Here is a 57,671-nt window from a genome sequence, read left to right on the forward strand (position 1 = left end):
GAAACCGCAATGGAAACCAAATCGGCCCCGTAGGGTTGGCAGGTGGCTCACTATTTGATGATCAAAGTGGCTCCCAATCTCTTGATCAAACACAGATGGTAAACGAGTTTCTGATTCGCACCCCCATTAGAAAACTCCTTCGCTGTGAGACATCCGTCGCCCGAAGATGCGGCAACCCCAGGAGGCCCACCACTCTCAGGGTCGTCTATAGACAGTATCGAGTCTTGAATGTAAGCGCCGGGATTAAAATGACCCAGTAGGGCCGAAAAGAATTGGGTCTTCGCCAAGTTTGGTGCAGGCAACGGAGACACGGGCCGTAGGAGTCGGCGTTTGACACAAGGTCATAAAGCGCGTCAACGGGATACTGCAAGTAGACACAAGGGCAGGTGAGACCAGCCACCTGCCCTTCATGTTCTCCACTGCTACTCGATATCTCACGTCTCAAGAAGTTCGACTGTGTTATTGTGCCACGTCACTAGATTGCCTAATGTTGAACTGTTGTAGCCTAACTGTTTATAATCCTCGACACCGTATCGACCTAACCTGTAAAAGGCTCCAACGCCGCGGAAAGGCATAGGAAACAGCTTGACCACTTCCATGTGGCTCGTCGGCTCCCAATTCGCTATCCAGCCCTGGCCAGGGAACAGCAGGTCCATCGCCGATAGCGCCATAGGTATCTCATCCACGGGCACACCAGTCTGTCTTGACAGTTCTTCGTATTCCTGATCGCGTCTGTCAGTGAGTATGAAGCCTCCCCAACACCAAAGAAACACTTGCCAAAAATAGGGGTACCGTACGAGATTTGGGTGGGTTCGAAGTTTTTCCAGTCCAGCTCGGAAGGACTCCGGTAGCGAGGCTAGCCAGAGATCGTCTATTCCCAGTTGTTTCACCGGCATGACCGGTAATCTGCCATTATCGCGTAGTACAACATAATCGACGGCTGCCTTAAGCAGCGCCAGCCGAGCCCGATGCTCCAAATACAGGGAGGCCTGGACGAGTGGGTAATTACCAGCATTTAGTGCGTCATTGAGCACTCTGCGGAACGAGCTAGCGGAAGGCTGCGGATCCCATTGCTCACCGCCGATCTCTGCACAGATAGACGCCGACAGCCGTGGATGGGTGCGATAGGCGTCGTATAACGCAGCAGCACGCTCTCGAGCATCTGGTTCGAAGAAAATGCCATTATTCACCAGACGATAGTAGTTCAGTGCCTCTCTCGGCCCGTTGCTGTGTGGGTTCACCTTACACTCGTGCCTGATCACCTCTAGCAGGCGGCGCTCGACCCACAGAGACCACCGCCAGTTAGTGACCACTATGTCATCGGCGGAAACCGGATACCCAGCGTCTTGAAACGCCTTTGACATCTCAGAGGGATTTGCATCGGGACAACAGATGAGACGTATGTCTAGGGTTGCTGCCTTGCGCTGAGCAAAGTCGATGTCCTTATTGGGCGGCCTAGTGGATGTGAACAACACTCCCTGACCTATACCCAGGTATGCCATCCATCCCCTGATCTTGAAGATATCAGTAAACCCCCATCCACCGGACTTCACCTCCACAATAGTCGATTTAGGAAGCCCACCACCGTAGTCAGTCAGAACGACATCCAGCTCTAGTACCTGTTCGGGACCTCGTTCATCGATAATGTTCTTGTCGACATAGTAGCCGGTCGCTTGAAACATGGCTGCGACATAGTCTTCGAGTTCTTTGCCGCTGGGCGCAGCTGGTAGGTGGACCAAACACTCTCACCTCGCGAGGTCAAGGGTATGTCTATGTGCGAATTTGACAACGCGTGAGCACCTCTAAGTCCATCATGGGCTCAGATATCATGTCTGCGTCGAAAGTCACTCAAGCTGGGCTTGAGAACCCACATCACCCTTCAGCGTCCTCTCCGCTTCGTCCAACTCTTGCGCTTCGGCGGACTGAGAAAGTGGACGCGGAAGCGGATACCGCGGTCGCGCGGCATTACTGCACATCCCAGTCTGTGTGAGATGGAAAAGGTTTGCTAATAAACGCCGGGTTAACACTCAAGGCTCACACTGTAGTTGCCCCTGCACGGACTGCTTTCTTCGCCCGCTCTGCGCACTATTGTGCAGCATGATAGGCCCAGCAGTCCTCAATGCTGGATGAACCGATAGTCCAGTCCTCCAGGAGAATGAGTTCCCTGAAGGAAGCCCCCTAGGCAGTCGCACGAGAATTAATTTCTTTGTCAGGGTCATCACAACTGCAACCCCTTGCCTACGGCAGTTCCGGGGTCTGAGTAGAATATCGCATCCACCTTCTCGGCCACATCACCGGGCACATCGAAGTAGTGGCGACGATTCTCCAGCGGGACAAGGGCCCGCTTTCCACCGTTGTCCATCACCATCTGAAGTGGCTCGGTGAGCGACCGCAGACCTTTCAGGTTCCCCTGCATCGACAGGTCACCGAGCACCACCAGTCCGGCGTGCACCGGCGTCTTGCGGAGGGCGGACACCATGGCGAGAAAAAAGGCCACTCCACAATCCACGGGTGTCCGGTTGCCCAATAGATCGACCGCTTCCACATGCAGGTCTTGCGTCTCCAGCAGTTGGGCTAGCCCCATTTCGCCAGCCTTCTGCTTAAGGTAGGAGAAGGCGCGGTCGAGCGACTCCTTGATGGTCCGGTCCATGCCGGGCGTGCGCAGCTTCCCGGTGCCCGCCGACAGCCCGACCTCGATCCGGTAGAGCGACACGGCGCCCTCGTCGGTGACGCCGGCGGTGTAGACCGTGCCGGGGGGCAGGGGATCGCTGGAAATGAGATTGCGCCCTCCCTCCTCGGGCACGCCGACGAACCGCTCCTCCCGGGTCTCCAGGTCGATGTACGAGAAACTGGTGCGGGCGTACTCGCCCGGGAGCATCTTCTTGAGCTGCTCCTTGACCCGGCGCCGCCCTTCCATGGCGATCTCCAGGTAGTCGCGCACGTCCTCCCGCGTGAACTCCCCATGCGGGTGGAGCAGCTTCAGGAAACCGGCGACCGTTTTGCGCACCGCCTTGACATCCCGCGCCTGGAGGTGGCTGCCCAGGGAGAAGTACCGGTCGATCACCTCGGTCCAGTTCTGCTTCCGCAGGGCCCGGAAGGCCTCGGCCAGGTAGTCCACGACGAAGCCGTAGTGGTTCGTGAACAGCTCCGGCGACAGCTTCGGCGTCTCCCAGCCGGGCAGATAGAAGTGGAAGCGGTCGATCAGGGCGGGGTCCTGCATGGCGTCGGGCAGCGGCTGGAACAGCGTGCTCGACCGCACCAGCACCTCGACCGGCTGGTTGATGTTCCCGACAAAAACCATGGAGGCGTCGGCCACGATTTCCTCCCGCCCCCGGGAGAAGGAGCCCGACTCCAGGTAGTCCTTCATGATCTGGACGGCCGTCTTGTCCTCGAACTGGATGCCCGCCACCTCGTCGAAGGCCACCACGTCCCACAGCCCGACGAGACCGATCTTCCCCGTGCCCAGGTTGTAGAACAGGTTGGCCACCGTCGTCTTGCCGCCGGAGATCAGGATGGTGTAGGGCGAGACTTCCCGGTAGACAAACGACTTTCCCGTCCCGCGCGGCCCCAGCTCGACCAGGTTGAAGTTCCGCTCCACCATGGGGATGAGCCGGACCAGCAGGAGCAGCTTCAGCCGCCTGGACATCCCCTGAGGCTCCAGGCCGATCGACCGGAGCAGAAGGTCGATCCACTCGTCCGTGGTGAAGGCGAAGCGCCGCCGCTCGAAGTCTTCCAGGTTGAAGGTGGCCAGCTGGATCGGTTTCAGGTCGGTAATCCAAAACGGGCTTCGCTTGCCTGTCTGGGACTCGTCGAAGTGGTACTCCATCCTGACCTGGGCCCAGATGCCGCCTTCGAGAAGCCGCTCGTACCGGTTGACCAGCTCGTCGGGGATGTGGACGTCGCGATCACCGAAGTTGACCAACTCCGCCCAGTACTTGTCTTCAGACTTAGAAAGGCGAACCCTGACCTTGTCGATGAAGGTGTGCGAGCCCCGTTCCCGCAAGCGGGACTGGGCCTTCATCGCCTCATCAGGCCGTACGTAGTTGGTGGCGAGGGTCTCGTTGACCACGCGCAGCCCCATCTCGATGACGGCCTCGTCATCGGACGCGCAGTACTTCCCGATCAGGTACTCCAGCACGTAGACCGGGACGTTCGCCCCAACCTTCATCTTGCGGACCAGGTCCTTGCGCACGACCTTGCCCGCAAAGACCTCGTTGGCCTTCCGATCCAGTTCCGGCAACGGCGCCAGCCCCCTTGAGAATTGAGAAGGATGGTTCCCAGCAGCAGCCCGTGCTCAGATCAGCTCATACCGCAGGTTACGCTGAGCCAGCACCAGGCCGGTGCGGCTATCCACGACCTGTACCGTAAACTCACCCTGGCCATCAAGATCGCTGCTCAGCTTGAGGAACACCGTGTTGGGTTTCTGGCTGACGAGGGTGACCTCCTTCGTCTGGTCGTTGAAACCTTCCGCGACCATGACCTCGCCGACCTCCTGGTCACCCAGCAGGACGGTCAGCCGCACGGTGCGCTCGGGCTCGATCACCGAGGCATACAGCAGGTCCACCTTGAAGGCGCGGTTGGTGACCGGGTCCGACCCCGGCGCCAGGCGCACGTCGGATCCCCTGGTCGCCTTCTGCGGGCTTTCCAGCCGCAGCGACAGGATAGGGATCACCAGTTCCTGCAGGCTGATGCCGCCGTGGAAGTACGCCTCCGCTCCCCCCTGTTTCCGGAAGATGGCGAGGCCCCTGGGGAAGACCAGCTCCAGGTCGCCGGACAACCCCAACTGCGAAGCCTTGAACTGGTGGGCGTAGGCGGGCGGCGTCACGTGCCTGCCGACCCAGCAACGGCGGTGGAGCTCCAGCGTCTGGCCGCTGGGCGCCTCCATCTTCTGATCATCGCCCCGCTCGTAACCGAACAGGTGCCCGTGGTCGGCCGCCACCACCACGCGGGTGAAGCCCAGTCGGCGAACCCGCTCGATGCCGCGGCGCAGGCTCTTCAGCACCCGGGTCATCGCATGGCGGGCGTGATGGAGGTTGTCCTGTTCGCCCTCGGCATCGATCTCCTGCGAACGGATCACGACCAACTGCTTCTTCTCCACCGCCCTCCGGAGCCGCGCGTCGCCGGCGCTCAGCAGCTGGTCCAGCGTCAGGTCCGCGAGCACCCCGGCCCCGACCTTGCTCTGCAGGTAAGCCAGACGGTCGGCAGCCGTCTGGAGGACCTGACCGTCCACCCTCAAGGCCAGCCGGTCGCCCTTCGCCGTGAGCTCAACCCCCTTCTCGGCCCCCGGCATGAGGGCGGCCATGCCCACGGGGGTCACGGTCGGGGGCGTGGCGATGCCAGCCTCGAGCCGTTTCTCGGAGGCCGTCAGGCTATCGTACAGGTCGCGCCCCATCTCGAACCGGAGGGCGTCCACCAGGAAGTAGGCGACGCGCTCGCCGACCGCCAGGAGGGGTTCGACCCACCGGGCGTAGACATCGGTCTGGTGGGGCAGGTCCTCGAACTCGAACTTGCGTTCCGCCAGCGCGGCGTCGAACCGCTCCGCCATCAGCCCGACGGTCCGCTCGTACCGGTCGCGCGCGCCGCGCACCAGCCGGTCGAGGACGAACTCGTGCTCCATGTCCGCGAGGTGCGCCTCCAGCCGGCGCTGGGCAAAATCCAGCCGCCACCAGTCGTGCAGCTCGCCGCCGTACCGCCGGACCATGTCTGCGGGTGAGAGCCCGACCGCCTGTTTGAGCTCCTCTCCAATACGGTCGGTTTCCCGGCACAACTGCAAAGCCCACTCCGCGGCCGCCCACTGCTCCATCCGGGACGGATCCTGCTTCACCCAGAAGCAGGCCTTTCCACGGTCAAGAATCTGAAATGCCGCGTCCAAGTTCGCCTCATCGACCACTAACCGTTCCAACCAGCGGAGCGCCTGTTGCTCCGCAAAGGGGAAGGTGTCGAAGTGGGGCAATGATCTCACGGGCACGCCCCATCCGGCGACCCCGGTCTCCTGCTCCACCTGGTGCGCGCACTCCGCGTAGAAATCCGGTGCGGTGCTGCGGAGGGCCGCGAGCAGCTTACGGACTTGCTCCATCTGCTGCACAGAAGGCCGCGGGATGGCGGCCAGCGCAGTGGGCTCGGGATTCAGTCCGTGGCGGAACTCAGACAGGAGCAGGTGCCGCATGATGGCCAACCGGAGTTGGCTGTGGGACCCGATGCCATCGGCCCTTAGTCCGTAGGCGGACGCGCACAGATCACACAGGTCCGAAAAGGCGTTTCGCTCATCCACCCGCGCTTCCCAGGCGGGGTCGGTGAGGTACTTCAGGAGAATCTCCTGCTCGCTGTGGGTCTTGAACACCGCATGGAGCAGGCTGGGCTCCTCCTGCTCCGCCAGGGCATCCAGGTCCTGAAGCCGGGGGCTCTTGGTGGAAAGGAAGTGATCAATCGCCGCCTCGGGTATCCGACTACCCAGCCCCCCGACGGCTGCGCTCCGGAGGCTGACCTCCAGAGCACGTCCGGCCAGGACAAACTCGAGCAACGGACTGGCGTCCCGCTGCTTTGCCGGGACGTACAGCAGGAGCTGTTTCCCCTTGGCCCGGTCGGCAGCCGAGAGGTTGTTGAAGTGGGGCTCCGCGGCCCGCCGCTGTTCGTAGTAGCTGCCCCTGTACGGGATCACGACCCGGTTGGGTTCCTCCAGGTAGGGCAGCAACGTTTCGTAGTACCTTTCCGGGTCGAACCAGACCACCAGGCTCTCCTCTTTGAGAACCCGGCTGACGTGGTCCACGACCCACTGGCTTACCGGTCCCAACATAGGCTCGTCTCCCTCAGCGGAACTTGTAACGCTTGTACATGCTCGCCCACGGGTACTTGCCGGCCTTCAGTTCTTTGTAGCACGCGGCCGCCTCCTTCCACGGCACCAGCCGGTGCAGCGGCGCGATGTTGATCAGCACCCCGTCGTCCAGGTCCGGGTCGTAGCCCGCGTCAGCTACAGCCCGGATCTCGTCCCGGAACGCCGCGATCTCCTGGATCAGGTCCTCCTGGGCCTCCACCTTGCGGGCCAACGACCGGGCACTCCGCTCACCCCCGTCCCGTGCCCGGGCGTATTCCGCCTTCAGCCTCGCCAGCACGTCCTGCTCGTGGGCCAGCTTGGGCTCCACGTAGTCGCGCAGGGCCACGTAAAGCGTATCGCGATTCAGGCGCGGGTAGTAGAGCCAAAGGCCGTACGATTTCCGGGCGGATTGCAGCAACCAATAAATCGGCGCCTTCCGCCGGCTCCTCGAGTACCGCTGGATATGGAGGGGGAAGAACTTGCTGGCGAAGAATTGGCGCAGATCCCGCACCCCCAAAATCCGACATGCCTCTTGTTCGACCGCATGGGCATCCGCAAAGAGCAACGTGAGCACCCGGCGGACCAACGCCACCAGGTCGCAGGGGTGGCCCTCGTCATCCGGCAGAATGCCCGTCCACTGGATGGGGATCGGATACCCATCCGGCCCGTCGGCCGGGGTCGCTGGCAACCCCGAGCGGCCTGGAAGCATACCCGGCGAGCAGGGCGGAAGCGGCGCAAACGGGTCCGGCAGTGGCGGCTCCCGCCGATGGAGCGCTTGCCTCAGGTCGAACCGACCGAACAAGCAGCCCACAACGTAGGACAGGAGTTCAAATGTCGCCCCTTGCAGATCGCCAGGCTTCCCGACAGCGGCCTCCTCGTCCTCGTCGTCTGCCGGCTCGGCGGGATCTCCGCTCGTGTCCACGACCACTAGGTCCTCGCCGGTCAGGCCGTAGAGTTGGGCGACCTGGTCGTCGAGCGCCTGCCAGGCTTCCTGTATGGTGAGCTCAAGCTTGGTCGCGGTGGCGGTCCAGTTCTCGAACCGGAGGGCCAGCGTAGCGCCGTCGGTCTGAAGAAGGACGGGCAGCCAGAACAGATGGGAGGTCTCATCCCCCCAGTCCAGACGCCGTCGGGCGTCGACCGCCTTGCGGACCAGACCCGCCAGCCCGTGGACGTCATGCGGAACGGAAGTGCGCTGGATGATCCCCACCTCGTAGGAACGCGCGGCCGCATCCGCCGCCCCCAGCTGCAGGCTGACCAGCGCGGCGAACGGCCGGCTCTGCAGGAGTCCCAGCCACTCCAATGGCCGTGAGGTGAAGACGGCCGGGCCTTTGTGCCCAAAGATCGCACCCGAAGGCAACGTCCGGAAGGTAATGCCGCTGGTAGTTCGGAGGGGATACGTCAGACTTGGGAGGAAGTACCAGTCGGTGTTCTGCGGCCTGGACATCAAGCGGCCTGTCTGTGGATCCACGAAAGCCTTGATGTTAGCTCCATCTCGCTCCCAGTCGACCACCAAGTGGACGTCGGCATAAAATGGCGAATACGCCCCGCCCTTGGCAAACGGTACCCACTTCTTTCCCTGAAACGTCTGCGCGCGGAACTCCTCGGGGGTGGTCTGCGCCGTTCCGGTCACCACCCGCTCCGGCGCAACCTCCCACCAAGCCCGTACAAAACGACAGTCGTCCGCCGTCGCCAATCCCTGTTTAACGGTTCGTCCATCGCCCTCAAACGGCGGTAGTTCCTGAAAGAGGTCGCGGATCCGGTCGCTTACCCAGTACGCAAACGGGCTCCCGGGCACCTTGCCGAAAGCTTCCGGATCTATCGCGTAGATCGGGGGCCTAACCGCCTCACCGGTGCGCAGTCCCGTCACCGCCTCCGCAAGGGCGGTCTCTTTGTCCTCCGCCTGCAGGAGGCGAAGAAAGAGAATCTCGCTCATTCTACCACCTCCAGGCAGTAGGCCGCCGTCTCGACCATGGCAGTATCCAGCACCCCCGCTCCGAGGTCCGCCACCACGGTGGGCCGGGCCTTCTTCAGGAGGATCTCCTCCCGCCACTTCTGGAAGGAGGTCAGGAAGAATCCCGTGCGCGACGTGATGGCTCCCAGCTTACCACCCTTGCGGAGCAGCTCCAGCCCCCGCTCGACAAAAGCGGCATACAGGTCGTTCTTGGTCCGCGGGTAGTTCTTCTCGATATAGGCCTTGGAAAGCTTGGTCGCCGCGCCGAAGGGCGGATTCATCAGGACCACGTCGTACTTCTGCCGGAGCAGCTCCAGGAACCGCAGCCCCTGCGCGCCGTCGCGGGCGAAAAGGCGACGAGAGACGTACTTCCCGTCCTGGGTGTGGGCCGCATATTGCCGCAGCAGGGCGAGGAGCCGATCCTCAACCTCATCCCAGAAGGCCTCTGCGTCTTCCACTAGATGATCACCGGAAACCCCGGGCAGCGCCGTCGCGAACGGGCCTTTCTGCCACTCTTGGCGCTCATCTTCGATTAGCCGCGACAGCGTCTGCTCCACCTTCAAGAGGCTGCCCGCCTCGCCGGCCAGCTTCATCTCACCCCAGACGGCCTCGGCCAGGCGCCTCAGCACCGCCGAATCGAGCGCCTCGAGGAACTCATTGAACAGCGCAGCATCACCCGGCATGGGCTCGGCGCAGACCACGTTGACAGACGTCACCTTGGCTTCCGGATGGTACTTTTTCGCCTTCAGGTAGAGAGCGAGGCTGGCGATCTGTACCGCCCGCGGGTCAATATCGATGCCGAACAGATTATGCTCTAGGATCAGCCCGGGGATCTCCGCCCGCGGATACCCCTCCTCCTCGTAGATCGCCGCCAGCACGTCGAAGGCATAGAGCAGGAAATGCCCGCTGCCGCACGCCGGGTCGAGCACCCGGATCTCCGTTGGGGATCGCTTGGGCCGCGGCGGGACTTGCTCACCAGGCCGCACAATCATATACGTGCATCGTTCCGCCAGCTGTGTGTTGGGTTTCATCTCATACCAGAGGCGGCCGAGGGTGTTATCCGTGAGGAACCGGACCACGCAAGCCGGCGTGTAGAACTGGTTGCGGAAGGAGAGCTCGTAACTATTGCGGGGGGCGTTACTTTCCTTGCGGGCCTGCTCCCGCTGTTCCTTAGGGGTAAAGTACTGGTAGATCCACCCGATCGTCTCATCCTCCAGCCAGATCTCCGCGAGGTCCGGCCGGTTCAGCTCCGTCAGCACGTCCTTCAGGGCCGCTGGGCTGGGAAAAATGATCGAAGCCGGCGTCGACCGGTCAAAGAGCACCGGCAGTTCCACCGAAGCCTCGTCAGACAGGAGCTCCAGGTAGAGGCGGTAGCCCTCTTCCTCCGTGGGCGTGACGGTGCGGAAGGGCATCTGGAAAGTCCGGAATCCGGAGGAATCCATCCCCCTACCCACGGACTCAGGGATGAGCTTCCGTGCTTCCATCATCCGCAGAGCGGCCAGCCGGTTCAGATAGGTAAACGCTACCTCCCGCGCGAACCGCTCCACCGCGGCCGCCCACTGCTCTTGCGTCGGCTTTCCTGGGCCGACAGTCGGGTCCGCCGAAAGCTCGTGGGCGATGGCAGCTTCCAGGTCCTGGCGCTCGCGCGCCAGGACCTGGTTCCTTGTCATGGTGGGCATGGACTCGATCGGCTCGAACCGCCCGTCCCGCCCGATGCCGTACGTGCCCTCCAGTTGGGCCAGGATGTCTTCCTGGAGCCGCTTGCGAATCGCAACCGTCATGTCGAGGATCCGCATCCGCACTTCGCGTTGCACAGCGCCGGCCTCCTGTTACTCCAGAATGACCTTGACATCTTGCTGGAGCAGTTTCGCACAGTAGTCGCGCAGGCGACCCAGGGCCTCTTCCAGCGTCTCCTGGTCTTCGATCGCACCGGAGACGAACTGGGAGACCTTCACCCGCTCGATGCGGGCCTTCGGCTGCGTGAGCTGTTCAATTTCGTAGATTGCCTGTGCGACCGCCTGATCCACGGCCTCGATGTGGGCTTCCATCTCCAGGATGGTCGGGTCGGTAGGTAGCGCCCGCTCGTCAAAGATCCGTTCCACACCGGCCCGCTGGTGCAACGTGAGGAGCACGTCGCGCTGCTGGGCCTCGCTCAGTTCCGTCCACCTGGCGTGCCCCTTGACCGTTTCGATCGCCGCCAGGTAGACCTCCCGCCGCCTGCCGTATACCCGCCTGTACAGGTCCACGTAAGCCTTAACCAGGAGGGAACGATCCGTCCTGATTGTCGGTAGCGATTCGAACCAGCGCTCAGACTCCAGATTGTCCCGGAGCCGGTGGGCGGCCTCTCGGAGCGGCTCTCCCTCAGCCCGCTGCTCGAGCGCGCTCCATGCCGTCCGCAGGGCCTGCCGGGCCTCGCGCACGGTCTCGATGGTACTGGTCCCCAACTCGGCCTTCAGGCGATGCGTGAACTGGTGCCACTCTGCCAAGTCGTCGGCCGAGTCCAGAAACGCCTTGATCAAGTCGTCTGTCGACTGGTTGGCGATGGCATTCAGCGTCTTGAGGTACAGGTCCAGCCGCTCAGCCCCCCGGAGCCCCGCCTGGTAGAGCTTCTTCTGCACGTCGTGCACCACGGCGCTCTCCTGGTCGCGGACCTCCTTGATGGCCTGCGCAATTGGGCCGGGGTCATCGAGCGGCGCTTCCTTGCCGTAGATGCTTTCCAAGCGTGTACCCGCCATCACCTGCTGCTCCCAGGTGATGCCGCCCGACTTCGGCGCAAAGGAAGCCGCGCGGAAACCCGGCAGGGTCGCGAACACTTCCCGAGCCCCAGGATCCGTATGGCTCTGGATCCGCTGGCCCGCGGACGTGATCTCCAGCTTGCCAGCCCTAAGGAGAATGGCCGTCGCCAGCCGAACGGGCTCGGAATCCCACCCGTATCCGAAGCCCCGGAAGTGGTCGACCAGCTGTTTGCCGGTTACTTTCTCCCCCATCCGGTGCTGTCGGTCGATGTACTGGAAGATCTCGGCTGCGATGTCCGCGTCCGCGTTGGGCTTGTACTGCCCGCCTTCTTTGACCACCAGCCCCAGCCGGTTGGTCCCGACGTGGCAGACCTCTGACAGGGTGCCCAGGTTCTTGCCCTCGATGACCTTGAAGATGTCCGCATCCTTGACCATCACCGCGGCGAGGTCGAACTTCGGGTAGAGGGCAGGCACCACGTGGGCGAACAGTTGCTGCAACACGTCCGAAAGGTCCTCTGCCAGCGATCTGGCATCGCGGCGGACGCCCCGGAAGTAAGTGTCACCATTCATCAACGCACGGGACAGTAGATTCTTAACGTTGGAAGCGTGGCCCGCCAGCCGGCGCTCCTCCATCTCGAGCTGCTCCCGGACGCCCCGGTCCCGGGCGCTCCGCTTGTACGTCTCGATCATCCGGAAGGACCGGTGGTACTGATCCAGCTCCTTGTACAGCGCCGATCCGATCGCGGCGACCCAGAAGACCGTCTGGCTCTCCCGGGAGCGCTCCAGCGCTTCCTTCCGTGCGGTCTCAAACCGTTCTTCGTCCACGAGGAGTAACTCGACGTCCACGTCGCCGGCGTTGCCCAGTACCTCGCCGGCGAAGCGGATGGTGGGCCGGAACGTGCGATGGCCCCTGTGGCGGTAGCCACGCACGTCCTTGAACAACTCGGCCAGAAGGACCTTCTGGTACCGGATGCACTCCCCTTCACGCGGCTCGGGCAGGTTCTGGCGCTCCTTGGCCCATTTTTTGCCTTCGGGTGTCAAGAGCCGCCAACCGCCCTCCGCCTCCTCGATCCACTGGTTATTCTTCAGTAGGTCGAGGGCGGCCTGGACCTCGGGGAGAAGCGACGGCGAGTGGATGTGCGGGTGGAGCACGGCGGCCAGCGTCTCGGGACTGCGCTTCACGTTTCGGACAAACTCCAGAAGGCAGATCGCCTTGGCGACCTTCCCTACCAGGGGATACTGCTCCGGCGGGAAATCCCGCAGGATCCGGTCAATGTCGGCCCGCCGGTCGGGATGCACGAACTGCTCGATCAGGTCATAGACCATGTCGAGTGTGACCAGCGCCCCGACCTCCTGCGAACCGAGGCCGACCCGGTCGGAGATGATGGCCTGCTGGGCCAGCTTGATGATCGTCCGGCTGCTGCCGCCCGTATGGGTGGAACCGCCGGCCTGAAGCCGCAGGCCGGAGATGATGTCCACGATCAGGTCGATCTGGTAGGGCAGGAAGGGGTAAAACCGCACAAACCCCTCGGCCGTAAGGCCGGGGTAACGAGCGGAGCCGTCCAACCGGGTGAATGTGGCCAGCTGCCCCTTGAAGGTCTCAAACAACCGCTCGAGTTCGTCCCTGGCGGCGGCCCTCTTGGCCAGGACCCGCCGGCTGGTCACCTCCGCGATGTCGGCCGCGACCAGGTCCACCCGCAGGGGAAAGCGGTCCTGGAGCCGCGCCAGCTCGATGCGGGTCTGATCGAGGGAACTGACAATCTCGTCCAGACGCTCCTGAGAGGTCACCGCCACCCAGACTTTCCCCCGGCCCTTGACACCCAGGGCCTGCACCACGCCCTGGAGATCGAGCATCTTGTCCGTGGAGCGCGCGACGTACTGGCCGACCTCGTCGATGACGAAGATCACCGCGCGGCCCTCGCCCCGGCGCTTCATCAGCTCGAGGACGCGGTCGGCAAAGCGGTTCGGGTCGGTGTCGATGTCGATCTTCTGGATGCTCTTGGCCCAGGAGTCGGCCGACGGGTACGTGACCGGATCCATTTCGTGTAGGACACGCGACGCCTGGTTGATCGCCAGGACGATCAACTCCCGCCCCTGTCGCCAGGGCCGGCCATAGAGTTGCTCGTAAAGGGCCTCGAACTCGGCCAGCTTGCCTTCGGCCTCCAAGTTGATCTCAAGCTCGGCGAAGTTGAAGTCCTGGGAGTAGCCCAGATTCCGCAGGAGAGCGCGGTACATGAGCGTGGTGATGCGCTCGGACCCGCTCTTGGCCATCCGGTCGGTCGCCACGTCGAAGATGATCGCCTGGGTCGGGATCCGGCGGATGATCTCGTGCAAGACGACCCGGAGCCGGTCCGATCCGGCCCCGGGCAGCCGGTCAAGGAAGAGGTCAACCGCCCGGTCGCCCAGGAGCGTGCGGTTCTCCAGGATGTAGCCGAGGATCTTCGCGAACGAGGACTTGCCGGAACCGAAGAAACCGGAAATCCAGATACCGATGCCCTCGTGGGGCTTCTGCGGGGTCTCCAGATACCGCTCGAGAAGGTCAGTGAAGGCCTCCTGAATCTTCTCCGTAACGACATACTCGCGGATCTCCCGCGCCACGATCGCCTCGTCCGTCTGGTCGACCTTGATAACCTCTTCGATGGTGCGGTGAATGTCATACTCGAACAGGTCATCAACCCGAAGTTTCGCCAGCACCATAGAGATCCTGCTCCTTCAGCGTCTCTTCAGTAAATCCGAGGCCGGTAGTTAGGATCCGGTTCGCATACACCCATGAAGCTGAGCGCCCGAGTGCCGTGCAGGGTCCCGGGATAGCAGAGAATGGTTGACACGCGCACTCCGCTGAGGTTCTCCAGGAGTGCGGACGTCCGGAAGACCGGGTAGAGGCTGCCCGCCCGAACAAGAACGGCCACGTCTCTGCTGGGATCCAGGTCCCGAAGCCGCTCCCGGACGAGGTGATCCAGGGGCACCTGGTTGGAAAGGATGTTATGAATTGTATCGACCGTAAGCTCCAAACCATACTCCCGTTCCGCATCGAAGAGGGCCTCGGGCGGAGTCGCGGCCTCGATAGCCTCCCACATCAGATCGGCCAGGTTGATGGTGTGCAGCGTCCTGCCCGTGCTGAGGTACAGATCGCGCCCCAAGAGCTCGATCTCCCGCCGGAGGGCCAGTTCCTCGGTAGGGTGGTACAGAAGAATCGCGAACGGCATGTCCGCGTAGTCGCTTATTGCGATCCGGTCGGCGAGCAGGTCAGGCTTCAGCCGGTTCTCAATGCGCTCCTTCAACGAGCCGCCGGACACAGGTTCGTAGGTCGTTCCAGGTCCAGTCAATGCGCCTGATCCCCCCCGCTGCTTCGTATTTCAGGCCCCCGGACTGATGGGCGGCCAGGAAGTACCGCTCCACCTGGTCTTCTTCCAGAAGAAAGACCTTCCAGTCCGGATGGCTGAAGATCTGGCTGGCGCCTACTCCGCGGTCGTGGAGGCTGTAAGCGACGTACAGGAATACCGGTTCGGACAGGGATACGAAGCGAAACTGCTTGCGGCCATGGCCTTCCAGGAGACCGAAGTCGCGACATGCCGCCAGGAGACCGCGGCCGGTCTTGGTGATGATGTTTTCGGACCAGGGTGGGTCGATCTGTCCCTGCCGGATCAAGCCACGTATGAACTCGGCGGCGTCGGTCACATCCAGGTGAACCCGTCCCTGGACGTAGAGTGGGAAGAGGTGTTGCGTGATGAAATCGTAGAGCAGGTCATCCACGAGGGCGGTCTGGTAGAGCATCAGCTGATGCAGGTCGCGCTCGGGAATCCCGGTTGCAATCAACTCATGAAGTAGATCGGCCACGGGCGGCGGAAACCGCCGGAAGAAGATGCGGGACAGAAAGTCCCGAACCCGGCTCCGCGAGGTCTTGCCGATGACGTTCTCCCGGATGACCCGTTCGGCAAAGTCCTTTGGGTCTGTACCGGGCTCCCACTCGCGCAACAGCGCCATACACTCGGCCACCATGGCGCCACCTTTCTGCATGTTGGCGGTGTAATGCCGCATCACAGCACCACCCGCAGGTAAGGGGCCACGAACTCCCCCGGAGCCGAGAACTGGTAGCCGGCAATCAAGAGGCCGAGGATCTCCGCACCCGTCCAGTCGGCCTCATGCGGAAGATCACCAACGCAGACCGACCGATTAGCCCGGGCCGCGGTGCGTCGGACACGCTCCACCAGATGGGGCGTGGTGAACTCGAGCTGAGTCAGCTGGGCGACGAGTTCCTCCCCCGATGGATTGCCAAGCTCGTCGATCCAGGCGTCGGGAGCGTCGAGCTTGGCCTGCGTATGCTTCTTCTGTAGGAGCAGGTCGGACAGTTTCCGATTCATCGCCTCACCCAGGTCGAAGAGGGTGATGGCTGGAATTGAGGGAATGCGGCGCCTGTGTTCTGCGGCTGCCCCCGAAATGGAAAGCTGGATGGCAGCCCAGGGGCCAGTGCGGGGAAACAGCCGCGAGAGGACTAAGCTACTGGCCTTGCCGTAGGTGTCCGTCTCCCACCATCCCATCCGGCTCTTCTCCCCGATGCGAGCGATAATCGCCTGAGCCGTTAGCCAGAGATCGAGCGACACTAAGAACCACCTTTTTCGACCGATACTTCATGAACCTGTTCGACAGTTGTGCACGATTGACCTTCTAGGGCGCCAACGTCTCAGTCGTGCTATATCGGGATCAAATCGAATACGTCAACCGAGACACCCTGGGTTCTTTGCGACCATGGTGACGGCGTTCGCCTCTTGACTGGTCTGGCTGCTCTACTCCTCATCGGATGGGTCGCCTCGCACAACTCCTCGACCAGTTCTTCAACCCCGGTCACCCGCTTGAACGACCGTGTCACCCACCCGACAGGCCGAACGGCACGCCTCATATCCTGAGATGCCCCCTTCGTAGGCTTGGCCATCTCAAACTCCTCCATCGGCGGAAACAGGTGCCGAGGCTCCCCCAGAAACTCCTTCTTGGGAAACCATCACGACGCACAGTGGTTTGCTAGCATACATTTTAGCAGAGGGCAGTGACGCCATGGTGTCACTGCCCACATTTACGTACGTTTATCCTATGAAGGATTTCCCACCCCTCTCCTGAACACTTACCCTCGTAGCACCCACGCAGGAGGTGATCCCCGTGCCCGGCTGGCAGTACCGGGAAGGCGCACTCGTCTACGAATCCCCCGGCGTCACTGTCACCCTCAACGCGCACACCGGCCCCGCGCCGGCCTACCGGCCCGACCTGCCGGAGGCCCTGCCCGGCTGTTCCCCCTTCCTCCTCTGGGAATGGGCCCAGTACCGGGTCACGTTGGCGCCGCCCCTTCCGGGCATCGCCCTCCACGTGGGCGACCAGGTCGTCCGGCCGGTCGCAGACGGCGTCTACCTCTTCCGCTACGAGAACGCCCTCGGCGCCTCCCGCATCCGCCTGGCCAGCGCGCCCGTCCCCGACCTCCCCGTGGAGGTCATCAGCCACAAGCTGGCCGGCGACGGCCTCGCCAGTTACCCCCGCCTCTACCGGGCCATGGTCCGGCAGGTCACGGGCGACCTCCTCACCCTCCCCTTCCACCTCACCGGCGCCACTGCCCACGCCACCCGCATCCACGACGGGCCGCCGTCGCCGCTCTTCACCCTCCACTTCCTCCGCCACCACGGCCGCACCCTCGCGGCGGCGCTGGAGGCCGTCGGCCGCAGCCCTCACCGGGTGCTCACCCGGGAGGAGCTGGTCCGCCCCGTCGCCATGGCCACCCGGCTGGACGGCGCCGCCCTCCGCTGGGGCCTCACCCACCCCGACAGCTGGGCGGTCACCGCCGGGGACGGCGGCTGGTTCCGCCTCGGCGGCCAGGCAGTCCTGCCCGAGCGGCTGCTGCAGCAGCGGGCCGAGGAGACCTTCGACACCCACGAGAACCGCTTCGTCCGCCACTTCCTCCTCTCCCTGCGGCAGGCGGTGGACGACGCCCTCACCCCGCTGGAAAGATATGGAGGCAGGCAGAGTCGCCTCCAGGCTGTCGGCACCGTTCAAACCGACCCTGTAGCTGCCCGCGAGGGCGTTCCCCAAGATGACAGCGCCGATCAGACCGTCCCCCGGGTTACCAGTGAGGGCGACCCCCAAGGTGACAGCGCTGGCCAGGCCGACCCCCGGGCTGCCGGTGCCCCTGAGAGCGATCGCCACGCCGACCTCGCCGTGCAGGGCGGCCCCCACGCTGATCGCAGCGGTCCGACTGATCTCCGGGCAGAGCTCACCACCCTGGCGCACCACCTGGACGAAGCCCTCGCCTGGCCCTGGTGGGACGAGGTGGGCGAGCTGGTTCACCTGCCCGAGCAGTCCACCGTGCTCCACGGCAAGGACGGCTACCGGGAGCTCTGGGCCCTCTACCCCGAGTTCCTGCTGGGCCGGTCCCCCTTCGGCTACGGCCTCGACCGGGCCATCGCCGCCCGGGACGTGGCCACCCTCTACGAGTACTGGTGCTTCTTCCGGCTCATCCGCGCCCTGGAGCCCGCGCTGGGCCCGGCGCGGCTGCGCCTGCGGGCAGACGAGACCGGCGGCCTCGACTGGCGCACGGCCGCCCGCTTCGGCGACGGGGGATGGCGCCTGGTCTTCAACCGGCCCGCCCGGGGCGGCCGGGAGAGCTATAGCCTCGGGCTCCGGCCGGACTTCACCCTCATCGGCCGCGCCGGCGTCGCCCTGGTGCTGGACGCCAAGTTCCGGGCGGACGCCCCCCGCCCGGACCTGGACGAGCCCGCCTGGGCGGAGGCGTCGCCCCAGGCGGCGGACCTCTACAAGATGCACACCTACCGTGACGCCCTGGGGGTACGGGCCGCGGTCGCCCTCTACCCGGGCGACCGGGCCGTGTTCTATGACCGGCGCACCCGCCGGCGGCGCACGGACCTGACGCTTCACGAGCTGATCTTCGGCGACTTCGAAGGGGTCGGGGCGCTCCCGCTCCGGCCCGAAGGAGGTAGTGAGCCGTGCCCGATTTCCTGACGGTCTGGCAGTCCGGTACCGCCCTGGAGGCCCCCGAGGCCATCGCCGTGGCCCGGCGCTTCACCCTGGACTGCGTGCGGGAGTTCCTGCGGCAGCGGGGGGTGGCGGAGGAACGCTGGCGCTCCATCGAACAGGGGGCGCTGAAGCGCTACCTGGTGAGCCCCGAGCGGGTCCGGTACTACGGCGAGACCCCGCAGTTCGAGGCAGACGGCATGGTGCTCTACTTCAAGGCCTTTTCCGGGGAGCGCTTCGGCCGCTACGAACGGGTGATGCTCTTCCGCCGCAACCAGGGCCCGATCGGCTTGGTGGTGCGCATCCCCCTGGAGACGCGGAATGACGTCCACTTCAGCCTCGGGCCGATCTACGCGGGGCTGCTCTGGTGGAGCACGGACCCCGGCGCCGACCGCTCCGGGATCCAGACCGCGCTGGCCGAGGCCTGGGGCGAGGAGCCCGCCTGGTTCGCGAAACAGGAGTGCGGCGAGCGCGCCATCCTCGGCTGGCGGGTCCGGCCGACCGAATGGGACGGCAGCAAGTCTGAGCTGGCGGTACGGATCGCCGGGCTGCTCACCGCCGGCGCCGCCGTGCTGGACCGCCTGCAACCGGACGAGTCCGCAACCGCCCGGAGCCTCCACGAGCGGCTCCTCCGCCGCGGCTACCGCTTCAGCCCCGAGCAGGTGGCCACCTTCTACGCCGCGCTTAAGGCCAAGGGCTTCGTCATCCTCTCCGGCCTCTCGGGCACCGGCAAGACCAAGCTGGCGCAGGAGTTCGCCGCCGCCCTGGGCCTGGACGACGACCACTTCCGGCTGGAGCCGGTGAAGCCCGACTGGCGGGACAACACGGGCCTGATGGGCTACTGGAACCCGGTGACGGGCGAGTACGTCACCACCGACTTCCTGCGCTTCCTCCTCGCCGCGGCCGAGGAATACGGCAGCGCCCGGATCCCCGTCCGCCCCTACATCGTGGTGCTGGACGAGATGAACCTGGCCCGCGTCGAGTACTACCTGGCGGACATCCTGAGCGTGCTCGAGTCCGGTCGCCGGGAAGACGGCTTCACCCGTGGCGAGATCTACCTCCACGGGCGGCCCGGTGATGTGCTGACCTCCGACGGCCTCCGGGTGCCCCCGCGCCTCCGGCTGCCGCCCAACCTCTACTTCGTGGGCACCGTCAACGTCGACGAGACCACCTTCGCGTTCAGCCCCAAGGTCCTGGACCGGGCGTTCACCATCGAGGTGAAAGACGTCGACCTGACGGACTATCCGCCCGAGGTGGAGCCCACCCCTGCGGGCGAGGACGGGGTGGACGAGGCGCTGCTCGCCGACTTCACCCGGCAGGGACGGTTCGCCCAGATCACCAAGGCCGACGTGGCCGCCTGGGGGCGCAGCCGCCGGGAGTACGTGGCCCTGCTGGACGAGCTCAACCAGGCCCTCCTCCCCCACGACCTGGGGTTCGGCTACCGGGTGGTGGACGAGATCCTGGCCTTCATGGGCGCCCTGCGGGAGTCGCCGCTTCAGGACGCCCTGTCCGAGGACGAGGCGTTTGACGCCGCCGTGATGATGAAGGTGCTGCCCAAGTTCCACGGGCCGCTGAACCGGGTGAAGGCCCCCTTGGAGGCGGTGATGGACTGGGCCGGCGAGCGGTTCAAGAAGACGCGGAAGAAGGCGGCGCAGATGCTGGAGCGGGCGAAGCTGGCCGGCCACACCCGGTTCGCATGAGCGCAACACGCCGCAAACGGTGCCCTGACCCATCAGGGCACCGTTTGCGCGTCACTCGTCCAGCGGCCGGACCTCGCCCGTCTCGTAGTCGTAGATCCCCATGCGGCTGATGCCCGGGATCGGCCGGATGTTGGCCGCCGGAAACCATACCTGCACGTCCGGCTGCTCCATCTGGCCCCTGCGCCGGCCGTAGTACCGCAGCCCCTCCTTCGGGTGGCAGAAGACCCGCTCCACCTCGAACTCCTGGTTGTCGTCGGTGACGATCCAGCCCACGCTACCGGGGACGATGACCCGCTCCCCCTCCAGTTCGCCCGCCGGCTCCGGCGAGCTGGCGAACAGCTCCAACGGCTCCGGTTCGCCCACGCAGTCCTCGGCGAGCTGCTGCAGCGCCTGCACGGTAGCGTCGAGGATCCCTTCGGGCGCTTCCACCCGGCCGCTGCGCAGGACGTGCATCGCCTCCGCCACCACCTCAGGCAGGACCCCCGGCTCCAGCAGCCGCCCGGTCAGGCGCAGGCTGCCGTAGGTCTGGTCATAGATCGCCAGGAAGGGCTCCCCCTCCTGGAAACCGGTCTGCGACTTCCAGTGTTTTCCTGTGCTGCTGTTTACCTCGCTGCGCTCAAACGGCACGACCAGGAGGAAGGCCTCCAGCAGCAGGTCCGCCAGAAGCTTCACTTGCACACCCGGGTGGGAGAGCACCGGGTGGCTCAGGATCACGCCGGTACTGGTGTAGTTGCGACCAAAGCTGGCCAGGTGCCAGTACTCGCAGGGGTACTTGACGGGCGGCAGCTTGTTCCCGCCCCGCCGCTCCGTGTACCCGAATACCCGCTCCGAAACGTACAGTTCGCATTCCACCGCCCGGAGTTCGCCCATGCGCACGGCGCGGTGAACGCCCTCCGGGGTCAGTTGAGGGGAGATCAGGACGGGCGGGCCGTAGGGGTCGGTGGTGTAATAGCGCTCCCGCTTTACCAGCACCTTCTTCTCCCGCTGGGACACTCGTACGACCCGGTAAGGCCGGGTAAGGTAGTAGTAAACCGCCCCGGGATAGGCCTCCCGCATCAGCTGGGCGCTGGACAGCGAACCCAGCCGGACGAGATCGCCGGTGCGCTGCTCCACCGTGTACTGGACCCCGACGTCCCTGAGGGGGAAGGCGTGCCACGGGTCATCCCCGCCGTCGGCCTTCAGGTTGTGCAGGTCCAACGGGACCTGCCCGGCGCGCTCGGCCTGGCAGAGCTCCAGGAACCCGGGCGGCCACGAACCGGTCACCCGCAGGGCGATCTCGCCTTCGCCCTCGACGTCCGTGCCGGTCAGGGTGTCGTACTCGCCGCCTCGGCTTGCGAAGCACAGGGCGTGGATGTACTGGATCCGGCGATTCTCCAGGTGGAGGACGGCTGGCAGGAGCGGCCGGTCGAACAACCGCTCGGGCTCATTGAAAACCAGCTCGTCGGCGAGGCCGCCGGCGTCGATCAGGACGATGGTGCCCGGGCCGTGCCGGCCCACCCGGCCGATGCGCTGCTGCAAGCTGGTGATCGTCTGGGGTATGCCCACGAGGATGACCATGTCCAGCCCCTGGATGTCCAGTCCCAACTCCAGGGCGCTGGTGCTGATGATACCCCGCAGGGTGCCCTCGCTGAGGCGGGACTGAATCGCCTCCCGGTCGGTCTCCTCATAACCGGATCGATAGGGGAGCACCGGCAGCCGTTCCAGGAGCCGGTCGGCAGAGGCGGCATCGCTCTTCCGCTCGGCTTCAGGTTCGCCGCTCTCTTCCCCGTCCGCCTCAGCCAGGTCCTCCTCCGGCTTGTTGAACCGGGCCCGCGCCAGGATGGTGGCCAGCTGCTCGGTCTGGCGTCGGCTGTCGACGAAGGTCAGGAAACGGTAAGGGGTCTCGTCCACGAAAGCCCGCAGCAGGTGCGGCAGGGCGGTATACAAGGACTGGCCAGTCGGCGGCCTCACCAGGTAAAGCTGCCGCTCATGCCTGGGAGAGGTGTCTGCCTGGTCGCCGATGACCCGCACCGTCCGGCCGAACAGCTCGGCGAGGTGCTGCTCTGGGTTGGCCACGGTGGCCGACGCCGCCACGAACTGGACCCGGTCGCCGCTAGCCAGGGTATGAGCAGCGTGCTGCAACCGCCGGAAGACATAAGCGGTGTTTGACCCGAAGACGCCGGTGTAGACGTGCACTTCATCCACGATCACCAGCCGCAGGGACGCCAGAAACCGCTGAACTCTGCGTGACGAGAGGCTGCTGAGCAGCCACGCGTGGATGATATCCGGGGTCATAAGCACGACCCGGCTGGAGGCGAGGATCCGCTCCCGCTGCTGCGGGTCCCTTACGCCACCGTCGATGCGACCCACCCTGGCCTCGATGCCCGCCCACTCCAGTTCCTTCTTCCAGCGGGACTCCTGCTCCCTGGCCAGCGCCTTCAACGGGTAGATGGCCAGGATACGTGCGCCGGGGTCCGCCGCCAGGCAGTCGACGCCGATGGCATAGAAGACCAGGCTCTTGCCGGAGGCGGTTCCGGTCGCCACGCACAGGTCCTCGCCCTCCAGGTAGGACTCTAGCGCCAGCCGCTGATGACAGTACACGCCCTCAGGGTACCGGTTCAGCAGGCGGTGAGTCTCCGGACGCAGCTGCAGGTCTGAGACGGGATAATACTCCGCTTTCCGCCCCGGCAGTTGCCGCTGGTGCTCCAGCGACCATCCGAGGCGCTGCAGTACGGATGTAATCACGGCAACCACTCCTCGCTGTGGGGCTTTCCCGCGCTCGCCGGACAGCGGCGACGGGGAGATTGCGGCCGGTCGCCGTTCAGTGTAAGGGGCGGGAGTGACAGCATAGTGTCACAGCGGGGCAAATCCAGGTGCCCGGATTCGCCCCGTAGCCCCGCAAGGACCTGCCCAGTCCGCGGATCAAGCTTCTTGCAGATGCCCGACAGCCCAGAATGTGGCCGCTCGCCCGGGCCAGGTCCGGCTGGAAGCTGGCCGCCAATCCCAGGGCGATTGAAGGAGGCCACCAAAAAACCGGGGCACCCCGCCGCGGGGGTGCCCCGGTACAAGCCGGCAGCGGTCATGCCGCCGGATCGGAAGAGCTCCCTTCCTCTTGTTCTTCCTGCTCTTCCTCCCCCTCGCCGACCGCGGTGCAGGAGACGACGACGGTGTCGGGATCCTCCAGCACCTTCACGCCGGGCGGAACAGAGAGGCTGGAGACGGTCACGGGCCCGGGCTCCGTCACCCCGAAGATGCTGAGCGTGATGGCCTCCGGAATCTCCGTGGGCCGGCACTCGATCTCCACCTCGTCCAACTCGTAGGTAACGACCAGGCTCCGGCGCTTCACCTGGTCCTCCCCCACGACGACGACGGGCACCTTGAGGGTGATGGTCCGGTGGATATCCACCTGCAGGAAGTCGACGTGGATCACCTGACCGGTCAGGATGTCTCGCTGAAGATCCTTGATCACCACCTGCCGGGGATTGGCTTCCCCTTCCACCTGAACGTTCATGAGGTGGCCGCGGCCGTGACGGTCGACAAGCCGCTCCAGTTGGGTTGAGCGCACGCTGACTGCCAGCGGGTCCACACCGGGACCGTAGATGATACCCGGCACGAACCCGGCCCGCCGCAGCCGCCGGCTCACCCGGGAACCGGTGCCCCGGGGTTTGGCCTCCAACTGCAACATTCTGCTCATCGGCGATCCCTCCTGTCCCAATGGTCTGTCAGGCGCTCCGGCTTGCCCGGAACACCCCTACATAAGTAAACACCGCTTCCCGCAGCCGTTCGGGAAGTACCCCTCCCCGGCCCACGTGGGCGGGCGTTGCGAAGGCCTCCAGAGCAGGGACAACGGCCCGACGAGGCAACTTCGCCGGGCCGTTTGCCGCAAACCGAGCGCCCCCCAACTCACTCCGTGACCGGCGAAAGCGGTACCCTCTCCGCCCGGCCGAATAGCCCGGCACGGAACTGAAGCTCCGCCCGGTCCAGGTTCAGCGACCCCGGCACCTCGAACGGGATGGTGGCCACGACGCTCAGTCCCGGGTTGAGCTGCTTCAGGAAGAGGCTCTCCGTCTGGTCGCTGAGCTCCATGGCATTAGCGGCTTCAATACTGTACTCGTACTCCGTCCCGTCGACCACCAACGTAAAAAAGGAGGTGTCCAGGGTAAACGCTTCTTTCTGCTTGTTCGTCACGTAAACGGTCACCAGGACGAACTTGGCTCCCCCGGCGGCCTCCTCCACGAAGAAGTCGCTGCCGACCGACTTCGCCGTGTCCACGTCCAGCACCGCGAAGCCCACATTCGATACAACCTTGCCCTTGTAGACGGTCCCCGTGGACTGATCGGTCACCTTGAGATTGAACTCGTCCGCTACCTTGGGCGCGGGCGAGGCGGGTGGCGCCGCGGGCTCGGTCGGGCGAGACGACGCTGAGGGCTCGGCCGAGGCTGCTGACGCCGCGGGTTCGCTTGCCGTAACCGGCTGCTGACCGGTCGTCTCTCGGGTGTCGCTCGCAGGTGCGACCGCCGCGCTCGTCGGCTGCGTCTCCGTGGTTGTTCCCTGTTGCTCATCGCGGCCCCCGCCAAGCTGCATGAGCAAGACCAGCGCGATCACCGTCGTCCACACGATGCGCCCGCTCAGTCGGGTCACCGGTGAAGTCCACAGGAGCACCAGCCCCACCGGGAAACAGAAGAGAAGCATGAGCACGACGAACCACTTCCGCTGGTACCACCTGACGACGGGCCGCTGCGGTTCGGCCGGCTGACCGTGCGTGGGCGGGACGGAGCCTGGCGCCTGCAGGTGAACACTCGACTGCTCGTTCATCTGGCATCCTCCTTACGGCGACCGCTTTTCCGGGTCGCCCTCCGGCAACAGGATCGCACAGGTCCGTGACAGCCGTCTGTCACTCCGCAGCAGCCTCAGGCACCTTCCACCCGACGCCCACGCCCCGCGCAGGTCGGTCGGCATGTCCACCGTTTGGGACAACCCTCCCGTCGCGCAGAGGCTGCAGCGGAGGAAGCGCGAGGGGTCCACGTTGCGCTATCGGGAAGTATGCAAATATGTCATAATGCACCTGACGACGATTTCGGCAGGTGAAGCCACTATTGAACCCGATCCCTTTCAACCTGAATGATCTCACCGACGAACAGCAACGCGTGGTGACCCATGCGGATGGGCCCGCGGTGGTCATCGCCTGCCCGGGAAGCGGCAAGACCCGCGCCCTGACCCAACGCATGGGTTATCTCGTCCACCGGGGCGTTCCGCCGGCGGCTATCCTGGGCATCACCTTCACCCGTGCGGCAGCCGCGGAGATGAAGGCTCGCCTAGCCCGGCTGATCCCGCCCGCCATGGCCCGCCAGGTCCGCCTCTTCACCTTCCACGGGCTGGCGTACCAGATCCTGAAGGCCGCCCGGGGGCGCCCGAACGTCCTGGACGAGCGCGCACAAAAGGCGATGGCCGGGCAGCTCTTGCGCGAGTTTGAACTGAATGCGGACCAACCGGCAGTCGAATGCCTGCTGACCGACTTCGCCTTTCTCGTTGGTGCGCAGATCCCGCTGGAGCAGTTCCGTCCCGGCTCCTGCGACCCCGAGCGGTTTCGCCAAATCTGGGACCGCTACGGCGAACTGAAGGCGGAACGTGGCCTCGTGGACTTCGACGACCTCATCGTGCTGGCGCGCGACCTTCTCCGGAACACCCCCGCCCACCGGCGGGCGCTGGTCGCGCGCATCCGGCACCTGCTCGTCGACGAGTTCCAGGACACCAACGCCCTGCAGTGGGAGTTCCTGCAGCTGCTGATCCCCGCCGGGGACAACCTCATGGTCGTGGGCGACGACGACCAGGCGATCTACGGCTGGCGCGGCGCCTCCCCCTCCTTCATGCTGGATTTCCCCCGGCGCTTTCCCGGCTGCGCCACGCTACGGCTCAGCCGGAACTTCCGCTCCACCGCCTCGATCATCGCGCCGGCGGCCAGGCTGATTGCGTTCAACACCCGCCGCTTTGCCAAGGAGTTCGTCGCCGAGCGGGCCCCGGCGCAGCCGCCCGGCTTCGTCCGGCCCGAGGACGCTGCGGACGAGGCCGACCGGATCACCGCCGCGATCCGGGAGCAGCTGGCGGCCGGGGCGGACCCAACGCAACTGGCCGTGCTCTACCGGACGCACCTCCTGGCCTATCCGCTGATGAACCGCCTGGACCGGGCGGGCATCCCCTACCGGGTGATCGGCGGACGGCCGAACCCCTTCACCCGCTGGATGGCCCGTGACGCCCTGGCCTACCTGCGCTGGGCCTACGGGGAGGCCAGCCTGGAGGAGATCGCCCGGGTGCTGCGGCGCCCGGCGCGACCCGGCATCCCGAAGGAGCTCGTGCAGGAGCTGCAGCAGGCCCACGTGGAGCCGGGGGCCGTGCTGGACTGGCTGGCCGACCGGGTCACCGCCGTCGGAGCCTACGAACTGCGCCGCCTCCGGAAACAGCTGCAGCGGCTGACGAAGACGCCGGCCGGCCAGGCGATCAGCTTCATCCGGGGTGAGATCGGCTACGACGAGTACATCCGGCAGTACTGCGGCTGGTCGGGGAGCGACCCGCAGGAGGCGGGCGAGGTGCTGAGTGCCCTGGAGCAGATCCCGGAGCCCGGCGAGAGCGCCAGGGTGTACATCGACCTGGCTTCGCAGGAGGAACTACGGGGGGACGCCGGCGACCTGAACACCGGGGACGCCCGTGCTCCGAACACGCCGGCGGTCACGCTAGCGTCCTTTCACGGCAGCAAGGGGCTGGAGTGGGAGCGGGTCTGGCTGCTCTCGGCGGTGGAGGGCGCGATCCCGCACCGGCTGACGCTCGAGGAGGGCAGCCCGATGGCGCTGGAGGAGGAGCGCCGGCTGTTCTACGTGGGCATGACCCGGGCGAAGGACGTGCTGACCATCAGCGCGCCGCGCAGGCTGCTGGGCGCCGATGCGACGCCGTCCCGCTTCGTGGTGGAGGCAGGCATCTGGACGCCGCCGCCTCCGCCTGCGCAGCGGTCGCCGCTACGCCGGCTATGGCAAGCGGCGGTGGCCCGACCCGAACTGGCTTCCCCGGCACCGCAGCACGCCCCGCTGCAGCCGGAGTACGCCCCTCCGGCGGCGGACGACGACCAACTGCCGCCGGTTCTCCCGAGGGAGAGTTACGTCCCCGGTACCGTGTGCTGGCACAAGCGGTTTGGGGAGGGCGTGATCCTTTGGGTGAACGCCGAGGGGGGCCTGGTGGAGATCGCGTTTCGGGGCATCGCGGAGCCGAAGCTGCTCGCGATCGATGCGTGCATTCAGGCGCAGCTGGTGCGGGTGGCGAAGGGGTGACCCCGACACGTCGCCACCAAGGGCCTTCGGAGCCGAACCGCAGTGCGGAGGGCCGGGGGATCAACCCCGCACCGCCGTCTCTCCCCCCAGCAGATGCAGTAGCCCGACGCCGCTCCTCGGCGTCGGGCTGCGCTGCTTACTGACTCACCTGATCCAACAACCGCTCCAGCATCGTGATCGCCTAGGCACGGGTCGTGCCGCTGAACGGCTGGAAGCTGCCATCCAAATAGCCTGGTCAAGCGCCCCGTCTGGCAGTCACCCACCGGGAGTCCACCCACGCAGGACTCTCCGGCGTCGGCGCGGTAATCACTCCAGGAGCGCCCGCTCCAACACGCCAGATGGAGGCATGCCCATGAACCAATGGCTCTACCTGCTGAGACCGGTGCGTCCCGAGCTGGCCACCAACCCCACCCCCGAGGAGGCGGCGGCGGTCGAACGCCACTTCCGGCGCCTGCAGAGCATGCTGGCCGAAGGCCGGCTGATCCTGGCCGGCCGTACCCTGGAAGACTTCCCCTTCGGCATCGTGGTCTTCGGGGCCGAGACGGAGGACGAGGCCCGAGCCATCATGGAGGGAGACCCCGCCGTGCAGGAGGGCGTCATGACGGCCACCCTGCACCCCTACCGGGTCGCCCTGATGCGCGGGACCTAACCGATGGCGATTCCGTTCGTGGTCGGTGTCGAACCAGATCTTGCCGTATGGTGGTTTGCCAACCCGTGCAAACTAGTACGGGCGCCCATCTGCGTGGGCGCCCGGGAGCCTGCAGACGCCGCCCCGTGATGGAGACGACGGCTGCCGTTTCTTCTGCGACTGCGGCCGCTAGATCTTAGCGGTGAGTGCTAGGCGGATCAGGAAGAGGATGACCCACAAGACGACTGCGGCATCAAGTTCGATGTACATCTTCACCGTGTAGCACCCCCTTTCGAGGGCACCGGCCGATCAGGCTCCTCTTCCAGTATATCCCACCGCGGGTCGGATTCCAATACCTGGAATCCGACCCGCGGTTCCCTTATGTCCCCGGCCCCGTCTGCGCCAGCCGCACAAACACCTGCTCCAGCCCGCCGCCGCCGGCGTAGTTCTCCCGCAGCTCCCGCGGCGTCCCCACCGCCACCAGCCGCCCGGCGCTCATCATCGCCAGCCGGTCACAGTGGGCCGCCTCGTCCATGTAGTGCGTGGTCACCAGCACCGTGGTGCCCCCGTCCGCCAGGCCGTAGATCAGGTCCCAGAACTTGCGGCGCGACATCGGGTCCACCCCCGAGGTGGCCTCGTCCAGCAGGAGCAGCGACGGCCGGTGGAGGATGGCGCAGGCGAACGCCAGCCGCTGCCGCAGGCCGCCGCCCAGGTCGCCGGCGACGGTCCGGCGGTGGTCCAGGAGGCCGGCCCATGCGAGCAGCTCCTCCTGCCGCGCGGCCAGGGCGTCGCCCGTGAGGCCGTAGACCCGGCCGAAGAAGGCCAGGTTCTCCGCCACCGTCAGGTCCCGGTAGAGGCTGAAGCGCTGCGACATGTAGCCCACCTGCTGCCGGATCGCCTCCGCGCCGGTGCGCAGGTCGTGGCCCAGCACCCGGCCGGTCCCGGCGGTGGGCGTGAGCGATCCGAGCAGCATGCGGATCAGGGTCGTCTTGCCGGCGCCGTTGGGGCCCAGCAGGCCCATCACCGTCCCCGATGGCACGGTGAGCGAGACCGAGTCCACCGCCGTGAAGCGACCGAAGCGCCGGGTGAGACCCTGCGTCTCGATGGCGTAGGTCATCGGGCTGGCACCTCCTCCCCTGCGCCCGTCAGCCAGAGGAAGACGTCCTCCAGGTCGGCGGGCACCTCCCTGAGTTCGTAGCCCGCAGGCGCCTCCAGCGGGGCGTCGGGGTCCAGCGCCACCCGGACCCCCTCGCCCAGGGGGACCGCCCAGCGGCAGCCTGGGAGCCCCTCTGCGGCCGCGGTCAACGCCGCACGGCTCGGGCGCTGCACGCCCGCAGGTGCCAGTTCGACGTAGCTCGGATGCTGTACCCCTGCAGGCTCCAGCACCGCGGGGCACGAGTCCTGTGCCTTCGCAGACGCCAGCTCCGCCTGGCTCGAGCACTCTGCCTCGGAAAACATCAGCTCGGTCTCGCCCCGGCGCTGCGCCCCCACAGTCGGCAGCTCCGTCAGGCTCGGCCGGGCCCCCCTTGCAGGCGTCAGCTCTGCCATCTTGTACGGCAGCCGCTGCTTCAGCTCAACAGCAGTCCCCGCGGCCAGGGCCCGCCCCTCGTGCAGCAGCAGCACCCGGTCGCAGTGCTCGGCCTCGTCCATGTACGGCGTGGTGACGAGCACGGCGCAGCCCTGCCGGGCCTGATCCCTGAGCAGCCGCCAGAACTCGACCCGGGCCACGGGGTCCACGGCCGTGGTCGGCTCGTCGAGGATGAGCACGGGCGGGCGGTGGATCACCGCGCAGACGAACGCCAGCTTCTGCCGCATGCCGCCCGAGAGGTCGCCGGCCCGCCGCCCGGTGAAGGGCAGGAGCCCCACCCAGTCCAGCAGCCGCCGGGCCTCGGAATCGACCGCGGGGCGCCTCATCCCGTAGAGCCGGGCGAAGAAGCGCAGGTTCTCCAGCACGGTCAGCTCGGGGTAGAGGCTGAACCGGCCGGTGAGGTACCCGACCCGGCCCCGGGATTCGGGCTCCACCTTCCCCGACGTGGGGGCGATGACCCCCGCCGCCAGCCGGGCCAGGGTGGTCTTGCCGGCGCCGTCCGGCCCCACCAGCCCCACCAGCTCGCCGGGGGCGACGGCGAGGCTGATCCCCTCCACGCCGCGCCGGCCGCCGAACCGCCGGGTGACGTCACGCATCCGGATGGCGAACTCCACCGGCTCCACCTCCTACGCGAGCCGCTTCTGGAACCGGACCGTCGCCAGGGCAACCACGACCACGGCGTATCCCGCCAGCACCACCGCCTGCGGCCAGAGCAGGTCGAGCCCCTGCCCCTTGATGAACATGCCCTGGGCGATGGGGACGAAGTGCGTGAAGGGCATCAGGTAGGCGATGAACTGGATGACCTTCGGCATCGAGTCCAGCGGGAAGATCAGGCCCGAGAGCAGGATCTGCGGCATCAGGGTGAACATCGAGAGCTGCATGGCCTGCTGCTGGTTCTGCGACACGGTGGAGATGAGCAGGCCCAGGCTCAGCGTGGTGAGCACGAGCAGGAGGCAGAGCAGGATAAAGAGCCAGAGGTTGCCGGCGAAGCTCAGGTCGAACAGGTAGAGCCCCGCCGCGAAGACCAGGGCGAAGTCCACGGCGCCCACGACCAGGTAGGGGAGCAGCTTGCCGAGCATCAGCTCCAGGGGCCGGATGGGGGTCACCACCAGCTGCTCCATCGTGCCGTACTCCCGCTCCCGCACCACGCCGAGGGCGGTCATCAGCGTGGTCATGAACATCACCACGAGGCCGAGCAGGCCGGGGATCATCACCGTGGCGGTCTTGAGGTCCGGGTTGTAGAGCGTGGTGACGACGGGGGTGAGCTGCAGCGGCGATGGTGCGGCGATCTCCAGCTGGTCCAGGTCGATGCCGGGCCCAGCGGCCAGCATCTGCTCCACCTGCGGCCGCAGCAAGGGCGGCACCCGGTCCAGCAGTTCGGCCTTGCGGGCCTCGGTCAGCTCCTGGATCTGCGCCTCGACCTCTGCCCGGGTGCGGGTGATGAGCTCATCCCGCAGCTCTTCCTGCGCCGGCTCCAGGGCGGAGGGCAGCAGCCGGGCAGCCGTCTGGGCGGCGAAGAGGCTCGCACCGTCGAGCAGGACCTGCAGTTGCGCCTCCTCCTCGTCTCCGTAGCCGGGCGGGATCAGGATGCCCATGGCGGCCTCGCCCCGGAAGATGGCCTCCCGGATGCCGGCCTCAGACGGCTCGGCCAGGTCGACCAGGACGAACCGGTCGTACTCCCGGATGGCCGCCGCGATGGTGGCGCCGGTCGCGGTGCCGCTCTCGTCCACGAGGGCGACCGCCACCTCCTGCACGTCGAAGCTGAAGGCGTAGCCGAAGAGGACGAGCCAGAGGATCGGGAGCACGACCATCATCGCCAGGGTCCGCCTGTCGCGCCGGATCTGGATGAACTCCTTCTGCGCCAGGGCCAGGATGCGCTGAAGCATGCGCGGTCGCCTCCTCCACTAGCGGTTGGGCATGAGGCCAGGGAGCGTGATCTCCAGAAGCGCATCGACCACCGCGTCGTTCTCGATGCCCTGCATGAAGGGGATCTGGAGCAGGTCCCGCAGCACGACGGCCGACATGATGGGGCCCTGGAGCAGCATGAACGCGAGCCGGGGATCGACGGGCCGGATCTGCCCCGCCGCGATGGCGTGCATGATGAAGGGCGTCAGCATCTCCAGGATGGCGGCGGTCTGGTCGATCCAGGCCTGGCGGATCTCCGGGCGCCGCGGCCCCTCGGCCAGGACGATCTTCAGCACCATCTGCGACTTCCCGTCGGTGAAGAAGTCCATGGCCCGCCGGAGGAGCTCCCGCAGGCTCTCCAGGCCCCGGTCCGCCCGCGTCAGGTCGGCGACCGTGGGGACGAACGTGCCGACGTGCTCACGCACGGCCGCCCGGAACAGCTCCTCCTTGTTCGGGAAGTAGTAGTAGAGCGCTGCGGCCGTGACCCCGGCGGCCCGGGCGATCTCGGCGTTGGTGGCGGCTTCGAACCCCTTCGCGGCGAAGAGGCGCAGGGCGGCGTCGAGGATTTCAGCGCGGCGGTCCGGCGGGGGGTTCTTCGGACGGGGCGCCATCGGTCTCGCCTCCTTACTTACTGATCGGTTAGTTAATATGTACACCCTGCCGGGTCTGGTTGTCAAGGGCGTGCAGAGGGAAGTTCCCCGGCAGGCCTGCCGACCTCGACCCGGCCGGTGGCACCCGATGGCGCTCACCCCGGCCGTCCGGTCTGCCATGACGACTTCGCGCTAGACCATTGGGGCACCCGAAAATGGGTCATTTCGCCAAGAGGATCTCTTGTGTTCGAAACGAACACAATGTGTGCGCATCAACCACATATCACACCCACACTCCACAGAGAGGTGACCGTTCTGAACACCCGCGAGCGGCGCAAGAAGATCCTGGACTGGCTCCGGCAGCGCGGACAGGTCCAGGTGCGCGCGATGGCCCAGCAGTTCAGCGTCTCTGAGATGACCATCCGCCGCGACCTGGAGCACCTGGCCAGGGAGGGCCACCTGGTGCGCACGTACGGCGGGGCGGCGCTGGCCGGCGGCCTGATCCCCGAACTCCCCTACGCGGCCAAGGCCGCGGAGCACACGGAGGAGAAGCGGCGCATCGCCCGCTGCGCGGCCTCGCTGGTCCAGGAGGGCGACGTGATCCTGCTGGACGCCGGCTCCACCACCGCGGAGATCGCCCGCTGCCTGAAGGGGCGCTCGGGCATCACGGTGGTCACCTGCGACCTGAAGATCGCCATGGAGCTCTGCGACGAGCAGGGGATCCGCGTGCTGGTCACGGGCGGGACGGCCATGCCCCAGGTCTACAACCTCCTGGGTCCCATCGCCGAGCAGACCCTGCGGGCCCTCACCGTCAACCTGGCCTTCGTGGGCACCTCGGCGGCCGACGTGGAGTACGGCCTCACCACGCCCACCCTGGAGAAGGTGCCGCTGAAGCAGGCCATCATCCGGGCCGGGCAGCGCAGCGTGCTGGTGGCCGACGCCTCCAAGTTCTCCCGCCGCTCCACGTTCCAGATCTGCGAGCTCTCGGCGTTCTCCATGATCATCTCGGACCGCTCCCTGCCCCAGCACGTCGCGGATGCCATACGGAAAGGAGGAGTTCCGCTTGAACTCGTCTGAGCCCCGCCCCCTGCTCGGCGTCATCGCCGACGACCTGACCGGCGCCAACGCCACCGGCGTCCTCCTCGCCCGCCGCGGCTACCGGACGGCCTCGCTGACCGAGCTCCGGTGGCCCGAGGCCTCGCTGGACGAGCACGCCTGCGTCGTCATCAACACCGAGTCCCGGGCGGTGCCCGCCGCCGTGGCCCGGGAGCGCGTGGCCACCGCCGCGCGGCTCCTGCTCCTGCACGGCCGCCGGCCCTACGGCAAGCGGATCGACAGCACCCTCAGGGGAAACCTCGGACCCGAGCTGGAGGCAGTCCTCACCGCGCTGGGCCCCGGCTCCGTCGCGGTCGTGACGGGCGCCTTCCCGGCCAGCGGCCGCCGGACGGTGGACGGGATCCACTACGTGAACGGCGTGCGGCTGGCCGAAACCGCCGTGCGGAACGACCCCCTCTGCCCGGTGACCGAGTCCCACGTGCCCACGCTGCTCCGGGGGCAGACCGCCCTGCGGGTGGGTGAGCTGCGGCTGACGACCGTCCGCGGGGGCGCCGGCGCCGTGGCCGCGGCCATCGCCGCCATGGCCCGGGAAGGGGTCCGGCTCCTCTGCGCCGACGCCGAGACCGACCTGGACATCCTGGCTCTCGGACAGGGAATGGCGCAGAGCGGCGTGGTCTGCGTCGCCGCCGACCCCGGGCCGCTGACGGCCGCCTACGCCGCCGCCGTCAACCCCGCGTCCCCCCGGCGCCGGGTCCTGGTGGTAGCCGGCAGCGTCACCCCGCTCTCCCGTGAGCAGCTGGACGCCCTCGAGGCCGAGACCGGCGCCCGCCTGGTCGTCGTGGATGCCGCGGCCCTGGGCCAGGGCGGCCAGGCCGCGGCGTCCGAGATCAACCGTGCCGTGGACCGCCTGGCCGAGGCCGACCCGGCGCTGCCGGTGGTGGGGGTGCGCACATCCACGGTCCTCGCCGGCACCGACAGCGCGGTGGCCGCGCGGATCGCCGCCGGCTTCGCCGAGATCGCGGCGCAGGCCCTGGACCGCCTGCCCGGCGGCGCGGGGCTCTACACCAGCGGCGGTGACATCACGCTGGCGGTCTGCCGCCGGCTCGGGGCGGGCGCCATCGAGCTGAAGGCGGAGGTCCTGCCCCTGGCCGTCCACGGCCACCTGGTGGGCGGGCTGCGCCCCGGCGTCTCCATCGTGACCAAGGGCGGGCTGGTCGGCGACCGCATGGCCGCCGTCACCTGCGTCCGACACATCCTGAACGCCCAATAACATCCCCCGGGGAGGAAACGAACTTGCACAACCGTCCTCTGATCGGCATCACCATGGGCGACCCCGCCTCCATCGGGCCGGAGATCGTCGCCAAGTCCCTGGCCAACCCCGAGCTGTACGCCCTCTGCCGTCCCCTGGTGATCGGCGACGCCCGGGTGATGGCCCGCGCCTTCGCCACCACCGGCGTCAACCTGGCCGTCCGCATGGTCGCATCCCCGGCCGAGGGGCGTTACGAACACGGCACCATCGACCTGATCGACCTGCACAACGTGGACGTGGACACGCTGGCCTGGGGCCGCGTGCAGGCGCAGGCCGGGCGGGCCGCCTTCGACTACATCGTGCGCTCGATCGAGCTGGCCAAGGCCGGCGCGATCGACGCCGTTACCACCGCCCCGATCAACAAGGAGGCGCTGAAGGCCGCCGGGATCGACTTCATCGGCCACACCGAGATCTACGGCGACCTGACGGGCACCGAAGACCCGCTGACCCTGTTCGAGACCAAGGGGCTCCGGATCTTCTTCCTCACCCGCCACGTCTCGCTGGCCCAGGCCTGCCGGATGATCACGCGGGCGCGCACGCTCGACTACCTCCGCCGCTGCAGCAGGGCGCTGGAGCAGCTCGGGGTGAGCAAGCCCCGTCTGGCCGTGGCGGCGCTCAACCCCCACGCCGGCGAGCACGGCCTCTTCGGCGACGAGGAGGTCCGGGAGCTGGAGCCCGCCATCGCCGACGCCCGGGCCGAGGGCATCGACGCCAGCGGGCCCCACCCCGCCGACTCGGTCTTCTGGCACGCCGCCCGGGGCCGGTTCGACGCCGTGCTCAGCCTCTACCACGACCAGGGGCACATCGCCGCCAAGATGTACGACTTCGAGCGGACGGTCTCCATCACCGCCGGCCTGCCCTTCCTGCGCACCTCGGTGGACCACGGCACCGCCTTCGACATCGCCGGCACCGGCCAGGCCAGCGCGGTCAGCATGGAGGAGGCCATCCGCGTGGCCGCCCGCTACGCGGCGTCGTTCCGCCGCTCCCGGTAATCCGGGGGAGTACCCCGTCAGCATAGAGACCACATCTGCCAGAGGAGGTCGCAGCACATGCCAGAGGTCTCGGGTTCCCAGATGCTCATCGGCCTGGTGATCGGCATCGCACTGCTGGTGATCCTGATCCTGCGGACCAAGATCCACGCGTTCCCGGCCATGATCATCGCAGCATCTGTCATCGGCCTCGTGGGCGGCATGGACCCCATCGCCGTCAGCAAGTCCATCACCACCGCCTTCGGCAACACGCTGGGCAGCATCGGCCTGGTGATCGGCTTCGGCGTCATGATGGGCCGCATCCTCGAGGTGTCGGGCGCCGCGGAGCGGATGGCCTCATTCTTCCTCAAGTACCTGGGCCGCCGGCACCCTGAGTGGGCCCTGGCGCTGACGGGCTACTTCACCTCCATCCCCATCTTCTGCGACTCGGGCTTCGTCGTGCTGAGCCCCCTGGCCAAGGCGCTCTCCCGCCAGAGCCGCAAGTCGGTGCTGACGCTGGGCGTGTCGCTGGCTATCGGCCTGGTGGCCACCCACCACCTGGTGCCGCCGACCCCGGGGCCCCTGGGCACCGCCGGCATCTTCCAGGCGGACATCGGCAAGATGGTCCTCTGGGGCATCGTCTTCGCCATCCCGGTCATGGCCGTGGGCATCGCCTACGCCACCTGGCTCGGCCGCCGCATCTACCAGCTGCCCACGGAGGACGGCGAGGGCTGGGAGCGCAAGGAGTGGCGGCCCGAGCTGGAGGCGGCCATCGAGATCGCCGACCGGCCTGACCTGCCGGGCACCGGCCTCTCCTTCGCCCCCATCCTGGTGCCGATCGTCCTGATCCTCTTCAACACGGTCCTCTCGGCCCTGAAGGCCACCGGCACGTGGGCCACGGTCCTGATCTTCCTGGGCCAGCCGATCATCGCCGTCCTCATCGGCCTCCTGATCGCCATCTACGGCCTGGGCGCCAAGATCGCACGCAAGGACATCCTCAGGGAGATGGAGAAGGGCGTGCAGTCGGCCGGCATCATCCTGCTGGTCACCGGCGCCGGCGGCGCCCTGGGCCAGATCCTGCGCGACAGCGGCACCGGCGACTGCCTCGCCCAGGCCATCGCCGGCACCGCCCTTCCCGCCATCCTGCTGCCCTTCATCGTCGCCACCTGCGTCCGCCTGATCCAGGGCTCCGGCACGGTCGCGATGCTCACGGCCGCCTCCATCACCGCGCCGATCCTGGCCAACCTCGGCGTCAACCCGGTCTTCGCCGCCCAGTCGGCCTCCATGGGCGCCTTCGTGTTCAGCTACTTCAACGACTCCTTCTACTGGGTGGTCAACCGCCTGCAGGGCATCGAGGACGTGAGGGAGCAGATCATGACCTGGTCTGTGCCCACCACCCTCGCCTGGCTCACCTCGGGCATCATGCTGGTGATCGTAAACGGGATCTTCGGCTAGGCGATGGGGTAACCAAAACCGCCACCCCGGTGCGGGTGGCGGTTTTCGTTATCCGTGGCCCCGGCTGATGTCTCACCGCAGCGCCAGGGCGGTGCTGAGGTCAAACGTGACGCACATCTCGCCCCAGCGGCTCTCCCACGTGCGGGGATAGGGAATCTTGGCGGCGAGCCGGCGGATCGCGTAGTTCTCGGCCAGCATGTACGCCTGAAGGCGGGTGAACCCCATCTCCCGGGCGACCTCCACCAGCTGCTCGGCCAGCTTCGTGCCGATGCCCTCCCGCTGGCAGTCGTCCCGCACGAGGAAGGCGATCTCGGCGGTCTCCTCGTCCACGCGGCCCAGCTCGGCGACGCCGACCACCTCACCCCTGCTCAGGGCCAGGAGCACCGCCTGGTCGTCGGGGTCGCCCCCGCAGAGGCGCGCGGCCTCCCGCTCCCCCGAGACGGACAGGCCCGAGCTGCAGTAGCGCAGGTAGAGCGTCTCGGCCGTGAGGCACCGGTACATGTCGGCGATCAGCGGGGCATCCGCGGGGGTGCACGGCCGGATGGTGACGGTGCGCCCGGTTCGGGACACGAACCGGACAGCCGGGTGGTGCAGCGTGGCGGCCATGCGCATCCCTCCTTTCGCCGGGCCCTGCGGTATTGCGGGCCTTGAACCCCATGGCGTCTCCGCCGTCGGGAACGCGAATTGTGACGCTTTTCACTTATAGTGTAGCCTGTCCCCGTTCTTCCTGCCATAACACCTCAGAGGGGTTCTCCCCCCCTCCGTTCGGACGTGACCCCTTCCCACGGTAGGATGATCAGGGGAGCCAGGCCGCATTCTGACGCGGGCACCCCGGGCTCACCGGCGGCCGACTGCCGGGTCTCACCTGCGCTGGAGCCGCTCCGCGGTTGACGCCGGGCGAGTCTTCTCTATAATTCGACCATATAACCGTAGGGCGACCGGGACAGGTCATGGGCGAGGGCTCCCCAGCCTCTGATGGGGCGGTGACCGCCTGCTCTGCCCAGTGGCCAGCGACGTCGCTGTACGGCGCCCGCGGCGCGTACGTCACCGGCCACTCCCGGGAGGCCAGTGCGCCCGTGCCCATGACGAACACCCAGTTCTGACCCTCTTGCAGCCTGCCCTCCAGCGTGTACCGCCCGTCCACACCGGCGACGGCGGTCGCCTGCGCCTCGTCGTTCACGACCAGCGTCACCTGCATCCCGGCCGGTGCGGTGCCGGAGACGGTCAGCCGGTCTGCGCGCCTCGCCGCCGCACGGCTCCGCTCAGAACCCGTAGATCGTCATCCCGCCGTCCACCATCAGCGCCTGGCCGGTCACGTAGCTCGACGCCTCGGACGCCAGGAAGACCACCGGCCCCACCAGCTCCTTCAGGTCGCCGATGCGGCGCATGGGCGTGCGGGCCAGGATCTCCGCCACGTACTGCTCGTCCTGCAGGAGCTTCTCCGTGAGCGGCGTGCGGAAGTACCACGGGCCGATGGCGTTCACCGTCACCCCGAACCGCGCCCACTCCATCGCCAGGATGCGGGTCATGTGCAGCAGCCCCGCCTTGCTGGCGCCGTAGGCGACCCCGGTGCGCAGCGCCACCGCGCCGCCCACCGAGGCGACGTTGATCACCCGGCCGTACCCGGCCGCGCACATGTGCCGCCCCACCGTCTGGGCGACCAGGAAGGGTCCCTTCAGGTTGGTCTCCACCACCCGGTCCCAGTCCTGCTCCGCCACCTCCAGCGCCGGCTTGCGGATGTTGATGCCCGCGTTGTTCACCAGGATATCGATCCTGCCGAGCGCCGCGAGGGCGGCCTCCACCGCCGCCGTCACCTGCTCCCGGCTCGTGACGTCCGCCGTCACCGCCAGCGCCCGGCGGCCCTTCGCCCGGATCTCCCGGGCCGCCGCCTCCACCTCGGCCCCGGTCTGCGCCAGGCAGACCACGTCCGCCCCGGCCTCGGCCAGTCCCAGCGCCAGGGCGCGGCCAATGCCGCGGCCGGCACCGGTCACCAGCGCCACCCGTCCGTCCAGCGAGAACATCTGCACCGTCCCTTCCGTCCTTTCGTCGAATGCGTTTGGTAGATTCCTTCTCCGTTGACCCGGGCTGTCCCTCGCCCCGGCGGAGGGGCGGGCGGGCGCCGCCAGGGTCTTCCGGCGTGCGCCTGCCCTCGATCTGCAGGACCTCTGCTGGCGGAGGGATCCTTCAACCCTGGACATCGGGAAAACAGGGCACCTATTTTGCGGCGATTCGTGGGAGGAACTCCCCATATCTCCCGCCAGGACTACCCCCAGGGAGTATCAGAGCCGGGTCAACCGGGGTCTTACCCCCTGGAAGGGCCCCTGGACGCCCGTTTCGGCCGGGGGTCGGCGACCCGCCGGGGAAATATGGGGAGATTCTCCCTATATCTCGCCCGAAAATACTGTGCCATTTTCCCCATATCTCCCGGCGGGCCCCGTGTACCCCCTTCATCTCCCCTGTATCGAGGGATCAGGCGCCCGGCACGCTGCGTGTCGCCTCAGCAAGTCCGGCAACGGCTCATTGGGTGGGTAAGCGCAGCACATGTGGAAGAGCCGCCGTCCCCTCTCGGGAGACGGCGGCACATGGCAATCAGCTGTGCATGACCACGGGGCGGCTGATGTCCACCGTCACCAGCAACTCGCCCCGGCTCCGCTCGTATGCAACCGTGTACGGCAGCTTGGACGCGATCCGGCGGACGGCGTGGTTGTCAGGCAACGTGTAAGCCTGGATCCGCGCAACCCCCATCACCCTGGCAACCCCTATCATGTGCAGCGCCAGGGCGGTCCCCATCCCGTCGCCCTGGCAGTCGTCGCGCACCAGCAGGGCGATCTCGGCGGTCTCACCTTCCACCCGGCCGAGCTCACCGATGCCGACCACCTCGCCCCCGCACAGGGCCAGGACCACCGCCCGATGCTCGGGGTCTGCACTGCAGAGTCGTGCGGCCTCGGACTCGCCCGTAATGGCGGGGCTGCAGCTGCAGTAGCGCATGTAGAGCGTATCGCGCGAGAGGCACTGGTACATGGCGGCGATGAACGGTGCGTCATCGGGAGTGCATGGCCGGAGGGTCACGGTGCGTCCGGACTTCGAGACGAACGGAACGGCCTCGTGCTGTACGGCGGCGGCCATGGTCACCCCTCCTTCCGGCAGGCTGTAGCGATAGTTGTGACTGATTTCACTTATACTGCGATACGTTGTCCGGGGCTCTTCCATGGTACATCAGCAGGGATCTGCCGTGCAACGGTGTCCCTGTTCCCGCCTCCGTCCGGTTGAGGAGGCGAGCCTGAACCCCGTGCCGGCGCGAACATCTGGGCGTCCCCGCACGTCCAAGTTCGATGTGGTCCTGTAATTGTGCCCAATCCTGCTAAGAGGGGAGACCGTCGATGCCAGAATCACCTCGCCCCATCGGCCGCCGCATCGTCGTGGTCGGCACAACCGGCTCCGGCAAGACCACCCTGGCCCGGCAGCTGGCCCAGCGCCTCGGCTGCCCCCACGTCGAGGCCGACGTGCTCTTCTGGGGCCCGCACTGGACCAAGACCCCCGTTGACGAGTTTCGCACTCAGGTGGATCGGGCCACCGCCGGCGACTGCTGGACGTTTGACGGCAACTACAGCAAGGTGCGGGACATCACCTGGGGCCGGGCCGACACCCTGGTCTGGCTGGACTACCCGCTTCCGCTGGTGCTGTGGCGGCTCCTCCGCCGGACGATCCGGCGGAGCCTGAATCTGGAGCAGCTGTGGAACGGGAACCGCGAGACGCTCTGGCACCACCTGTTCACCCGGGACTCGCTCTTCCTCTGGGCCCTGCAGACCCACGGCCGCTACCGCCGGGAGTACCCGCTGCTCCTGCAGCGACCGGAGTACGCACACCTCGCCGTCATCCGGCTGCGCTCACCTGGGGCGACGGCGGCATGGCTGGCTTCGCTCAAGACCCGCCCCCGGCAGGCGAAGGGCAGCGACTCCTATCCTGCGGCGGACAGCGACTCCTGTACGGGATAGAGGCGGGCGCTCGCAACGGCGAGCGCCCGCAACCGTCCAGCCCCGTGTACCGTACCTTCGCCCGGCGGTCCGCCGCCGGGCAGCGTGGTAACGTCCGGCAGCGTCAGCGCAGCTCCGCCGGTGCCCCCCACGCCTCGAACCCGGCCCGGTGGCTGAGCAGCAGCACCTGCCGCTCCCGGGCCAGCCCGTCCAGCGCCGCCCGGATGTGCTCCAGCCGCTCGTCGTCGCAGTTGAGGAACGGGTCGTCGAAGACGAAGGGCAGCCGGACCTCCTCGGCGATCAGATCGCCGACGGCCAGGCGCAGGGCCAGGTAGAGCTGGTCCTGGGCGCCCTTGCTCAGCTGCGCCGGCGCCAGCACGGAGCCGTCCGGCTCCACCACGCTGACGGCGAAATCCTCGCTCAGCCGCACCCGGCGCCCGCTGCGGCCGGTCAGGCCCGCCCAGTATTCGGTGGCTGCGGCCTCCAGCCGCTCGCGGTAGGTCTCCTGATAGACCCGCTGGGCCTCCTCCAGCTCCCGGTAGGCGATGGCCAGCGCCCGGATCTCCCGAACCAGGGCCTGCTCCCGCCGGCGCAGCTCGGCCAGCTGCATCTCGGCCTCGGCCAGGTTGATGCTCTCCCGGCCCAGGTCCTGGAGCCGGTCCCGCAGCGCCCGCCGCTCCTCCTCCAGCTGCTCCAGCCGGGCCTGCGTGGTCCGCAGGTCGTCCCGCAGCGCCTGGATGCGTTCCTGCACGACCAGCGGGTCGTCCGCCTCGTCCAGCGCCGGCAGGCCCGGGTGCTGCCGGATCAGGTCCTCCAGGGCGTCGGAGACACGGCCCCACTCCAACTCCGCCGCGCCCACCTTCCTCTCCAGCGCCTCCACGGACGGCACCTCGGCGGTGGTCAGGAGGGTCTCGCGCTCCCGTTCCTGGTCCCGGACCTGCTGCTTCGCCTCGGCCATGGCCTGCCACCTGGCCAGGGCCGCCTCCGGGTCGCCCCCGACCGGCTCGAGTGCGGGGGCCAGCGCCGACCGCAGCGCTGCAACCCGCCCCTCGGCGGCCTGTAGCCGCTCCTCAGCCTCGCGGACCTGCGACTCGAGCGTCTGCGCCGCCGCGCGGTGCGAGTCGGCCTCCTCCTTGAGCGAAGCCGCCGCGGCAACGCGCTGCTGCAGCGCGGCGGGATCCGCATGCTCGTCGAAGGGGGCGACCCGCTCCCGCAGCAGGGCGACCGCCCGGCGCAGCCGCTCCTCAGGCGTGGTGCCGTCAGGGCCGGGCTGGGTCAGCCTGCGGCGGCTCGCCGCCACCTCGTCCAGGCGGCTCTGCGTGGCCGCGCGAGCCTCGGCCGCCGCAGCCACCTGGCTCCACCAGTCTTCGGTGAGGCACGCGATCCAGCCGATGAGGTCAGCGAGTCGTGCCGGCGCAGCCACACGGTCTGCACCGGCGAGACCCGGCGGGCCGGAGACTCCGCCCGTCACGCCGCCGGCAGGCGCATCGTCCGGGCCTGCGCCCGTCACACGGCCGGCAGCCGGACCTCGCCACGCTGCGGCCAGTTCCGCGAGGTCCGCCAGCTCCGCCCACCGCGGCGGCAGCTCCGTCACCGGCAGGCCCGGCGCGTGCGGCGGCGAGACGCCCCACGTCTCGCGGCAGAGCTTGTCCAGTTCGTCCCGGATGCGGTTCCGCTCGTCCGTGAGCCGCTGCCACTCCGCCAGGGCGGCCGCGGGGTCGCCGAACCGCTCGGTGAACGGCCGGAGCCGTTCCGCCAGCGCCTGCAGCTCCGCCTCCGCCTTCCGGCACGCCTCGCGCAGCCCGTCGGCGTCGAACGTGTCGGACACGGCGCGCCGCCGCTCGGCCAGCTCGGAAGATCGGCGCCGCCACTCCTGCCACTGCTGTGCGATCAGGGTCAGACGCAGCGGGGGCTCCGCGGCCAGCGGGCCGAGGTCCAGCGCGGCCAGCTGCGCTGCCAGTTCCCGTGCCTGCCGCTCCAGCTGCCGCAGCCGCTCCGCCCCCGGGCCGCCCGCACCCCGCCCGGCCAGGACCCAGCCCAGAAGGGCGCCCAGCACCGCCAGCGCCACGGCGGCGGTCAGAGGCAGGCTGCCCGGGAGCACCGGGCCTGCCACCCCGCCGGCGACAGACCCCGACAGCGCTCCCCCGTCGGCCCCGGACAGCGAACCCATGCCGGCACCACTCAGCCAGCCCACGAGGGCACCCAGCGACCAGCCGAGGACCGTGCCCAGCACGGCACCGGCCGCGGCACCGATGCGCCGGCTTCGCGCCCGCACCAAGGCGACCGCCTGCCGCACCCCGGAAAGCTCGGCCTCCACCTGCTGCTGCCGGGCCAGCAGGGACACCTTCTCCTCCGCCCGCCGGAGCGTCGCCTCGTCCAGGTCCGTTACGGCGGCGTACTCCTGGCGCAGGCGGGCCTCCTCTTCGTCCAGGCGCCGGAGCTCCCGGTCGAGCCCATCCGCACGGGTCGCTGCTACCTCGGCCCGCCGGCGTGCATCGGCCTCCAGGACGTGGCAGTTGCGCACCAGCTCCAGCACGTCTGCAGGCTGGCCGGCGAAGATGGCGTACCGCTCTGACTCGTCGCCGAGCCGCTCCACCTCACGGGCGAGCTCCTGACAGCGCGCCCACTGGCGCAGCGCCTCGCCGGCCAGCGCCTGCACGCGCCTCAGGGCCGCTCCCGCGGGATGCCCCAGCCTGCCCCAGTCGGGCCCCTCGGCCAGGAGGGACGCCAGGCGGGCCTCTTCCCGGGCCAGCCGGTCGAGCTCCCCTTCCAGGCGCTCGAGCTCCGCCAGCCTCTCCCGCAGCTCCGCCGCGTCGCGGGGGAGTTCGGCGCGCCCCGCCACATCGCCGAACTCCGCTCGCAGCCGCTCCCCGGCCGCCTCGGCCTGCTGGGTGGTCTCGGTCAGCCGCTGCTTCAGGTCCTTCAGCTCCTCACGGCGCTGCGCCGCCGCGGCCTCCAGCTGGATCAGCTCCTGCAGCCGGTCCCCCGTCTCAGGCGGAAGGCCGGCCAGCTCCGGCCACTCCTGCTCCAGCTGCGCCCGGAGCTCGCGCAGCCGCTGCTCCGCCTGCCGGGCCCGGTCCAGCGCCCTGCGCAGGGCCTGCCACTGGCGCAGCGTCGCCGCCCGCCGCTCGGCCAGCCGCTGCCACTCCTGCAGCGCGTCCAGCACCTGGCGAAGCTGGGCGGCCTTCCGGCGCGCCTCGTCCAGCGCTGCCTCCGCCTCCTGCAGCTGCCCCGCCGCCTCGTGGTAGCCGTCCACGGCCTCCCGGGCCTGCTCGATCGCGGCGGTCAGCGCGCGGATCTGCGCCTGCAGCTCCTCCAGCTCCCGGTCGTTGCGCAGGTCCCGCGGGAAGCCGTACCGCGACACGGCGCGAGTGCGGTTCCTGAGCTGCGCGCTCAGCCACTCCAGCGCCTGCTGCGGCCGCCCACCGCCGGCGCCGGCCAGCAGCTCATGCACCTTCTGGTCCACCTGCCCCATCTCGGGCAGCGGCTGCGTCACGCAGAAGGTGGCCGCCAGCAGCTCCCGCGACGGGAGCCCGACCAGCCGGGCGATCAGCGCCTCGTACTCCTGGTTGCCCCGCCGCGCCCCGGGGTTGTGCACGCCCTGGTGGATCCGCTCCCGCCCCGCCGGCCCGTGCCGGGTCACGATGACCTCGTGGCTGTCGAAGTCGCGCCGCACGCGGTAGCGCAGGCCGTCGGCGGCGGTGAACTCCACCTCGCCCTCAAAGGCCGGCGCACGGCCCAGGTGGCGGTAGCGCTTCTGCCCGAAGTCCGCGGCCGAGCCGCCGGTGGGCAGGCCGTAGAGGGTGGCCATCAGCCCGGCCACCAGCGTCGACTTGCCGGTCTCGTTGGGCGCCACCAGCACGCCGAGGTCGGCGGGGAAGGTGCAGGTCGTCTTCTCGCCGTAGGGTCCGAAGCCCGTCAGCGACACCGAATGCCAGACCACCCCTGCCATCACCGCTCACCTCCCAGCATGGCCTGCACGCCGCGGCGCAGCGCCTGCTCCAGGACGGCCCGCTCGCCCGGGTCCTGCTCCTCCGCCAGGCGCCGGCGCATGCGCCGGATGAACTCGCCCAGGATGGTCCGCTCCCCGGCCCAGCGGTCCAGCCGCTGGGGGGAGAGCGAGTCGGTCTCGTCGACGACCTCCAGGTAGAAGAACCGGTGCGCGCAGTGGGCCTGGATGGCCTCGGCGTTCAGCAGCTCCGGCGCGCTGCCGGTCAGGCGCACGCGCGCGATGACCGCCGGGTCCGCCAGTTCCGCGACAGCCGCGGTCACCTGCGCCGCATCCGCCATGCCGGAGACGTCGAGATCGCGCACCACCACCGGCTGCGCCCCGGCCGGGACGCGCTCGAGCCGCACGCCGCCCGCCTCGACGCAGGCGATGGTGAACTGGCCGGTGCCGGGGTCGTCGAACCCCTTCCCCTCCACCGCGCCGGGGTAGACGGCCAGCCCCCGCCCCATCCGGACCTCGCCGGGCTTATGGATGTGCCCCAGGGCGACGTAGTCGTAGCCGGCCTGCGCCAGGGCTGCGGGGTCCAGCGGCAGCGACCGGTCGCCGCCCCAGTCGCCCAGGGTGCCGTGGAAGACGGCCAGGTGCGCCCCGGGCTCGTCCACCTTCGGAAACCGGTTGACCGGCGGCTGGGTCTGGGTGACGCCCCCGGTGTAGGCCAGGCTGTAGAGGTGCAGCGCCGTCCCCTGCACGGTCAGGGTCGCCACGTGTGCGGGGTTGGGGTTGGTGACCAGCAGGCCCGGCCAGTCCTCCCGGTGGTTCTGGTAGACCGAGTTGGGGTACGTGATCTCGTCGTGGTTGCCCGGCACGGTCACCACCGGGAAGCCGGCCTGCTCCAGCCGGCGCAGCTGTGCCATGACCGAGGCCACCAGCGGCTCCTCCGGCCGGTGGGTCTCGAACAGGTCGCCGGCGATGACCACGAGGTCGATCCCGTGCTGCCGGTCGAGCGCCAGGTCCACGGCCCGCTCCAGCAGGTCGTCCCGCCTGCGGCGGCGCTCCTCCGCCCTGTCGCGGGGCATGAACGCCGGCCGCCAGCCCAGGTGCAGGTCGGCGAGGTGTAGGATGCGGATCACGTGGGGTACCCCCTTTCGCGCTGGATTGGGTTCTTGTCCGAGCTTCATTACTCGCGCCGGGGTGTGACAACTGCCTGTCACTGTGGCGAAGATCGCGCACCACCGCGGACGCGGAGACCCGCTGGCGCCCCGAGGTCCCCTCCATCCGGCGGATGGCGGACGCGCGAAAAGGGGGGTGCGTGCCAGGCAGGAGTGAGCGCCGCGTCGTCGGGCGTGCGCGGCCCCAGTGCGGTAACCCGGTGGACGCGTGGCAGGTCTGGAGAACAGATGTCCGCCCCCCATAGGTTCGACGCGCTGGGTGCGATGTCCTATCACCCGGCGGGGCGTGGGGTCGGGCGAGGGGCAGGATGCACCGAAGGCATGGGGTCGGGGCGGTGGGCCACGGAGCGGCCCAGGACTCGGCACTGAGCCCGCGGTGCGCGCGACAGGGCCCGGAGATCCGCGACCTCCGGGCCCGGCCCGCGCTACTCGATTAAGACCCGCAGCGGCTACGCCGCCTTCTTGCCCTCCTTCGAACCCCGGTGCGTCACCGTGCCGATGATCAGCACCGCGGCCAGGATCAGCAGCAGCACGCCGGCGATGGCGAAGGCGGAGCCCTTGAAGGCGTTGCCCACGCCGCCGACGATGATGCCGATCACCTGGAAGTCCGAGTCGCCGAAGGTCGTGTTGGCAAAGCCCAGCGCACCGAGGGTCGGCAGCAGGAACGCCGCACCGAAGCTGATCAGGATGCCGTTGACGAAGGCGCCGGCGATCGCGCCCCGCTTGCCGCCCGTGGCGTTGCCGAAGACGCCGGCCGTGCCGCCCACGAAGAAGTGCGGGATCAGCCCCGGCACGATGACCGGCAGCCCGACCAGGCCCATGATGATCATCGAGACCACGCCGCCCAGGAAGCTGACGATGAAGCCCACCAGCACCGATGTGGGGGCGTAGGGGAAGGTGATCGGGCAGTCCAGGGCCGGCTTGGAGTCCGGGACGATCAGGTCCGAGAAGCCCTTGAACGCCGGCACGATCTCGTTGATGATCATCCGGACGCCGTAGAGCACCACCGCCACGCCACCGGCAAACGTGATGGCCTGCAGCAGGGAGAAGACCAGCATGTTCTGCCCGCCGGACAGCTCGGTGGTGGCGGCGTGGCCGGCCGCCAGAGAAGCGATCAGGAAGATGATGAACATCACCAGCGAGGTGGAGATCACCGACTCACGGAAGAACTGCAGCCCCTTGGGGAACTGGTACTTCTCCAGCGAGTCCTCCCGGTCGCCCACCAGCTTGCCGATGGTGCCCGAGAGCCAGTAGCCGAAGGTGCCGAAGTGCCCCAGGGCCACGCCGGCACCGCCTGTGAGCAGGTCCATGTACGGGCTGGCGAGGGCCGGCATCAGGACCATCAGGCCGCCGAGGATCAGGGAGCCCACCAGCACCAGCAGCCAGCCGTCCAGCCCGGCGGTGCCCAGCACCGCGGAGAGCATCGCCGCCATGTAGAAGGTGTGGTGGCCGGTCAGGAAGATGTACTTGAACGGTGTGATGCGGGCGAAGAGCAGGTTGGCCAGCAGGCCGAAGACCATGATGAGCGCGGTCTGGGTGCCCAGCGTCTGCTGGGCGATGGCGACGACCGCCTCGTTGTTGGGCACCACGCCCCGGATCCCGAAGCCGGTCTCCAGGAGCGGCCCCATGTAGTCCAGCGCCCCCACCAGCATGTTGGCGCCACCGCTCAGGATGACGAAACCGAGGATCGACTTGAGCGTACCGCTGATCACGTCGCTGGCAGGCTTCTTCTGGAACAGCAGGCCCAGAAGCGCCACCAGACCCACCAGTACAGCAGGAACCGAGAGGACGTCGGCGACAAAACCCATCAAGAAGTCCATGATCCAATCCTCCCATCCTTCCGCTGAGTTGGCTCCGGGCGGTTACTCCATGCCGAGCGCGGTCCTGACCTTCTCCTTCACCTCCTCCTTGTCCATGTAGTTGCGGATGGCCACGACCTTCGCCGGACCATTGCTCAGCATGGGTGCGAACTGCGGCGAGGTGACGATGACGTCGGCCCCCGCAGCGCCGGCGGTCGCGATATCCGCAACCTCCACGGAGACGCCCGCGATTCCGAGTTCCTTCAGCGCACCCTCCACCTGCATGCGGAGCATCAGGCTGCTGCCCAGCCCCATGCCGCACACCGCAAGGATCTTCACCGGGATCCCCCCCTTCGCCGTCACGGCAGTCTGATACCCAGGGCAGCCAGCGCCTGCCGCTCGATCGCGGCCGCGTCGACCCCCATGTGCGCCAGCAGCGCCTCGTCCGGCCCGGACTCGCCGTAGCGGTCCGGCACCCCGACCCGGTGGACCGGGGTGGGCCTGCGCTCGCCGAGGCACTCGGCCACGGCGGCGCCGAGGCCGCCGATCACGCTGTGCTCCTCGGCCGTCACCACGACACCACAGGCCTCCGCCGCCTCCACCACCGCCTCCGCGTCCAGCGGCTTCACCGTCGGCACGTGGAGCACCGCGGCCTCCACGCCCCGCTGCGCCAGGCGCCGGGCGGCCTCCATCGCCCGGGCGGTCATCGTGCCGGTGCTGATGATGGCCACGTCGCGCCCCGGCCGCAGCGGCACCGCCCGCCCGGGCTGGAACCGGTAGCCCTCGGGCACGACGGCGGGCACGGCGTTGCGGTAGAGCCGCAGGTAGACGGGGCCGGGGATCTCGGGCAGGAGGCGGGTCGCCTGGGCGGCCTCCGCCGCGTCACCCGGCACGATCACGGTCATACCCGGCAGCGCCCGCATGATGGCGATGTCCTCCACCGAGGCGTGGGTGCTGCCGCCCTTGGAGACCGCGAGCCCGCTGTAGGAGCCCACGATCTTGACGGGCAGTCCCGGCTGGCAGACGGAGGTGCGGATCTGGTCCAGCGCCCGGCAGACGGCGAAGACAGCGAAGCTGTTGACCACCGGAACCAGGCCGCAGGCGGCCAGCCCGGCGGCAACGCCCACCATGTTCTGCTCGGCGATGCCCACTTCGATGTACCTTTCGGGGTACCGCTGGCCGAAGGCGTCGCAGCGGATGGAGTTGCCCAGGTCGGCGTCCAGCACCACCACGTCCGGGCGGATGCCGCCCAGCTCCAGCAGCGCCGCGCCGTAGGCATCGCGCATCGCCGCGCTCATGGCGCCACCCCCAGTTCAGCCAGGGCCCGGGCGGCCTGCTCGGAGGTCAGCGGGTGGGAGTGCCACTCCGGCCGCCCCTCCATGAACGAGACGCCCCGTCCCTTTATGGTATGCGCCACCACCAGGAGGGGCCGGCCGTCGGCAGGCGCGTCCAGCGCCCCGGCCAGGGCCGCCACGTCGTGGCCGTCCACCTCCCGCACCGCCCAGCCGAACCCCTCCCAGCGGAGGGCCAGCCGCTCGGGCGGATGCACGGCGGCGGTGGCGCGGGTCTGCGAGAACCGGTTGAAGTCCAGGATCGCCGTCAGGTTGGCGAGCCGCAGCTCGCCGGCCAGCAGCGCCGCCTCCCAGACCTGCCCCTCCTGGATCTCGCCGTCTCCCAGCAGCACGTAGGTCTGGTAGTCCTTCCGGCCGATCCGTGCCGCCAGGGCCATGCCGGCGCCGGCGGAGAGCCCCTGCCCCAGGGAGCCGGTGGACATGTCAACCCCCGGGGTCCGGCTCATGTCCGGATGCGCCTGCAGCCGGGAGCCCAGGACGCCGAAGGTGGCCAGTTCACCCACCGGGAAGAAGCCCCGCTCCGCCAGGGCGGCGTAGAGCGCCATGGCGGCGTGCCCCTTGGAGAGGATGAAGCGGTCGCGCTCCGGCCAGTCGGGCTCCTCCGGGCGGATGCGCAGCTTGTGGAAGTAGAGGACACTCAGGATCTCGGCAGCCGAGAGCGACCCGCCCAGGTGGCCGCCTCCGGCCTGGAGGGCGGTGCGGATCACGTGGCAGCGGATGCGCCTCGCGGCGTCTTTGAGCAGCAGGACGTCGGGCCGCGGTGTCGCCATTCAGGTCGCCTCCCCCCGGTCCGCCTCTTCGGCCCGTCCCGAGACCGAGCCGACCAGCCGGAGCACCGTCGCCACGTCCGGGGCGGACTGCAGCGCCGCCACCGCGTCGCGGTTGCCCAGCAGTTCGGAGAGCTGCATCAGAGCCTTCAGGTGGGTCTCGTGGTCGATGGCGCCCAGGCAGACCACCAGGCTCACCGGGTCGTTCTCCGGGTGGCCGAAGGGCACGGGCTGCCGGAGCCGGATCATGGACATGCCCAGCCGGAGCACGCCGTCCTCGGGGCGGGCGTGGGGGAGCGCGAAGCCGGGCCCGAGCACGATGTAGGGGCCGAACTCCCGGGCCGTGCGCACCATCGCCTCCACGTACCGCGGTTCCGCCAGACCGGCGTTCACCAGCAGGGCCCCGCCAGCCCGAATGGCCTCCTCCCAGGTCTGCGCCTCCACGTCCAGCGCGACGGTCTCTGCCGTAAGCAAGTCTCTCAACACGGGCTGTCTACCTCTCCATGCCTCAGATTGCAGTGTCTGAGCGGTGCGGCGCACTCTGACGACGTCGTCCTCGCCGAGCAGGGGCGAGACCCGCACCACCGGCAGGCCGCAGGGCGGCACCTGGCAGGTGGCGATGACCAGGTCGTGGGGGTCCTCGGCCAGCACCTCGCGCATGCGGAAGGCCGAGACGACCCGGCCCGGCTGGATCTCGGGCAGCAGCGAGCGCAGCCGCGTCAGCAGCAGCGAAGAGGTGCCCACGCCCGAACTGCAGACGAGCAGCGCCCGGGGCGGCGGCCGGCGGCGGAGCTTCTCCCGCTCCATGGCCGCGGCGATGTGAATCGCGAGGTAGCCGACCTCCGGGTCGGGCACCTTGAGCCCCCAGATGGCCGAGAGCGCCCGACCCACGTCCTGCGCGGCCAGGCAGGCGGCGGGGTACTTCGCCCGCACCTCGTCCAGCAGCGGGTTCTCCACCACCTCTCCCCGTCGCAGGCGCAGGGCGATGGGCCCCAGGTGCAGGGCGAGCCCCATCAGGAACTCCCGGTCCTGCCGCAGGGCGATCCCCAGCCGGGTCTCCACGAGGATGGCCATCTGCTCCGCCAGCTCCAGGTCTTCCCGGGTGGCGATGCCGGTCTCCGGGACCGCTTCCACCGCCCGCGCCGCCTCCAGCTGCAGGGCGAGCGCCGCCAGCTCGGTGTGGGGGATGCGGATGGCGAAGCGCTCCTGCAGCGCCTGGCAGATGGCCTGTGCCTGCCTGGCGCAGGGCGACGACGCCCCCCGGGAGATGTGCCCCGGGCTGAAGGACAGGGTGTGGCCTGCGTACAGCCGGCTGATCATGACGGCCACGTGGACGGAGAGCTCGGGCGCACCGAACTCCCGCATCAGGTCGCCCAGGGGCCCCCACGCCACGTGGGGCAGGAGGGGCCGGAGGAGCGCCTGGAGCGGCTCGGAGTCGGGGTGGTCTTCCAGCAACAGGGCCAGCTGCGCCTCGTCGGCCAGCTCGCCGACCAGGTCGGCGATCGCCTGGCGCCAGTGGCCCTCGGTCCCCTGCAGGCAGATGCCGGCGTGGCCGCGCACCAGCGCCAGGCCCCGCCGCGACGCCCAGGACTCCGCCGCCGCCAGGTCGGCATGGACCGTCGACTTCCCAACCCCCAGGCGGTCGGCGAGGTCGCCCAGGCGGCGCGGCGCCTCGTCGCTGAGCAGCATCAGGAGGAGCCGCCGCACCCGCTCCCGCGGCGAGGGGATGTACTCGCCGGGCGGCGCCTCAGCGGCGACGAACCGGTCGAGGTACTCCCGCAGCCGGCCGGTTTCCCCCTCCAGCTGGTAGCCGACGCCGGCGGTGCTGACCAGCTGCACCCCGTGGGCGGCCACCCAGTCGGAGAGCGCCTCAAGATCGTAGCGGACGGAGCGCGCCGGATAGCCCAGAAGCCGGCCGATCTCCGTGGCCGGCAGCGGCCCGCTGGCCGCCAGGAGCAGGCGCAGCAGCCGCTGGCGGCGGTCGTTGAGCACGGCGTCTCGCCTCCTCTCCGCGTCTTACTACCGCAGTAGGAGGGTTCGGACCGTGTACGGTGCAACTCCTGCAGGGGTGCCGTCCTGCTTTTGTCATCTTCATCGTGCCAAAACGCGAACGCCCCCGCCGGCGGGGGTACTGCGCACACCGCAGACACAAAAAGAGCCAGGGCAGAGACGCCCCGGCTCCTTCTTCTTGTGATTACCGCCTGAGCCGCGGGTCCAGCACGTCCCGCAGCCCGTCGCCCAGCAGGTTGAAGCCCAGCACCGCCAGCATGATGGCGAGGCCGGGAAACGTGACGACCCACGGCGCCAGCTGGATGTAGACCTGCGCGCGGGAGAGCATCGCCCCCCACTCCGGTGCCGGCGGCTGGGCGCCGAGGCCCAGGAAGGAGAGCCCGGCGGCGTCGAGCATCGCCGTGCCGATGGAGAGGGTGGACTGGACGATGATCGGCGCCAGGGCGTTGGGCAGGATGTGCCGGCCGAGGATGCGGGCGTGCCCGCCGCCCGCCGCCCGGGCGGCCTGCACGAAGTCCTGCTCCCGCAGCGAGAGGACCGAGGCCCGCACCAGGCGGGCGTAGACCGGCATGCCCACCACGCCCACGGCGATCATCGCGTTGGTGAGGCTCGGACCCAGGATCGCCGTGATGGCGATGGCCAGCAGGATCGACGGGAAGGCCAGCAGGATGTCGATGATGCGCATCACCAGCAGGTCCAGCCAGCCGCCGAAGTAGGCCGAGATGGCCCCGATGGCCGTCCCGGTGGTCAGCGAGATGCCCACCGCCACCAGCCCGACCTGCAGCGAGATGCGGCTGCCGTGGATGATGCGGCTGAAGATGTCGCGCCCCTGCTCGTCCGTGCCCATCCAGTGGGCGGCCGAGGGCGGCTGGAGCATATCGGACAGCTTGCCCTTGATCGGGTCGTACGGGGCGATCACGTCCGCCAGCAGCGCGGCCAGCACCATCACCAGCACGATGGCGCCGCCGAGCGCCGCCGCGCGGTGGCGCAGCAGCCGGCGGAGGATGCCAGGCCCCCGGCGCGCAGCCTCCGGGGCGCCGTAAGTGCGCGGCGCGCCGCCCGAGACCGGGGGCTGTTTCTCTGTTGCGGCCACGTTTCAGCCCCCCTCACTGGTAGCGGATGCGCGGGTCGATGAAGGTGTAGAGGACGTCGACCAGCAGGTTGACCAGGATCATCGCCAGGGTGATCAGCGCGATGCCCCCCTGCACCACCGGGTAGTCCCGGGAGCCGATGGCCAGCACGATGAACCGGCCGATGCCCGGCCAGGAGAAGATCGTCTCGGTCAGCACCGCCCCGCCCAGCAGCAGCCCCACCTGCAGGCCGATGATGGTGACCACGGGCAGGAGGGCGTTCTTCAGGGCGTGCTTGAAGTTCACCTTCCAGCCGGAGAGCCCCTTGGCCCGGGCCGTGCGGATGTAGTCCAGGTTCAGCACCTCGAGCATGGAGGAGCGGGTGATGCGGGCGATGGTGGAGAGCGGGATCGTGGCGAGGGCCACCCCCGGCAGCACCAGGTGGCGCAGGCCGGTGACGAAGGTGGTCCACTGGCCGCGCACGAGGCTCTCCAGCACGACGAACTGCGTCGCCCCGTCCCAGACCATCCGGGCGTCGAGCCGGCCGCCGGCGGGGAACCAGTGCAGCCGCACCGAGAAGAACATCATGAGGACGAGTCCCAGCCAGAAGATCGGCATGGAGACGCCCACCAGGGCGCCGGCCATCACGCCGTAGTCGAGGATGGAGTTCCGCCACACGGCGGAGACCACCCCCGCCAGGATGCCCAGGGTCGAGGCCAGGAGCATGGCGAAGATGGCCAGCTCCACCGTGGCCGGGTAGCGGGCCATCAGCTCGGCGGCCACGGGCTGGCGGCTCTGCAGCGACGTGCCCAGGTCGCCCCGCAGCAGGTCGCCCATGAAGACGGCAAACTGCACGTAGAGCGGATCGTTGAGCCCCATCTGCTCCCGCAGGGCCTCCACCTGCTCGGGCGAGGCCCGCTCGCCCAGCATCAGCCGCGCCGGGTCTCCGGGGATCGCGCGCATCAGCAGGAAGATGACCACCAGTACGCCCAGGGCGGTGGGGATGGCGAGCCCGATGCGCTTGGCCAGATAGCTTGCGATGTCAATCCCTCCCTGAAGGGGGCGGCCGCAGCCGCCCCCTCCCTCTGCGCGTCAGCTCAGGCGGCTACGGCAGCGTGACCTTGCCCAGCGACTCGGAGCCGGTCGGGTTGGGCACGTAGCCGGTGATGCCCTTCCGGACGGCGATGGGCACCCGGGTGTGCATCAGCGGCACCCACGGGGCGTCCTCCATGATCAGCACCTGCGCCTCTTCGTAGAGCCGGGTGCGCTCCGCCTGGTCGGTGGTCTGGCGGGCCCGGATGAGCAGGTCGTGCACCTGGTCGTTCACGTAGAAGGCGATGTTGCCGGCGTCAGGCGTAACGGCGTTGTCCTTGTCCAGCAGGACGTAGAGGAAGTTGTCCGGGTCGCCGTTGTCGCCCGTCCAGCCCAGCAGGGCCATGGTGTGCTCGCCCATGCCGGTCTTCTCGAGGTAGGTGCCCCACTCGTAGGTGACGATCTCGGCCTCGATGCCGACCTCACGCAGGTAGTTCTGGAGGGCGACGCCAATCTGCTCGGGCTGCGGCATGTAGGGCCGCGGCACCGGCATGGCCCACAGCTGGGTCTTCAGCGGGTTGTCCGGGCCGTAGCCGGCCTGGGCCAGCAGCTCCTTCGCCCGGTCGGGGTTGTACTCGTACTTGGGCACGTTGGGGTTGTGGCCCCAGACCGAGGGCGGCAGCGGCGAGACCGCCGGGATGCCCATGCCGCCGTAGAAGGCGGTGTTCAGCTCTTCCTTGTTGATGGCGTGGTTGATCGCCCGGCGGATGAGCACGTTGTCAAACGGCGCGACCTGCGTGTTGAAGGCCAGGTAGCCCACGTTCATCGGCGGCCGCTCGATGATGTCGAACTGGCCCGTCGCCTGGATGGTCGGCAGGAAGGCGGGCTCCACGCCGTCCATCACGTCCAGCTCGCCGGCCTGCAGGGCGACGAGGCGGGCGTTGTTGTCCGGGATCGACCGGTAGATCAGGCGGTCGATGGCGGGCTTGCCGCCCCAGTAGTCGGGGTTGGCCTCGAGCACGATGCGGTCGCCCTTGGTCCAGGAGACGAACTTGAACGGGCCGGTGCCCACCGGGTTGGTGTTCAGCCCCTCAGGGTTCTCCTGCAGCGCCTTGGGGCTGGCGATGGCGAACGGCACCATGGCGATGTCCTGCAGGAACGACGCCTGGACCTGCTTCAGCACGAACTTGACGGTGTACTCGTCCACCACCTGCACGTCCTGGATCACGGAGTCCGCGTCGTAGCCGCCGAACATGTAGCCGTAGTAGGGGAAGTCGCCGCCGACGTGCAACGGGTTGGAGGTGTCCCGCCACCGGTCGAAGTTGATCTTGACCGCCTCGGCGTTGAAGGGCGTGCCGTCGTGGAACTTCACGCCCTGGCGGAGCTTGAAGGTCCACTCGAGGCCGTCCTCGCTGGCCTCCCACTCGGTCGCCAGCACCGGCACCACCTCGGTGTTGCCCGGGGCGTAGTCCAGGAGGCCCTCGTAGATCTGATGCGTCACCTTGAACGACTCACCGTCGGTGACCTGAATCGGATCCAGCGAGACCGAGTCGCCGCCCCGGCCCCATACCAGCACCTTCTCCTGCGCGGCCGGCGTCTGCGGCTGCGGCTGCGTGCCGCCCTGCTGCGGCTCGGGCGCGGTGCTCGTCTGCTGCTGGGTCTGGGACCCGCTGTCAGTCTGGCCGGACTGCGATCCGCCGCCGCTGCAGGCGGAGAGCAGCATCACGCCGACGAGCAGCAGGCCGACCGCCCACCGGAACCGCCTGGTGGAAACCCCCATGGATCTGATCCCTCCCTCTATGTGTGCGCCGGGCCCCTCTGAAGCCCGGGGTCAGGTCTAAGGAATTGGACGCGCGGGTTCGCACCTCCTCTCTGAACACTCGCTCTAAGATAAATCTTTGCATACGCGCCTATGGCGCGACGACGGCCCGTCCCGGAGGCGGTGTAGCCTGCCGGAACGGGCCAGTCCTGCCAGGTGTCGGTCCGTCGCCGATTAGTCGGTCCGTCGCCGATTAGTCGGTCCGTCGCCGATTAGTCGGTCCGTCGCCGATTAGTCGGTCCATCGCCGATCAGTCGGTCGAGATGGGGATCCACTCACCCAGAATCTCCCATAGGATCAGCGTCGGGTGGAGAGGCTCCAGGAGCGGGCCTGGCAGTCGTACTGGATCTCATCAGGGTCGTAGGGGGCGGGGCAGGTGCTGTACTGGCCGCTGGGGAGAAGCATGACGAAGGCCTGGGCCAAGACCGCGGCAACATCGCCCACAAAGCGTTCGACCTGTGCGCGGTTATCGGACGGGGTTCCGGTATGCAGCATCCGCGTCACCTCTCCTGTGACGGGGGCCAGGAGGAGGGCGAGGACCAGCACCGGGACCACGAGCGGAACGCGCCAGGCGCGCACCGCGATCACCGCGCCTGTCTATACGCCGCCCGCGTCCTGATAGCGCGCGATGATCCCGCGCCCCAGCCGCAGCACCGCCTCCCGCAGCTCGGGGGGCTCCAGCACCACGGCGCTGCCGCCGAAGCCGGCCAGCCAGCGGGACAGCTCCCCGGTGCCCCGCGCCTCCATGTGCAGGACCACCGAACCGTCGGCCTCCTCCTCCACCCGCTGGGTGGGGTGCCAGACCGTCTCCCGCACCAGCCGGGCGACCTGCCGGTCGAAGCGGACCCGCACCCGCATCAGCGGGCCGAACTCGATGCCCCAGACCGCGCTGAGGTACTCCTCCAGGTCGAAGTCCGCGGGGCGGTCGAAGGTGGCGCTCAGCACCTGCGCCTCGAGGATGCGGTTGACCCGGAAGATGCGCACGTCCTGCCGGAGCTCGCAGAAGCCGATCAGGTAGAGCGCGGTGCCCCGGTAGGCCAGCCCGTAGGGACGGACCACCCGCTCGACCGGCTCCTCGGCGCTGAGGGCCTGGTAGAGGATCCGCAGGGGGTGCGGCCCCTCCACGGCCGCCCGGCACGCGGCCTCCACGTCGGGAGGCGGCGGCAGCGAGTAGGCCTGGATCGGGTCCACCACGAGGACCCGGTTGAGCCCGCTGGCCATCTCCTGCTGCGGCTGCGGCAGCACGGCCAGCAGCTTCTCCAGGGCGGAGCGGGCCGCCTTGCCGCCCAGCGGCCGCTTGCGCTGGGCGAAGTCCAGCGCGGCCATCAGCGCCAGGACCTCTTCGGGCTGGAACTGGATCGGCTTCAGCTTGAACGTCTCGAGCACGCCGATCTGGCCGCGGTCGCGGACGATGGGCACCCGGTTCTGCTCCAGGAAGGCGAGGTCCCGGTAGATGGACCGGCGGGTCACGCCGAACCGGCGGGCCAGGTCGTCCACCCGGGGCCGTCCGCCGCCCATCAGCAGGGTAAGAAGTTGGAAGCGTCTCTCCAGCGCTCGGGAAGACTCGGCGGCCATGCGCAATCCCTCCACTGGGGGATGTACAGGTCGGAATCGTGCATCTTTTCCGCAACCATTCCGGAAACTCCTACCGACTGCGTTATGTAACCCAGAGCCGTCGCCGGCATATGCTGGGGTTGGAGGGATCAGCCATGTTGACTCCCATGCAAGGCT

At 68.2% G+C, this 57,671-nt stretch carries 41 protein-coding genes (1 of these 41 running past the window's edge); 10 read left to right on the top strand and 31 right to left on the bottom strand.

Annotated features, from left to right (window positions below):
* Nucleotides 1-434 precede the first annotated feature (434 nt).
* The 9 genes from J2Z79_RS10275 to J2Z79_RS10315 form a co-directional block, all read right to left on the bottom strand.
* Nucleotides 435-1,739, bottom strand: a complete 1,305-nt coding sequence (locus J2Z79_RS10275; RefSeq protein WP_209466792.1) for a hypothetical protein — start codon at nucleotides 1,737-1,739, stop codon at nucleotides 435-437.
* Between the two features lie 479 nt (nucleotides 1,740-2,218).
* Complete coding sequence (gene brxL, locus J2Z79_RS10280; protein ID WP_209466793.1) at nucleotides 2,219-4,240, bottom strand: protease Lon-related BREX system protein BrxL; 2,022 nt, start codon at nucleotides 4,238-4,240, stop codon at nucleotides 2,219-2,221.
* A 54-nt stretch (nucleotides 4,241-4,294) separates the two neighbouring features.
* Nucleotides 4,295-6,793: a PglZ domain-containing protein gene (locus tag J2Z79_RS10285; RefSeq protein ID WP_209466794.1), complete on the bottom strand. Its 2,499-nt coding sequence runs from the start codon at nucleotides 6,791-6,793 to the stop codon at nucleotides 4,295-4,297.
* A gap of 13 nt (nucleotides 6,794-6,806) precedes the next feature.
* Nucleotides 6,807-8,744, bottom strand: coding sequence for a BREX-1 system adenine-specific DNA-methyltransferase PglX (locus tag J2Z79_RS10290; protein ID WP_209466795.1), 1,938 nt, complete (start codon nucleotides 8,742-8,744; stop codon nucleotides 6,807-6,809).
* Nucleotides 8,741-10,576: an Eco57I restriction-modification methylase domain-containing protein gene (locus J2Z79_RS10295; RefSeq protein ID WP_209466796.1), complete on the bottom strand. Its 1,836-nt coding sequence runs from the start codon at nucleotides 10,574-10,576 to the stop codon at nucleotides 8,741-8,743. Before J2Z79_RS10295 ends, J2Z79_RS10290 begins: the two co-directional genes overlap by 4 nt.
* A 15-nt stretch (nucleotides 10,577-10,591) precedes the next feature.
* On the bottom strand, nucleotides 10,592-14,191 hold the full coding sequence (brxC, locus tag J2Z79_RS10300; RefSeq protein WP_209466797.1) for a BREX system P-loop protein BrxC: 3,600 nt from the start codon (nucleotides 14,189-14,191) through the stop codon (nucleotides 10,592-10,594).
* A 29-nt stretch (nucleotides 14,192-14,220) separates the two neighbouring features.
* A complete protein-coding gene (locus J2Z79_RS10305) occupies nucleotides 14,221-14,778 on the bottom strand; it encodes a BREX protein BrxB domain-containing protein (RefSeq protein WP_209466798.1) in 558 nt (185 codons plus the stop codon).
* A complete protein-coding gene (locus J2Z79_RS10310) occupies nucleotides 14,762-15,535 on the bottom strand; it encodes a BrxA family protein (RefSeq protein ID WP_209466799.1) in 774 nt (257 codons plus the stop codon). Before J2Z79_RS10310 ends, J2Z79_RS10305 begins: the two co-directional genes overlap by 17 nt.
* A complete protein-coding gene (locus tag J2Z79_RS10315; RefSeq protein WP_209466800.1) occupies nucleotides 15,535-16,098 on the bottom strand; it encodes a BrxE family protein in 564 nt (187 codons plus the stop codon). The genes J2Z79_RS10310 and J2Z79_RS10315 overlap by 1 nt, the downstream gene beginning before the upstream one ends.
* A 550-nt stretch (nucleotides 16,099-16,648) precedes the next feature.
* On the opposite strand from J2Z79_RS10315, the gene J2Z79_RS10320 reads away from it, so the two are divergent.
* Together J2Z79_RS10320 and J2Z79_RS10325 are read left to right on the top strand one after the other, a co-directional pair.
* Nucleotides 16,649-18,493 carry a DUF2357 domain-containing protein gene (locus J2Z79_RS10320; RefSeq protein ID WP_209466801.1) on the top strand — a complete coding sequence of 615 codons (1,845 nt, stop codon included), beginning with the start codon at nucleotides 16,649-16,651 and terminating at the stop codon, nucleotides 18,491-18,493.
* Nucleotides 18,478-20,205: an McrB family protein gene (locus J2Z79_RS10325; RefSeq protein ID WP_209466802.1), complete on the top strand. Its 1,728-nt coding sequence runs from the start codon at nucleotides 18,478-18,480 to the stop codon at nucleotides 20,203-20,205. The genes J2Z79_RS10320 and J2Z79_RS10325 overlap by 16 nt, the downstream gene beginning before the upstream one ends.
* A gap of 51 nt (nucleotides 20,206-20,256) precedes the next feature.
* On the opposite strand, the gene J2Z79_RS10330 is transcribed toward J2Z79_RS10325, so the two are convergent.
* From J2Z79_RS10330 to J2Z79_RS10340, 3 genes are all read right to left on the bottom strand, one after another.
* Nucleotides 20,257-22,929 (bottom strand): DEAD/DEAH box helicase, encoded by a 2,673-nt coding sequence (locus J2Z79_RS10330; protein ID WP_209466803.1) that lies wholly within the window; start codon nucleotides 22,927-22,929, stop codon nucleotides 20,257-20,259.
* 334 nt (nucleotides 22,930-23,263) lie between these two features.
* Complete coding sequence (locus tag J2Z79_RS10335) at nucleotides 23,264-23,878, bottom strand: 50S ribosomal protein L25 (protein WP_209466804.1); 615 nt, start codon at nucleotides 23,876-23,878, stop codon at nucleotides 23,264-23,266.
* Nucleotides 23,879-24,087: 209 nt separating this feature from the next.
* Entirely contained in the window at nucleotides 24,088-24,999 is a 912-nt protein-coding gene (locus tag J2Z79_RS10340; RefSeq protein ID WP_209466805.1) for a DUF4352 domain-containing protein, read from the bottom strand.
* A gap of 281 nt (nucleotides 25,000-25,280) precedes the next feature.
* Between J2Z79_RS10340 and J2Z79_RS10345 the strand changes: the two genes are divergently transcribed.
* Both J2Z79_RS10345 and J2Z79_RS10350 read left to right on the top strand, forming a co-directional pair.
* Complete coding sequence (locus J2Z79_RS10345) at nucleotides 25,281-27,500, top strand: ATP-dependent helicase (protein WP_209466806.1); 2,220 nt, start codon at nucleotides 25,281-25,283, stop codon at nucleotides 27,498-27,500.
* A gap of 352 nt (nucleotides 27,501-27,852) precedes the next feature.
* Entirely contained in the window at nucleotides 27,853-28,149 is a 297-nt protein-coding gene (locus J2Z79_RS10350) for a YciI family protein (RefSeq protein WP_209466807.1), read from the top strand.
* Between the two features lie 358 nt (nucleotides 28,150-28,507).
* Here the strand turns inward: J2Z79_RS10350 and J2Z79_RS10355 are convergent, their stop codons facing one another.
* From J2Z79_RS10355 to J2Z79_RS10370, 4 genes are read right to left on the bottom strand one after another with little or no spacing between them, the layout of a single operon-like run.
* Nucleotides 28,508-29,245 (bottom strand): ABC transporter ATP-binding protein, encoded by a 738-nt coding sequence (locus tag J2Z79_RS10355; RefSeq protein WP_209466808.1) that lies wholly within the window; start codon nucleotides 29,243-29,245, stop codon nucleotides 28,508-28,510.
* Nucleotides 29,242-30,330: an ABC transporter ATP-binding protein gene (locus J2Z79_RS10360; RefSeq protein ID WP_209466809.1), complete on the bottom strand. Its 1,089-nt coding sequence runs from the start codon at nucleotides 30,328-30,330 to the stop codon at nucleotides 29,242-29,244. Before J2Z79_RS10360 ends, J2Z79_RS10355 begins: the two co-directional genes overlap by 4 nt.
* A 12-nt stretch (nucleotides 30,331-30,342) precedes the next feature.
* Nucleotides 30,343-31,602: an ABC transporter permease gene (locus J2Z79_RS10365; protein WP_209466810.1), complete on the bottom strand. Its 1,260-nt coding sequence runs from the start codon at nucleotides 31,600-31,602 to the stop codon at nucleotides 30,343-30,345.
* 18 nt (nucleotides 31,603-31,620) lie between these two features.
* Nucleotides 31,621-32,232, bottom strand: coding sequence for a TetR/AcrR family transcriptional regulator (locus J2Z79_RS10370; RefSeq protein ID WP_209466811.1), 612 nt, complete (start codon nucleotides 32,230-32,232; stop codon nucleotides 31,621-31,623).
* A gap of 285 nt (nucleotides 32,233-32,517) precedes the next feature.
* Here J2Z79_RS10370 and J2Z79_RS10375 point away from each other — a divergent pair, with 285 nt between their 5' ends.
* The 4 genes from J2Z79_RS10375 to J2Z79_RS10390 are packed head-to-tail and all read left to right on the top strand — an operon-like array spanning nucleotide 32,518 to nucleotide 36,999.
* On the top strand, nucleotides 32,518-33,288 hold the full coding sequence (locus J2Z79_RS10375; RefSeq protein ID WP_209466812.1) for a DeoR/GlpR family DNA-binding transcription regulator: 771 nt from the start codon (nucleotides 32,518-32,520) through the stop codon (nucleotides 33,286-33,288).
* Complete coding sequence (locus J2Z79_RS10380) at nucleotides 33,275-34,537, top strand: four-carbon acid sugar kinase family protein (RefSeq protein ID WP_209466813.1); 1,263 nt, start codon at nucleotides 33,275-33,277, stop codon at nucleotides 34,535-34,537. Before J2Z79_RS10375 ends, J2Z79_RS10380 begins: the two co-directional genes overlap by 14 nt.
* A 23-nt stretch (nucleotides 34,538-34,560) precedes the next feature.
* Nucleotides 34,561-35,568, top strand: coding sequence for a 4-hydroxythreonine-4-phosphate dehydrogenase PdxA (gene pdxA / locus J2Z79_RS10385; RefSeq protein WP_209466814.1), 1,008 nt, complete (start codon nucleotides 34,561-34,563; stop codon nucleotides 35,566-35,568).
* 57 nt (nucleotides 35,569-35,625) lie between these two features.
* Nucleotides 35,626-36,999 (top strand): GntP family permease, encoded by a 1,374-nt coding sequence (locus J2Z79_RS10390; protein ID WP_209466815.1) that lies wholly within the window; start codon nucleotides 35,626-35,628, stop codon nucleotides 36,997-36,999.
* Nucleotides 37,000-37,071: 72 nt separating this feature from the next.
* Here J2Z79_RS10390 and J2Z79_RS10395 read toward each other — a convergent pair whose 3' ends face one another.
* The 3 genes from J2Z79_RS10395 to J2Z79_RS10405 form a co-directional block, all read right to left on the bottom strand.
* Nucleotides 37,072-37,605: a GNAT family N-acetyltransferase gene (locus J2Z79_RS10395; protein WP_209466816.1), complete on the bottom strand. Its 534-nt coding sequence runs from the start codon at nucleotides 37,603-37,605 to the stop codon at nucleotides 37,072-37,074.
* A 656-nt stretch (nucleotides 37,606-38,261) separates the two neighbouring features.
* On the bottom strand, nucleotides 38,262-39,020 hold the full coding sequence (locus J2Z79_RS10400; RefSeq protein ID WP_245302589.1) for an SDR family NAD(P)-dependent oxidoreductase: 759 nt from the start codon (nucleotides 39,018-39,020) through the stop codon (nucleotides 38,262-38,264).
* A gap of 568 nt (nucleotides 39,021-39,588) precedes the next feature.
* The gene (locus J2Z79_RS10405) at nucleotides 39,589-40,125 is read right to left on the bottom strand and encodes a GNAT family N-acetyltransferase (RefSeq protein ID WP_209466818.1); all 537 of its coding nucleotides are present in this window, start codon (nucleotides 40,123-40,125) and stop codon (nucleotides 39,589-39,591) included.
* Between the two features lie 254 nt (nucleotides 40,126-40,379).
* On the opposite strand from J2Z79_RS10405, the gene J2Z79_RS10410 reads away from it, so the two are divergent.
* Entirely contained in the window at nucleotides 40,380-40,994 is a 615-nt protein-coding gene (locus J2Z79_RS10410) for a P-loop NTPase family protein (RefSeq protein ID WP_245302577.1), read from the top strand.
* A gap of 103 nt (nucleotides 40,995-41,097) precedes the next feature.
* Here the strand turns inward: J2Z79_RS10410 and J2Z79_RS10415 are convergent, their stop codons facing one another.
* The 12 genes from J2Z79_RS10415 to J2Z79_RS10470 all read right to left on the bottom strand — a co-directional run bounded on the left by J2Z79_RS10415 (nucleotide 41,098) and on the right by J2Z79_RS10470 (nucleotide 57,515).
* Nucleotides 41,098-44,925 carry an AAA family ATPase gene (locus tag J2Z79_RS10415; protein WP_209466819.1) on the bottom strand — a complete coding sequence of 1,276 codons (3,828 nt, stop codon included), beginning with the start codon at nucleotides 44,923-44,925 and terminating at the stop codon, nucleotides 41,098-41,100.
* The gene (locus J2Z79_RS10420) at nucleotides 44,925-46,052 is read right to left on the bottom strand and encodes a metallophosphoesterase family protein (RefSeq protein ID WP_342589463.1); all 1,128 of its coding nucleotides are present in this window, start codon (nucleotides 46,050-46,052) and stop codon (nucleotides 44,925-44,927) included. Before J2Z79_RS10420 ends, J2Z79_RS10415 begins: the two co-directional genes overlap by 1 nt.
* Before the next feature lie 488 nt (nucleotides 46,053-46,540).
* Nucleotides 46,541-47,911, bottom strand: a complete 1,371-nt coding sequence (locus J2Z79_RS10425) for a PTS ascorbate transporter subunit IIC (protein ID WP_209466820.1) — start codon at nucleotides 47,909-47,911, stop codon at nucleotides 46,541-46,543.
* Nucleotides 47,912-47,953: 42 nt separating this feature from the next.
* Nucleotides 47,954-48,229 carry a PTS sugar transporter subunit IIB gene (locus J2Z79_RS10430; RefSeq protein WP_209466821.1) on the bottom strand — a complete coding sequence of 92 codons (276 nt, stop codon included), beginning with the start codon at nucleotides 48,227-48,229 and terminating at the stop codon, nucleotides 47,954-47,956.
* Between the two features lie 20 nt (nucleotides 48,230-48,249).
* The gene (locus J2Z79_RS10435) at nucleotides 48,250-49,188 is read right to left on the bottom strand and encodes a transketolase family protein (protein WP_209466822.1); all 939 of its coding nucleotides are present in this window, start codon (nucleotides 49,186-49,188) and stop codon (nucleotides 48,250-48,252) included.
* The gene (locus J2Z79_RS10440; protein ID WP_209466823.1) at nucleotides 49,185-50,012 is read right to left on the bottom strand and encodes a transketolase; all 828 of its coding nucleotides are present in this window, start codon (nucleotides 50,010-50,012) and stop codon (nucleotides 49,185-49,187) included. Before J2Z79_RS10440 ends, J2Z79_RS10435 begins: the two co-directional genes overlap by 4 nt.
* Nucleotides 50,013-52,001 (bottom strand): BglG family transcription antiterminator, encoded by a 1,989-nt coding sequence (locus J2Z79_RS10445; RefSeq protein WP_209466824.1) that lies wholly within the window; start codon nucleotides 51,999-52,001, stop codon nucleotides 50,013-50,015. It abuts the gene before it with no gap.
* A 202-nt stretch (nucleotides 52,002-52,203) separates the two neighbouring features.
* Nucleotides 52,204-53,112: a nickel transporter permease gene (gene nikC / locus J2Z79_RS10450; RefSeq protein ID WP_209466825.1), complete on the bottom strand. Its 909-nt coding sequence runs from the start codon at nucleotides 53,110-53,112 to the stop codon at nucleotides 52,204-52,206.
* A gap of 13 nt (nucleotides 53,113-53,125) precedes the next feature.
* The gene (locus J2Z79_RS10455) at nucleotides 53,126-54,130 is read right to left on the bottom strand and encodes an ABC transporter permease (RefSeq protein WP_209466855.1); all 1,005 of its coding nucleotides are present in this window, start codon (nucleotides 54,128-54,130) and stop codon (nucleotides 53,126-53,128) included.
* 64 nt (nucleotides 54,131-54,194) lie between these two features.
* Nucleotides 54,195-55,901 carry an ABC transporter substrate-binding protein gene (locus J2Z79_RS10460; RefSeq protein ID WP_245302578.1) on the bottom strand — a complete coding sequence of 569 codons (1,707 nt, stop codon included), beginning with the start codon at nucleotides 55,899-55,901 and terminating at the stop codon, nucleotides 54,195-54,197.
* Nucleotides 55,902-56,237: 336 nt separating this feature from the next.
* Nucleotides 56,238-56,519 (bottom strand): hypothetical protein, encoded by a 282-nt coding sequence (locus J2Z79_RS10465; protein WP_209466826.1) that lies wholly within the window; start codon nucleotides 56,517-56,519, stop codon nucleotides 56,238-56,240.
* Nucleotides 56,520-56,537: 18 nt separating this feature from the next.
* On the bottom strand, nucleotides 56,538-57,515 hold the full coding sequence (locus J2Z79_RS10470) for a helix-turn-helix transcriptional regulator (protein WP_209466827.1): 978 nt from the start codon (nucleotides 57,513-57,515) through the stop codon (nucleotides 56,538-56,540).
* Nucleotides 57,516-57,649: 134 nt separating this feature from the next.
* On the opposite strand from J2Z79_RS10470, the gene J2Z79_RS10475 reads away from it, so the two are divergent.
* On the top strand, nucleotides 57,650-57,671 hold the 5' portion of the coding sequence (locus J2Z79_RS10475) for a hypothetical protein (protein WP_209466828.1). The gene runs 215 nt beyond the window's last position; 22 of the gene's 237 nt are visible here — the first part of the coding sequence; it begins with the start codon at nucleotides 57,650-57,652; its stop codon lies beyond the right edge, outside the window.

It is taken from the genome of Symbiobacterium terraclitae (genome assembly GCF_017874315.1).
Lineage (GTDB): Bacteria > Bacillota > Sulfobacillia > Symbiobacteriales > Symbiobacteriaceae > Symbiobacterium > Symbiobacterium terraclitae.

Bases quoted from the DNA above. Each gene is read 5' to 3' on its own strand.
- J2Z79_RS10285 (WP_209466794.1), bottom strand. From the start codon at position 6,793: ATGTTGGGACCGGTAAGCCAGTGGGTCGTGGACCACGTCAGCCGGGTT.
- J2Z79_RS10290 (WP_209466795.1), bottom strand. From the start codon at position 8,744: ATGAGCGAGATTCTCTTTCTTCGCCTCCTGCAGGCGGAGGACAAAGAG.
- J2Z79_RS10310 (WP_209466799.1), bottom strand. From the start codon at position 15,535: ATGCGGCATTACACCGCCAACATGCAGAAAGGTGGCGCCATGGTGGCC.
- J2Z79_RS10335 (WP_209466804.1), bottom strand. From the start codon at position 23,878: ATGAGCAGAATGTTGCAGTTGGAGGCCAAACCCCGGGGCACCGGTTCC.
- J2Z79_RS10340 (WP_209466805.1), bottom strand. From the start codon at position 24,999: ATGAACGAGCAGTCGAGTGTTCACCTGCAGGCGCCAGGCTCCGTCCCG.
- J2Z79_RS10350 (WP_209466807.1), top strand. From the start codon at position 27,853: ATGAACCAATGGCTCTACCTGCTGAGACCGGTGCGTCCCGAGCTGGCC.
- J2Z79_RS10355 (WP_209466808.1), bottom strand. From the start codon at position 29,245: ATGACCTACGCCATCGAGACGCAGGGTCTCACCCGGCGCTTCGGTCGC.
- J2Z79_RS10365 (WP_209466810.1), bottom strand. From the start codon at position 31,602: ATGCTTCAGCGCATCCTGGCCCTGGCGCAGAAGGAGTTCATCCAGATC.
- J2Z79_RS10370 (WP_209466811.1), bottom strand. From the start codon at position 32,232: ATGGCGCCCCGTCCGAAGAACCCCCCGCCGGACCGCCGCGCTGAAATC.
- J2Z79_RS10390 (WP_209466815.1), top strand. From the start codon at position 35,626: ATGCCAGAGGTCTCGGGTTCCCAGATGCTCATCGGCCTGGTGATCGGC.
- J2Z79_RS10395 (WP_209466816.1), bottom strand. From the start codon at position 37,605: ATGGCCGCCACGCTGCACCACCCGGCTGTCCGGTTCGTGTCCCGAACC.
- J2Z79_RS10400 (WP_245302589.1), bottom strand. From the start codon at position 39,020: ATGTTCTCGCTGGACGGACGGGTGGCGCTGGTGACCGGTGCCGGCCGC.
- J2Z79_RS10405 (WP_209466818.1), bottom strand. From the start codon at position 40,125: ATGGCCGCCGCCGTACAGCACGAGGCCGTTCCGTTCGTCTCGAAGTCC.
- J2Z79_RS10410 (WP_245302577.1), top strand. From the start codon at position 40,380: ATGCCAGAATCACCTCGCCCCATCGGCCGCCGCATCGTCGTGGTCGGC.
- J2Z79_RS10415 (WP_209466819.1), bottom strand. From the start codon at position 44,925: ATGGCAGGGGTGGTCTGGCATTCGGTGTCGCTGACGGGCTTCGGACCC.
- J2Z79_RS10425 (WP_209466820.1), bottom strand. From the start codon at position 47,911: ATGGACTTCTTGATGGGTTTTGTCGCCGACGTCCTCTCGGTTCCTGCT.
- J2Z79_RS10435 (WP_209466822.1), bottom strand. From the start codon at position 49,188: ATGAGCGCGGCGATGCGCGATGCCTACGGCGCGGCGCTGCTGGAGCTG.
- J2Z79_RS10440 (WP_209466823.1), bottom strand. From the start codon at position 50,012: ATGGCGACACCGCGGCCCGACGTCCTGCTGCTCAAAGACGCCGCGAGG.
- J2Z79_RS10460 (WP_245302578.1), bottom strand. From the start codon at position 55,901: ATGGGGGTTTCCACCAGGCGGTTCCGGTGGGCGGTCGGCCTGCTGCTC.
- J2Z79_RS10470 (WP_209466827.1), bottom strand. From the start codon at position 57,515: ATGGCCGCCGAGTCTTCCCGAGCGCTGGAGAGACGCTTCCAACTTCTT.